Source organism: Streptomyces sp. M-16 (assembly GCF_052114405.1).
Classification (GTDB): domain Bacteria; phylum Actinomycetota; class Actinomycetes; order Streptomycetales; family Streptomycetaceae; genus Streptomyces.
Genome location: NZ_JBFRER010000044.1, coordinates 1 through 53,301, shown reverse-complemented (window position 1 = coordinate 53,301; position 53,301 = coordinate 1). Strand labels below are relative to the sequence as shown.

Here is a 53,301-nt window from a genome sequence, read left to right as displayed (position 1 = left end):
GCCGGCCCGGCGGGTGGCTCCGCCCCCCGCCCCCGCCCCCGCCCCCGCCCCCGCCCGCTCACCGCCCCGCCGCCACCACCGGCGTGATCGTCGTTTCCGCCGGGCCTCGGGCGTCCGCCTCGCGTTGGCGTTCCGCGCTGTCGCTGATGCGGAGGAGGAGGGCGATCATGATCCAGTTGGCCAGGAGGGAGGAGCCGCCCTTCGCCAGGAAGGGCAGGGCCTTGCCGGTCAGGGGGATCAGACCCGTGACGCCGCCCGCCACCACGAAGACCTGGAGCGCCAGCGCCGAGGCCAGGCCGACCGCCAGCAGCTTGCCGAACGGGTCGCGCGCGGCCAGCGCCATCCGCAGGCCCCGCTGCACGAGGAGGGCGTAGAGGATCAGGACGGCCATGACGCCGGCCAGGCCCAGTTCCTCGCCGACCGTCGTCAGGATGAAGTCGCTGCGGCCCGCGAACTTGATCAGCTCGGGGTGGCCCATCCCCAGGCCGGTGCCCGAGACGCCGCCGGTGCCGAAGCTGAACAGCGCCTGTGCCGACTGGTCGGAGGTGACGCCCGGCGGGCGGTCCTTCCAGTAGTAGGAGAGCGGGTTGAGCCACGCCGCCACGCGGGCCTTCACGTGCGGCTCGGTCGACCCCACCGCGAAGGCGCCCACCGCCGCCATGAGCAGACCGCACACGATCCAGCTGGTGCGCTCGGTGGCCACGTAGAGCATCACCACGAAGACGCCGAAGAAGATCAGCGAGGTGCCCAGGTCGCGCTCGAAGACGAGGACGAGCATGGACACGATCCACACCGTGACGATCGGGCCGAGCTGCCGCATCGGGGGCATCCGCATCCCCAGGAACTTCCGGCCCGTCAGGGCCAGGGAATCCCGGTGGATGACCAGATAGCCCGCGAAGAAGATCGCGATCATGATCTTCACGAACTCGCCGGGCTGGAGCGAGAAGCCGAAGAGGATGATCCAGCGTTTCGCGCCGTACGTGTCCGCGCCGAAGAACGCCGGCGCGATCAGCAGTACCAGTGCGACGGCCATCGTGATGTAGATGAACCGCTGGAGCAGCCGGTGGTCGCGCAGCAGCGCCACCACCAGGATGCAGGCGGCGACCCCGACCACCGTCCACATCAGCTGGCCCGGCGCGTTCGCGTCGGAGCCGTACCGCTCGATGTACCCCTGGTCGAGGCGGTGGATCAGCACCAGGCCGAGCCCGGTCAGCAGCATGGCGAGCGGGAAGATCAGCGGGTCGGCGTACGGCGCGAACCGGCGGATGCCCAGGTGTCCCACCAGGGACAGCAGCGTCAGGCTGATGACGAAGCTGACGAGCTGCTGCGGCAGCTCCCCGTTCATCGCCAGCCCGGCGCTCACGTGGCCGAAGACGGCGATGCCGATGACGAGGAGCAGGAGCAGTGCCTCGGTGCGGCGGCGCGCCCCCGAGACCGTCTGGGGCCTCAGTCCACGCACGGTATGCCGCCGCCGTCGATGGTGCCGGGCTGTTCCCCGGGGGAGGGGGGCGCCGGCGGGGACGCGGCGGGGGAGGAGGGTGAAGGGGGAGCGGGAGGGGGAGAAGAGGGTGAGGAGGCGGCGCCCGGTGCACTCGGGGTCGCAGTGGCCTGGGGACCGATCTGCTCTGCTATGAGGCGCTTTATCTTCATATCATCTACGACGTTGATGTCCTCCCCATGGTTCCTTCCGAACCCCTCCACGGGGAGTGTCGTAAATTGCACTTTCCCCCCGGACAGGTTCTTCGCCTGCTTGACGAAGGCCAGCAGATCCCAGCCCGCGTCCGTCACGACGTCCTGTTTCGCGGTGTCGATCAGCTTGAGCAGCTTCACCGGGTCCGTGAAGGTCCCGGCCGAGTTCAGCTTCTGCGTCGCGCCCGCCAGGAACGCCTGCTGCCGCTTCGTCCGGTCCAGGTCGCCCATCTCCAGCCCGTGCCGCTGCCGTACGAAGGCCAGGGACTGGGCGCCGTTGAGGGTCTGGCGGCCCGCGGGGAAGTCGGCGCCCGAGTACTTGTCCTTCACCGGCTTCCTCAGGCACACCGGTACGCCGTCCAGCGCGTCGGCCAGGTGGTAGAAACCGGCCAGGTTCAGCTCGGCGAAGTGATCGACCGGGACGCCCAGGAAGCCGCGCACCGTGTCGATCTGGGCCTTGCGCCCCGCCTCGCGCCCCTCCCGTTCCAGCTGTCGCCGGTCGTTCACCCCCTGTGCGGAGAGCTGGTCCTCCTTCGCCGCCTTCGCCAGCCCGTACGCCTTTTTGATCTTGTCCTTCCCGTGGCCGGGCACGCCGGAGATGTCCACGAAGTCGTCGCGCGGTATGGAGAAGGCCTTCGCCTTGCCGCCGTCGCCCGGTACGTGCAGCAGGATCATGGTGTTGGCGTTGTAGCCGCCGATGTCCGAACTGCCCGCGTGCAGCTTGTCGAGGACCTCATCGGGCAGCTCGTCGCCGTTCTGGTCGCGGCGGCTGTCCAGGCCGATGAGCAGGATGTTCACGTCCCCGTGCGCCGATTTCTCGGCGCCCTCCAGGGCCCTGGAGCTGCCGATGCTCGACGCGAGGTCCCGGTAGAGGTACCAGGCCGTACCGCCCGCCATCACCGTCAGCGCGCAGCCCGTGATCAGCAGGGTGCGCCCGATCCGCCGCGGCGGGGGCCGGCGGCGGCTGGTCTTCCTCCGATGCGCGCTCATGCCTGTCGATGCTGGCGCAGGCCCGCTGAAGGAATCCTGAGCGCACGCCCCGGCAGCCCGTCCCGTCGGCCCGCCCCCGCAGCCCGTCCCGGCGGCGCACCCGGCGCCCGCCCGGCGGCGCACCCGGCGCCCGCCCGGCGGCGGTTTTCAGCCGTTGCGCCGCGTGGGCACGCGCAGCTCCAGCCGGGAGCCCGCGGCCCCCTCCCGGGCCGGCAGCGCGCGTACGTCGCCTCCGTGGGCCCGCGCGATCTCCCGGGCGATGGCCAGGCCCAGCCCGGTGCCGCCCCCGGCCCGCCCCCGGTCCGCGTCGAGGCGTACGAACCGCTCGAAGACCCGGTCCCGGTCCGCCTCCGGGATGCCAGGACCGTCGTCCGTGACCTCCAGCACCGCCCAGCCGTCCTCGGCGACGGCCCGGACCAGGACCCCGGAGCGGGCGTACCGAAGGGCGTTGTCCACCAGGTTGGCCAGGGCGCGCTCCAGCCGCGCCGGTTCCCCGTACGCCGGTACGGGTACGGGCGCGGCCAGCCGCAGCGGCACCCGGGGCGCGGGCCGCCGGGCCGCGTCCTCGGCGGCGAGCAGCGCGAGGTCGACGGGCTCGGAGCGCGGCGCGGGTCCGCCGTCGAGGCGGGCCAGCAGCAGCAGGTCGGCGGCGATCCGCTGGAGCCGTTCGGTGTCGGCCAGCGCGGCGGACACCGACTCCCGGTCGGGACGCGGCCGGGCCAGGGCGACTTCCAGCCGGGCGCGGACGGCGGCCAGGGGGTTGCGCAGCTCGTGCGAGGCGTCGGCGGTGAACTGGCGCTGGCGGGCGTCGGAGCGTTCCAGCCGGTCGAGGGTGTCGTTGACGGTGCGGGCCAGCCGGGCGATCTCGTCGGCGCCGCCGGGGTCGGGGACGCGCCGGTCGAGCTCGCTGGCGGTGACGGCGGCGAGTTCCGTACGGATGGCGGTGACGGGCCGCAGCGCCTGCCCGGTGACCCACCAGGCCAGGGCCGCCGCGAAGGCGATCAGCGGGGGCGCGCCGGCGAGCAGTCCGAGGGCGATGGCGCGGGTGGCGTCGTCGACGTCGCTGAGCACGGTCATCGCATAGACGGTGTAGGGGGTGTGCGGAGCGCCGCCGGTGCCGGGGGCCTGCACGACGACGGCCACCCGCCGTTCCGCGCCGGGGCGCGCGGGGCCGAGCACGACGGAGCGGGAGTCCTGGCCCGGCGCGGGGCGCAGGGCGGCGAGGCCGGGGACGTCCTGCGGGCCCCCGCTGGTGGAGACCGTCCGCCCGGCCGCGTCCCGTACGAGGACCAGGTCCACGCCGCTCTCCGGCGCGGGCAGCCGCCCGCCGGGCGGGAGGGTGCGGGTGTCGAGCTGGGCGGCGACCTTGCGCGCGGCGAGCTCGGTGCGGCCGGTGGTGTTGTCGAGGAGGTTGGCGCGCATGAGGGTGTACAGCCACAGTCCGCCGCCGGCCAGGACGGCGGCCATCGCGAGGGCGGCTGCCAGGGCGGCCCGCGCGCGGACGCTGCTAACCACCGTCGGGGGCCATCCGGTAGCCGGTGCCGTGGACGGTGAGGATGGAGCGGCGGCCGAAGGGGGCGTCGATCTTCTTGCGCAGGGAGGAGACGTAGACCTCGACGATGTTCGGGTCGATGTCGTGGGGGGCGTCCCAGACCTCGTCGAGGATGTCCTGTTTGGCGACGGCCCGGCCGGGGCGCTCCATCAGGCAGGCGAGGACGCCGAGCTCGCGCGCGGTGAGTTCGATGTCGTGCGTGCCGCGGCGGCAGCGGCGGTCCTGCGGGTCGAGGACCAGGTCGCCGGCGCGCAGCACGGTGGGTTCGGGGGCGGCGGCGCGGCGGGCGAGGGCGCGCAGCCGGGCGCCGAGCACGACGAAGGAGAAGGGTTTGGTGAGGTAGTCGTCGGCGCCCGCGTCGAGGCCCTCGGCCTCGTCGTGCTCGCCGTCCTTGGCGGTCAGCATCAGGACGGGGGTGGGGACGCCGTGGGCGCGCATCCGGGCGCAGATCTCGGCGCCGCCGAGACCGGGGAGCATCAGGTCCAGGAGCACGGCGTCGTAGGGGCCGCCGGTGAGGGCCAGTTCCAGGCCGCGGTGGCCGTCGTGGGCGACCTCCACGCGGTGGCCCTCGGCGGACAGCCCCTGGCGGAGGGACTCGGCCAGGTTCTCTTCGTCTTCGACCACGAGGATGCGCACGGCTTCCACTCTCACACACCGGCCCTGTCAACCGGCCGGACACTCGTGGTCGTCGCCCCCGGCGCCCTGGGCGTCCCGGGCGGCGACGGCCGCGGGCCGCTGCCGCCGCCTGAGTACGGGTACCCAGGCGTGCCCACGGGTACCTCGCACGTGCCTTCGGGTTCTCGGCCAAGGAGCGGCCGGATGACGACGCCGCGCGAGCTGGATTGGCACTCCGCTTGACCGAGTGCTAATCACCGGAATAGTCTCGCGTCTGGCACTCGCCCCCGGTGAGTGCCAACACAGCGACAGGCAGATCCGGCACCCGCGACGACGGATCGACCTGGTCGCCACCTCAGACAGTTAACCCCGGATCTCCGAAGGGGGAGGTCGGATCGTGACGACCACCAGCTCCAAGGTTGCCATCAAGCCGCTTGAGGACCGCATCGTGGTCCAGCCGCTCGACGCCGAGCAGACCACGGCCTCTGGCCTGGTCATCCCGGACACCGCGAAGGAGAAGCCCCAGGAGGGCGTCGTCCTTGCCGTGGGCCCGGGCCGCTTCGAGGACGGCCAGCGTCTCCCGCTGGACGTCACCGTCGGCGACGTCGTCCTGTACTCCAAGTACGGCGGCACCGAAGTGAAGTACAACGGCGAGGAGTACCTCGTCCTCTCGGCCCGCGACGTGCTCGCGATCGTCGAGAAGTAATCGCTTCTCCAGTTTTGCCTTGAGCTACGCCCCTGGTCACCCCTGCTGATGCCGGGCGGCGAGGGGCGTAGTTCGTTCTAGCCAGGCGGTCGCGGTGAGCGGCCGGGGATCGCAACGAAAGGGCTGACCGCTCCCATGCCGAAGATTCTTAAGTTTGACGAGGACGCCCGTCGCGCCCTTGAGCGCGGTGTCAACAAGCTTGCCGACACGGTCAAGGTGACGATCGGCCCCAAGGGCCGCAACGTCGTCATCGACAAGAAGTTCGGCGCTCCCACCATCACCAACGACGGTGTCACCATCGCCCGCGAGGTCGAGCTGGACGACCCGTACGAGAACCTGGGTGCCCAGCTCGTGAAGGAGGTGGCGACCAAGACCAACGACATCGCGGGTGACGGCACCACCACCGCCACCGTGCTGGCCCAGGCGCTGGTCCGCGAGGGTCTGCGCAACGTCGCCGCCGGCGCCTCCCCGGCCGCCCTGAAGAAGGGCATCGACGCTGCGGTCAAGGCCGTGTCCGAGGAGCTCCTCGCGACCGCCCGCCCGATCGAGGACAAGTCCGACATCGCCGCCGTGGCCGCGCTCTCCGCGCAGGACCAGCAGGTCGGCGAGCTCATCGCCGAGGCGATGGACAAGGTCGGCAAGGACGGTGTCATCACCGTCGAGGAGTCCAACGCCTTCGGCCTGGAGCTGGAGTTCACCGAGGGCATGGCCTTCGACAAGGGCTACCTCTCCCCGTACATGGTCACCGACCAGGAGCGTATGGAGGCCGTCCTCGACGACCCGTACATCCTGATCAACCAGGGCAAGATCTCCTCGATCCAGGACCTCCTGCCGCTGCTGGAGAAGGTCATCCAGGCCGGCGGCTCCCGCCCGCTGCTGATCATCGCCGAGGACGTCGAGGGCGAGGCGCTCTCCACCCTCGTCGTCAACAAGATCCGCGGCACCTTCAACGCGGTCGCCGTCAAGGCCCCGGGCTTCGGCGACCGCCGCAAGGCGATGCTGCAGGACATGGCCACCCTCACCGGTGCCACCGTCATCGCCGAGGAGGTCGGCCTCAAGCTCGACCAGGCCGGTCTGGACGTCCTCGGCTCCGCGCGCCGCGTGACCATCTCCAAGGACGACACGACCATCGTCGACGGTGGCGGCAACGCCGCTGACGTCGCGGGCCGCGTCAACCAGATCAAGGCCGAGATCGAGTCCACGGACTCCGACTGGGACCGCGAGAAGCTGCAGGAGCGCCTGGCGAAGCTCGCCGGCGGCGTCTGCGTCATCAAGGTCGGCGCCGCCACCGAGGTGGAGCTCAAGGAGAAGAAGCACCGCCTTGAGGACGCCATCTCGGCGACCCGCGCCGCGGTCGAGGAGGGCATCGTCTCCGGCGGTGGCTCCGCGCTCGTCCACGCCGTCAAGGTCCTCGACGACAACCTCGGCCTGACCGGCGACGAGGGCACCGGCGTCTCCGTCGTGCGCCGCGCCGCCGTCGAGCCGCTGCGCTGGATCGCCGAGAACGCCGGCCTGGAGGGTTACGTCATCACCTCCAAGGTCGCCGAGCTCGAAAAGGGCCAGGGCTTCAACGCCGCCACCGGCGAGTACGGCGACCTGGTCAAGGCCGGCGTCATCGACCCGGTCAAGGTCACCCGCTCCGCGCTGGAGAACGCCGCTTCCATCGCCTCCCTGCTGCTCACGACCGAGACCCTGGTCGTCGAGAAGCCGGCCGAGGAAGAGGCCGACGCCGGTCACGGCCACGGCCACAGCCACTGAGGCTGACGCCGTCTGACGCGTGAGAAGGCCCTGGTCACCGCTGCCGAGCGGGGGTGACCAGGGCCTCTTGCGCTCCGTGCCGTCGACGCCTGCCGCGCCGTCCGGGCGTCCGGTCAGCCGGGCATCATGCCCAGCTGCCGCATCAGACCGGGGGCGTCGTAGTACCACCAGTCCTCCGCGACCTGACCGTTCTCGATCCGGCAGGTCATACATCCCGACATGCTGACTTCCTTGCCGGTCGGTGCGACCCCCATGAACTCCCCCTTGTGGGTGCCCTTCCAGTTCCACAGCGTGGTGACGCAGTCCCCTTCGGCGAGCTGGCGCGTCTTGTCGAACGTGAAGTCGAAGGCGTCCCGCCACATGCCGATGGTCTGCCGCATCCCGTCCCGGCCGTTGCCGCGGCCCTCCGTGTCCATCATGTCGTGCGTGATGTAGTCGGCCGCGACGCACTCCTCGATGACGTCGAAGTTGCCCTTCACGGCGATCTCGTCGAAGACCCGGTTCGCGACCAGCTTGTTGAGGTACTCGTCCCGGACGACGTCGAGGTTCATGAACTTCGGCATTCCCTCGCAGAGGGCCACCATCTCCTGGAACATCCGGTCGGTCTCCGGGAGGTGAGAGTTCCTCATGGCCTCCTCGTAGGACGGGAATTCGACGAGGTCCACGTAGTGCGTCTGCGCGTCGCGGTCCCGGCCGATCATGGTGTGGGTGACCGTGCGCCTGCCGCTGGTCTGTTCCGCGTAGCGGTCGATGAGCGCGTTCATCTCGTCGAACCGCTTCGTCTCGTAATCGATCACCTGTACGAATGTCATCGCGTCGCCTCCTGCGGTGGATGGGACACGTCCAGTTTAGGGAGATTTCACCCGCTTGGCAGGCTTACCTGCGGGTCACACCGGTTACTGGGGGCCGTACTTGCGCCCGGTGCGGGAGGACACGCCGCCGAGGATCCCGCGCGGCGTCAGCTTCACCACTCCCATCAGCGCCTTGTACCGCGGGTCGGGGATCGACACGGTCTTGCCGCGCGCCAGGTCCGCCAGGGCCGCCGCCACCAGCTTGTCGGCGTCGAGCCACAGCCAGCCCGGGATGTTGTCCGTCCCCATGCCCGCCCGCTGGTGGAACTCGGTCCGCACGAATCCGGGGCACAGGGCCATCAGCCGCACTCCCGAACCCGCGAGGTCCCGTGCCGCCCCCTGGGTGAACTGCACGACCCACGCCTTGCTCGCGCCGTAGGTACCGCGCGGTACGAAGGCCGCCACCGAGGCCACGTTCACCACTCCGCCGCGCCCGCGCGAGCGCATGGACCCGGTCGCCGCCGAGGTCAGCCGCAGCACCGCCTCGACGTGCACCTTGATCATGGCCAGCTCGTCGGCCATCGAGACGTCGAGGTAGCGGCCCTTGTTGCCGAACCCCGCGTTGTTGACCAGCAGGTCCACGGGGTGCGTACGGTCCCCGAGGCGGGTCTCGACCGCCGCGATGCCCTGCTCCGTGGAGAGGTCGGCGGTCAGCACCTCCGCCTCGATGCCGTGCTGGTCGTGCAGCTCGGTGGCCTGCTCGGCCAGCCGCTTGGTGTCGCGGGCCACCAGCACGAGGTTGTGCCCCTGGGTGGCCAGGCGGCGGGCGAAGGCGGCGCCGATGCCCGCCGTGGATCCCGTAATCAACGCAGTCGTCATGTGCGCAACCTAGCCGCCCCGCACGGCCTGGGCGCCTGTGCGGGCGGGAGCGTGCGCACTCGTGATCTTCCGGCTCCGCGGTGTCACCGGAAGCGGCCCCGAGCTCAAAGGGTCAGGCCGGACATTGGCGCCACGGTCAAAGTCGGGCTTATGCTCGAACCGTGATTGAGGCACGCCATCTCCGGGTCCTGCGCGCTGTCGCCGGGACCGGGTCCTTCTCCGCCGCCGCCCGCGAGCTCGGCTGCACCCAGCCCGCCGTCTCCCAGCAGATGAAGGCCCTCGAACAGTCGGCCGGCACCCCGCTGCTGATCCGCACGGGCCGCGAGATGCGGCTGACCCAGGCCGGCGAGGCCCTGGTGCGCCACGCGGCCGGGATCCTGGCCGGGCTGACCGCGGCCGAGGAGGAGGTCGCGGCCATCGCCGGGCTGCGCGCCGGGCGGGTCCGGCTCGTCTCCTTCCCGAGCGGGAGCTCCACCCTGGTGCCGACCGCGCTCGCGGCGATGCGCGCCGCGCACCCCGGCACCCGCATCTCGCTGGTCGAGGCGGAGCCGCCGCGGTCGGTGGAGATGCTGCGCGAGGGCGACTGCGACCTGGCCCTGGCCTTCCGCTACGGGAGCGGGGCGGCGGGGGCGGCGGCCGAGTGGGAGGACCTGGTGGTCACGCCGCTGCTCACCGACCGGCTCGTCGGGCTGGTTCCCGAGGGGCACCAGCTGGCCGGCGCCGAGCGGGTGGGCATGGCCGAACTGGCCGACGAGCCCTGGATCGCGGGCTGCCCGCGCTGCCGCCGGCACCTGGTGGAGGTGTGCGAGGCCGCGGGCTTCACCCCGCGCATCGACTTCGCCACCGACGACTACCCCGCCGTGGTCGGGCTGGTCGGGGCGGGGCTCGGGGTCGCGGTGCTGCCGGAGCTGGCGGTGGAGTCCGTACGGGCCAAGGGCGTGAGCACCCTGGCCGTGGAGCCGGCGGTGGAGCGGGAGGTCGTGGCGCTGACGCTGCCCGACCTGGCGCGCGTACCCGCGGTGGCGGCGACCCTGGCCGAACTGGTGCGGGCCGCCGCACGCTGACCCCCGCCCCGTCCGGCGCGGCGCCGGGGAGGGCGGGAGGTCAGGCGAAACGTTCCTTCTGGGTCGCTGCCGCCGCTCGGCGGTCAGTGGGGGGCGATGGGGCCGATCGTGCTCGACGCGGGGATCAGGCGGTGTCGCGCGCGGCCCATCAGCTCCTCGCGTTCGTCCTCGGTGAGACCGCCCCACACCCCGTAGGGCTCACGGACGGCCAGTGCGTGCGCGGCGCATTCCGAACGCACCGGGCATCTCATGCAGACCTCTTTAGCGGAGGCCTCGCGCGCACTCCTGGCCGCGCCCCGCTCGCCCTCCGGGTGGAAGAACAGGGAGCTGTCGACCCCGCGGCAGGCAGCCAGCAGCTGCCAGTCCCAGAGGTCGGCGTTCGGTCCGGGGAGGCGGGAGAAATCTGCCATGGGTAGTCCCTCTTGGTGCCGGTACTGAGGCGGATACGGTCCATGTCTCCACACCTACTGTCGTAGTAGATGTAAATATGACTCATTGGGAATCTAGCCTCAGACACATGCCAAACGGAAGAAAAGCCGCCAAATAGGGCATAGCTCCAGATGGAGGACAGCTCGCTCGTGGCTCCGGCGTCGTGATCGCGTCCTCACGTAGAGTGCCGAAGGTGTCCGTCCGACCCGTAACTCTTTCGAGTGACCATCGTTGAGAGAGCGAGTGCGGTTGAACCGAGAAGTTCCCGGACAGGTGTCCGAGAGCATCGATCGCACAGGTGACGATACGTACCAGCCTGGAGGCTCAAGGTGACGCGCATCAGCAGCTGCGGAGGGCGGTCATGACTTCCGTCCTCGTCTGCGACGACTCCCCGCTTGCCCGAGAGGCGCTCCGTCGCGCGGTTGCCACCGTGCCCGGCGTCGAGCGTGTGACGACGGCTGCCAACGGCGAGGAAGTCCTCCGCCGCTGGGGTGCCGACCGCTCCGACCTGATTCTGATGGATGTACGGATGCCGGGGCTGGGCGGAGTCGAGACGGTCCGCCGGCTCCTGTCCGCCGACCCGGGCGCCCGCATCATCATGCTGACGGTCGCCGAGGACCTGGACGGGGTGGCCCTCGCGGTCGCCGCCGGCGCCCGCGGCTACCTGCACAAGGACGCCTCGCGCGCCGAACTGCGGGCCACGGTCACCCAGGCCCTCGCCGACCCGACCTGGCGACTGGCCCCGCGCCGGCTGCGCTCGGCCGAGATGGGCGCCGCGCCCACGCTCACCGCGCGCGAGATCCAGGTGCTGGAGGGCATGAGCCACGGCCGTTCCAACGCGGAGATCGGGCGCGAGCTCTTCCTCTCCGAGGACACGGTCAAGACCCACGCCCGCAGGCTGTTCAAGAAGCTCGGCGCCTCGGACCGGGCGCACGCCGTGGCGCTCGGCTTCCGCTGGGGCCTCGTCCGCTGACCTGCGGGATCCCCGACCGGCCGTCCCGAGCGGTCCCGTCCGCCGTCGGCGGACGGGGCGGCACGCGCCCCGGCCCCCGCGGGGAGGCGCCCGCCGCCCCGTCGGCGGCGCCGCGCGGACACCGCCGTACGTGGCGTCGTACCCGGTGACCCGCCGGGGATTGGCGGTGCACAATCCGGGGGACGTGTCGCTTCGGGCGCGATGCCGCATCCTTGGTGGTGTGCCGCATTCTTGGAGAGGTCGAGTCCCCGGGGCCCCGGGGGCGACGATTCGGGCCGAGCGGAGGGGAGGGCGCACATGATGAGTTCCGGCGCACCCGCTCATAACGCTTCGATGCACAACACGGACCACGGTGCCGCGAATGCTCCGGCGCCAAGGCACCATGGATTGATGCGCGACGACGAGGCCCTGGGATCCCCCACGGCCACAGCACCCAGCGGCGCCGCCAAGGGCGGCGGTGCCGGGGCCGTCAGCGCGCTCGTGCGCCGTGCGGTGGAGGGCGACGAGCAGGCCACGCACGATCTGCTCGCCTTCGTGCACCCCCTCGCCATTCGCTACTGCCGCACCCGGCTCTCGCGGCTCCCCGGTGACGCTCGTCACTTCGTGGAGGACCTGGCGCAGGAGGTCTGCGTCGCCGTCCTGATGGCACTGCCGCGCTACCGGGACACCGGCCGGCCCTTCGAGGCCTTCGTCTTCGCCATCGCCGCGCACAAGGTCGCCGACCTCCAGCGGGCCGCCATGCGGCACCCGGGGAGCACGGCCGTGCCGTCCGACGAGATGCCGGAACGGCCCGACGACTCGCTGGGCCCCGAGGAGCGGGCGCTGCTCAGCAGTGACGCCGCCTGGGCCAAGAAGCTGCTGGCCAACCTGCCGGAGAACCAGCGCGAGCTGCTGGTGCTGCGGGTGGCCGTCGGCCTGACCGCGGAGGAGACCGGCCAGATGCTCGGGATGTCCCCGGGCGCGGTGCGGGTCGCGCAGCACCGGGCGCTGAGCCGGCTGCGGGCGCTCGCGGAACAGTGACGGGCCGCGCGGTCCCGCCCGCGCGATCCATCGTAGGAAGCGACGAAACTTCTGCTTGACCTTGGTCGTGGAATGAGACGCGTCGGTATCCCGTTAGCATGGACATCCGCGCTGAGCAAGACCATTTGGGAAGGTGTCATGACCGCCGACGGAGTGCCCGACAAATTCGCCACGCTCGGACTGACCTACGACGACGTGCTGCTGCTGCCGGGCGCGTCGGACATGGCGCCTGACGCGATCGACACCTCTTCCCTCATCTCGCGCAACGTCCGCGTGAACGTTCCGCTGCTGTCCGCCGCCATGGACAAGGTCACCGAGGCCCGCATGGCCATCGCGATGGCCCGCCAGGGCGGCGTCGGCGTGCTGCACCGCAACCTCTCCATCGCCGACCAGGCCAACCAGGTCGACCTGGTCAAGCGCTCCGAGTCGGGCATGGTCACCGACCCGATCACGGTGCACCCGGACGCGACGCTGCGCGAGGCCGACGAGCTGTGCGCGAAGTTCCGCATCTCCGGCGTCCCGGTGACCGACCCCGCCGGCAAGCTCCTCGGCATCGTCACCAACCGCGACATGGCCTTCGAGTCGGACCGCAGCCGCCAGGTGCGCGAGGTCATGACCCCGATGCCGCTGGTCACGGGCAAGGTCGGCATCTCCGGCGTGGACGCCATGGAGCTGCTGCGCCGCCACAAGATCGAGAAGCTTCCGCTGGTGGACGAGGCGGGCATCCTCAAGGGCCTGATCACGGTCAAGGACTTCGTCAAGGCCGAGAAGTACCCGAACGCCGCCAAGGACAAGGACGGCCGGCTGCTCGTCGGCGCGGCCGTCGGCGTCGCGGGCGACGCGTACGAGCGCGCCCAGGCGCTGATCGAGGCGGGCGCCGACTTCATCGTCGTCGACACCGCCCACGGCCACTCCCGCCTGGTCGGCGACATGGTCGCCAAGATCAAGTCGAACGCCGGCGTGGACGTCATCGGCGGCAACGTCGCCACCCGCGACGGCGCGCAGGCGCTGATCGACGCCGGCTGCGACGGCATCAAGGTCGGCGTCGGCCCCGGTTCCATCTGCACCACCCGCGTCGTCGCCGGCATCGGCGTCCCGCAGGTCACCGCGATCTACGAGGCTTCGCTGGCCGCCAAGGCCGCGGGCGTCCCGGTCATCGGCGACGGCGGCCTGCAGTACTCCGGCGACATCGCCAAGGCCCTGGTCGCGGGCGCGGACACGGTGATGCTCGGCTCGCTGCTCGCGGGCTGCGAGGAGTCCCCGGGCGAGCTGCTCTTCATCAACGGCAAGCAGTTCAAGTCGTACCGCGGCATGGGCTCGCTCGGCGCGATGCAGACCCGCGGCGACCGCAAGTCCTTCTCCAAGGACCGCTACTTCCAGGAGGGCGTCGGCGGTGACGACAAGCTGATCCCCGAGGGCATCGAGGGTCAGGTCCCCTACCGCGGCCCGCTCTCCGCGGTCGTGCACCAGCTCGTCGGCGGTCTGCGCCAGTCGATGTTCTACGTCGGCGGCCGCACCGTTCCCGAGCTCCAGGACCGGGGCCGCTTCGTCCGGATCACCTCGGCGGGCCTCAAGGAGAGCCACCCGCACGACATCCAGATGACGGTCGAGGCGCCGAACTACAGCCGCAAGGGCTGAAGCGCGTGAGGTGAGGGGCGGACCCGGCGGAAGCGCCGGGTCCGCCCCTTCGCCGTGCACGCGTACGTCCGTACAGCGGTCACCGAAACGCAGTCCTCCCCCCGTCGGGGATACTGGACGGGCAGACCCAGAGGAAAGGCCACCACACGTGACTGAGATCGAGATCGGGCGCGGCAAGCGCGGCCGCCGGGCGTACGCCTTCGACGACATCGCCATCGTCCCGAGCCGGCGCACGCGGGACCCGAAGGAGGTCTCGATCGCCTGGCAGATCGACGCGTACCGCTTCGAGCTTCCCTTCCTGGCCGCCCCCATGGACTCGGTGGTCTCCCCGCAGACCGCGATCCGCATCGGTGAGCTCGGCGGCCTCGGCGTGCTGAACCTCGAAGGTCTGTGGACCCGCTACGAGGACCCGCAGCCGCTGCTCGACGAGATCGCGGAGCTCGACGAGGAGACCGCGACCCGCCGTCTCCAGGAGATCTACTCCGCGCCGATCCAGGCGGACCTGATCCGTCAGCGGATCAAGGAGGTGCGCGACTCCGGCGTCGTGACCGCCGCCGCGCTCTCCCCGCAGCGCACGGCCGAGTTCTCCAAGGCCGTCGTGGACGCGGGCGTGGACATCTTCGTCATCCGCGGCACCACCGTGTCGGCGGAGCACGTCTCCGGCGCCGCCGAGCCGCTGAACCTCAAGCAGTTCATCTACGAGCTCGACGTCCCCGTGATCGTGGGCGGCTGCGCCACCTACACGGCCGCCCTGCACCTGATGCGCACCGGCGCGGCGGGTGTGCTGGTCGGCTTCGGCGGCGGCGCCGCGCACACCACCCGCAACGTGCTCGGCATCCAGGTCCCGATGGCCACCGCCGTCGCGGACGTGGCCGCGGCGCGCCGCGACTACATGGACGAGTCCGGCGGCCGTTACGTGCACGTCATCGCCGACGGCGGCGTGGGCTGGTCCGGCGACATCCCGAAGGCCGTCGCCTGCGGCGCCGACGCCGTGATGATGGGCTCCCCGCTGGCCCGTGCCACCGACGCGCCCGGCAAGGGCAACCACTGGGGCATGGAGGCCGTCCACGAGGACGTGCCGCGCGGCAAGAAGGTCGACCTCGGTACGGTCGGCACCACCGAGGAGATCCTCACCGGCCCGTCGCACACCCCCGACGGCTCGATGAACATCTTCGGCGCGCTGCGCCGCTCGATGGCCACCACGGGCTACAGCGAGCTCAAGGAGTTCCAGCGGGTCGAGGTCACGGTCGCGGACTCGCAGCACAGCCGCTGACCCGGTCCCGGGTCGCCGTACGTACGCAGGAGGGCCGGTACCCCACGTGGGGTACCGGCCCTCCCGCGTTCTCCGCCCGATCAGCGCCCCGGGGCGGGAGTGCCGGACGCGGCGGGCGGCAGCGGACGCAGTCCGGGGACGGTCGCGAGGGCGCCGGTGAGGGCGCCGATGCAGATGTCGGCCAGCGCGGTGCGGGAGTAGGCGCCGTCGAGGAGCCAGTCCACGCACAGCGTGCGGACGAAGACCAGCCAGCTCGTCACCACGGCCGAGACCATGGCGTACTGCTCCTGGGCGGGGGCGGTGACGGTCAGCAGGTGGGCGCGCAGGCCGGAGAGTTCGTCGTCGATGATCGCCTGCACCACCGGGTCGCCGGCGAGCGTGCGGTTGGCGGCGAGGACGGTGTTGCGGTTCGCGGCGAAGTAGTCGATGTGCGTGTCGAGTCCGGTCCGGAGCCAGGCGGACGCGGGGACGTCCGGGTCGAGCGCGGTCGAGGACAGGAGGCGGTCCGAGGCCTCGCGGTAGACGGCGGTGAACAGCTCCCGCTTGCCGGGGAAGTAGCGGTAGAGCAGGGCGCGGGAGACCCCGGCCCGCTCGGCGACCTCCTCCATGAGGACGTCCTCGTACGGCTTCGCGGCGAAGAGGGCGGCTCCGACGCCGCGCAGTTGGGCGCGGCGGTCGTCCGGGGAGAGGCGGCGGCGCGTGGTCATCCGTCCAAGTTACTTGACGCGTGTCTACTACGCTCCTACGCTCCCCGCCGAGTCGACGTGTGTCTACCGAGCGGGGTGGGGTCGTGAGCAGGCACGGACTTCTGAAGGGGCTCGCCTGGGCCATGGGCGTGGCCTGCGTGGCGATCGGGCTCTACCACCTGGTGCTGGGCATCGTCTCGGTGCCCGGCGCCGAGGGTGCGGGGCCGGCGACGGCGACCGTGGACAGCCGGGAGCGCTTCTACAACGCGATCTTCATCGGGTTCGGGCTGGCCTGGATCGAGACCGCCCGCCGTACGCCGATCCCGGCGCGTGCCGTCCGGTGGCTGTCGGCGGTCTTCCTGCTCGGCGGCGTGGGGCGGGTGCTGTCCGTGGCGGTCCACGGATGGCCGCACTGGTTCCAGATCCCGCTGGCGGCGCTGGAGCTCGGCCTGCCGCCGCTGTACTTCCGGCTGGCCGACGCGGACGAGCGGCGGGCCGCCGGAGCGGCCGGCGGCGACGGCGCCCGGACGGTCTAGGCGGCGGCCTTGCGGGAGATCTGGAACGCGGCGTACGCGCTGATGGCGAGGAAGAGGAAAGTCAGCGGGTCCGCTTCGGCCTTCCAGGCCTTCATGAGCGGGGAGGCGCCCTCGCCGAGGATGTCCATGGCGCTGACCTGGAGCTCGTCGGCGTAGATCAGGACGATGCCGAACATCTGGCCGGCGAAGACGGCGGCCGGCGCGAGCAGTGCGGCGATGGCCGGCAGGGCGGGGCTGCGGCCGCCGGCCTTGCCCGCGGCGAAGCCGACCAGGGCGCCGACGCCCACGGCCGCGTACCCGATCTGGTGATGGGTGCCGCCGATGATCCCGCCGTAGACGCCGGCCGCCACGACCGCCGCGACGACGGAGGCGAGGAGGCCGATGCCGAGGCTGCTGTAGGCGGGCGCGGGAGCCATGGCCTCGGTGTAGGACGAGGGCGCGGGCGGCTGGAAGTTCTGGCTCATCGGAAATCCCCCCCAGGGATCGCGAAACACGCACGCACGTACGGTGGTCAGTCGTAAGTGCGAGATAAGTGACGCCGCAGGCTAGCAGGGGGTGCCGACATCCGGCGGGGGGATTTCCGCTCGCGGAACCGGGGTGGTGCGGGACGTGACCGGACCGGGACCGGGGCGTGATCCGGGCGGGAGCGCGGCCCCCGCCCGGGTGCCGGGAGGCCCCGCCCGGGGTCAGAGGCGGTGGGCCGCGCCGGCCGGGCTGGCGCCCCGGGTGTCGAGGAGCAGCTGGGCCTTCACCGCGAGCCCCTGGAGGTCGTACGTGCGGTGGTGCTGGAGCAGGATCGTCAGGTCGGCGTTCGCGGCGGCCTCGTAGAGCGAATCGGCGCGCGGCACCGGCCGGTCGCGCACCCGCCAGCCGGCGACGTACGGGTCGTGGTAGCTGACCAGGGCCCCGAGGTCGAGGAGCCGGCTGGCGATCTCGCGGGCCGGGGAGCCCTCCTGGTCGGCGAGGTCCTGCTTGTAGGTGACGCCGAGCAGCAGGACGCGGGCGCCGCGGGCGGATTTGCCGTGCTCGTTCAGCAGGGTGGCCGAACGCTGGATGACGTATTGCGGCATCCGGTTGTTGATCTCCTGCGCCAGGCCGACCATGCGCAGCGGGTGCCCCGGGGTGCGGGTGGTGTGCGGGAGGTAGTTGGGGTCGAGGGGGACGCCGTGTCCGCCGACGCCCGGGCCCGGACGGAAGGCCTGGAACCCGTACGGCTTGGTCTCGGCGCACCGGACGACGTCCCAGAGGTCGACGCCGAGGTCGTGGCAGAGGACCGCCATCTCGTTCATGAGGGCGATGTTCACGTGCCGGTAGTTGGTCTCCAGGAGCTGGACCGTCTCCGCCTCGCGCAGGCCGCGGGCGCGCACCACCTTCTCGGTGAGGCGGGCGTAGAAGGCGTGCGCCGATTCGGTGCAGGCGGGGGTGAGGCCGCCGATGACCTTGGGGGTGTTGGCGATGCCGTGGGTGCGGTTGCCGGGGTCGTGGCGGGCGGGGGAGTAGGCCAGGTGGAAGTCGCGCCCGGCGCGCAGTCCGGAGCCGCTCTCCAGGATGGGGCGCAGGTAGTCCTCGGTGACGCCCGGGTGGACGGCGGATTCGAGGATCACCGTGGTGTGCGGGCGCAGCCGGGCGGCGAGCGCGCGGCCCGCCTCGCCGACGGCGGAGAGGTCCAGCGCCCGGTCGGCGCCGAGCTGGGTGGGGGCGCAGACGACGGCGGTGCGGACCCGGCCGAGGTCGGCGGGGTTGGTGGTGACCCGGAAGCCGGCCGCCGACATGCGGCGGATCTCGGCTGCGGTGAGGCTGCTGTCCGTGGCGGGGCCGCTGTCGTAGCCGATGGTCTCGATCCCGGCGGCGACGGCCGCCTGCGCGAGGGGGAGGCCGAGGTGGCCGAGTCCGATGACGGCGAGATCTGCGGGCATGGGGGGCCGTCCCTTCCCTTCCCTGGCATGAGGGGGCGGTGCGCGCGCGTCCCGGGGCGGGGGGTCCGGACGGGTCCGGAAGCCGCCGGGAGCTGGCGCAATGTCAGACTAGGCGTATATATGACAGATATGTCGCATTGCGGGGCGGTGGCTACCGTTGTGTTGTCCACAGCCGGTGGCTCATGTCGGTGCGGCCGGTCAGAATCGTGAAACGGGAGATGTGAGCGGGATCACCCGCATCGAGCGGGTTCGGCCCGCACCAACGGGAGGCAGCCGTGAGGACAGCGACACTGGGGCCGGCGCAGCGGGCGGAGGCGCTCGCCCGGATGGCCGAGCGGGAACTGGACGTGCTGGTCGTCGGCGCGGGGGTGGTCGGTGCCGGGACGGCGCTGGACGCGGTCACCCGGGGCCTCTCGACGGGTCTGGTGGAGGCCCGGGACTGGGCGTCGGGCACGTCGAGCCGGTCGAGCAAGCTCATCCACGGCGGGCTCAGGTACCTGGAGATGCTCGACTTCGCGCTCGTACGGGAGGCGCTGAAGGAGCGCGGCCTGCTGCTGGAGCGCCTCGCCCCGCACCTGGTGAAGCCCGTGCCGTTCCTGTACCCGCTCCAGCACAAGGCCTGGGAGCGTTTCTACGCCGGTTCGGGCGTGGCCCTCTACGACGCCATGTCGTTCTCCAGCGGCCACGGGCGCGGCCTGCCCACCCACCGCCACCTCTCGCGCCGCAGGGCGCTGCGGATCGCGCCGGCCCTGCGCAAGGACGCGCTGGTGGGCGCCCTGCAGTACTACGACGCCCAGATGGACGACGCCCGCTACGTCGCCACCCTCGTGCGGACGGCCGCCGCGTACGGGGCGCACTGCGCCAACCGGGCGCGGGTGGTCGGCTTCCTGCGCGAGGGCGAACGGGTGGTGGGGGCCCGGGTCCGGGACGTGGAGGGCGGCGGGGAGTACGAGATCCGCGCCCAGCAGGTGGTCAACGCGACCGGGGTGTGGACCGACGACACCCAGGCGCTCATCGGGGAGCGGGGGCAGTTCCACGTACGGGCGTCGAAGGGCATCCACCTGGTCGTCCCGAAGGACCGGATCCATTCGAGCACCGGGCTGATCCTGCGGACGGAGAAGTCGGTGCTGTTCGTCATCCCGTGGGGCCGCCACTGGATCGTGGGCACCACCGACACCGACTGGGACCTGGACAAGGCCCACCCGGCCGCTTCGAGCGCGGACATCGACTACCTGCTGCAGCACGTGAACTCGGTGCTGGCGGTGCCGCTGACCCGGGACGACGTCCAAGGGGTCTACGCGGGCCTGCGGCCGCTGCTCGCCGGGGAGTCGGACGCGACGAGCAAGCTCTCGCGCGAGCACACCGTGGCCCATCCGGTGCCGGGGCTGGTGGTGGTGGCCGGCGGCAAGTACACGACGTACCGGGTGATGGCCAAGGACGCGGTCGACGAGGCGGTGCACGGGCTCGACCGGCGGGTGGCGGAGTGCGTCACGGAGGACGTCCCCCTGGTGGGGGCCGAGGGGTACCGGGCCCTGTGGAACGCCCGCGCGGCGACGGCGGCGCGAACGGGGCTCCATGTGGTGCGGGTGGAACACCTGTTGAACCGGTACGGATCCCTGACGGAGGAGATCCTCGAACTGATCGCGGCCGACCCGTCGCTGGGCGAGGCGCTGACCGGGGCGGACGACTACCTGCGGGCCGAGGTCGTCTACGCCGCCTCGCACGAGGGGGCCCGGCACCTGGACGACGTCCTGACGCGCCGGACCCGGATCTCGATCGAGACCTTCGACCGGGGGACCCGATCGGCCCGCGAGTGCGCGGAATTGATGGCTCCGGTGCTGGGGTGGGACAAGCAGCAGATCGAGAAGGAGGTCGAACACTACGAGAAGAGGGTCCAGGCGGAGCGCGAATCCCAGCGCCAGCCGGACGACCAGACGGCGGACGCGGCGCGACTGGGGGCGCCGGACATCGTTCCGTTGTAACTCCGCGATGCGGCGGGGGGAACCGTCGGACCCGGGGCTTCCGTCCGATGCGGAGTGAGCAACAATGAGGTTTCTGCCGGGGTGGGTTACCGTGCCCCCCGGCGGCTGCCGGGGCAGCCGGGGCAGGCTGCACGAACGCAGAGGGGACGCATGTCGAAGCCGGAGCACACCGAATCGCCTGCCGGGGCGCCAGCCGGGTCGCCTGCGGCGGAGCTGGACGGTGACGCGGCGACCGCGTCCGGGGACGCCGGCGCCGGGTCCGTGAAGGTGCCGAAGGCGCGTTCCGTCGGCGGGACCTCCGCTGCCGGGAAGCCCGTTGCCGCGAAGTCCGCCGCGGGGAAGTCCGCCGCGGGGAAGTCCGGCGCGGGGAAGTCCGGCGCCGTTACGGCGGACGGGTCCGGGGAGGCTGCGGATCCCGCCGACGGCGGGGCGGAGCCGGACGCGGAGCCGGCCGGGCGCGCCGCTTCCCGCCTGCCGGGCACCACCGCTGACGGATCGAAGCCCACGGCGGACGACGCCCCCGCAGCCGACGCCGGGTCCGCCGCGGCGGACGCGGAGGCCGGATCCGGCCGCGGTGGTGCGGCGGAGACGAAGCCCGCCGCCGATGCCGGGCCGGCGGATGCCGAGGACGCCGCGAAGGCCCCCCTCGCGAAGCCCTCCCTCGTGAAGTCCGGCTCCGGGGCGGCCGACGCGAAGGCGGACACCCCCGCCGCCGAGGAGCCCGCGGCCGACGACGCCGACGCCGACGACGCCGACGAAGCCGACGACCGTGCGGAGCCCGCGAAGTCGGACGCGGAGTCGGTGGCCGCGAAGGGCGGTGCCCCCGGCGGGGCGAAGCCCGCGGGCCCGAAGGCCGCCTCCGGCGCGGCCCCCGCCGACGGCACCGGGACGGGTGCTTCCGGCGTTGCGGGCAAGGCCGCCGACGAGGGCCCGGAGGACGCCAAGGCCGACGACGGCAAGGACCGGGGGCGGCTGCTCGCCCGGCGGTACCGGCTCGGGGCCGTGCTCGGCAAGGGCGGCATGGGCACCGTGTGGCGGGCCGAGGACGTGGTCCTCGGACGCACCGTCGCCGTCAAGGAACTCCGCTTCAGCACCGGCGTGGACGAGGACGAGAAGCGCCGCCTCATCACCCGTACCCTCCGCGAGGCCAAGGCGATCGCGCGGATCCGCAGCGAGGGCGCCGTCACCGTCTTCGACGTCGTCGACGAGGACGGCCGCCCCTGGATCGTCATGGAGCTCGTCGAGGGCGCCTCCCTCGCCGAGTTCATCCGGGAGAACGGGCCCCTGACCCCGCGCCGCGCCGCCGAGGTCGGCCTCGCGGTCCTCGACGTGCTCCGGGCCGCGCACGGCCAGGGCATCCTGCACCGCGACGTGAAGCCGTCCAACGTGCTCATCGCCGCGAGCGGCCGGGTCGTGCTCACCGACTTCGGCATCGCACAGGTCGAGGGCGACCCCTCGATCACCTCCACCGGCATGCTCGTCGGCGCCCCCTCCTACATCTCCCCGGAACGCGCCCGCGGCCAGAAGCCCGGCCCGCCCGCCGACATGTGGTCCCTCGGCGGACTCCTGTACGCGGCCGTGGAGGGCGTGCCCCCGTACGACAAGGGCTCCGCGCTCGCCACCCTCACCGCCGTGATGACCGAGCCGGTGGACCCGCCGAAGAACGCCGGTCCGCTGACCGAGATCATCTACGGGCTGCTGGTCAAGGACCCGGCCGGGCGGCTGGACGACGACGCCGCCAGGGCGATGCTCACGGCGGTGCTCAACGCCCCCGACCCCGAGCCCGAGCCCGTGGCCGAGCCGGTCCCGGCGGTCGAGGAGACCCGGGCGATGTCCCTCACCAAGGCGGACGTCGAGGCGGAGAAGGCCGCCGAGAAGGCGGCGAAGAAGGAACGCGAGCGGCGGGACCGCGAACAGCGCGAACGCACCCGCGCCGCACTGAAGTCGGCCCGCAAGGCGGCCGCCGCCGCTGCCGCCGCCGCGGCCCCGCCGGCCAGGCCCGCACCGGTGAAGGCGCCGCTCACCGACGTGATGTCGCGCCGCACCATCGTCCTCGCCATAGCCGGCGTGGTCGTCGTCCTGGCCGTGCTCGGCACGCTGATCGGTTACCTCCTCAGCGGCGGCGACAAGGACTCCGGCCGCAAGAACGAGGGCAAGGGCGGGCCCACCCCCGTCGCGTCCGGGGCCAAGTCCCCGGGCGGCCAGGCCCCCGCCGCCCCGCCCGCGGCTTCCCCCGCCGCCTCGGCCGGTTCCTCCCCGTCCGCGGGCCCGAGCCCGGCCGCACCCGGCGGCACCCCGAGCGGCGACCCCGGCCAGGGGCAGTCCCAGGGGCAGGGCCAGGACACCGGCCAGGCGCAGAGCAGCCAGGGCCAGGGCGCCAGTCCCGGCGGCGCCCTGCCGGCCGGCTTCGGCACGGTGACGGACCTGCGGTACCACTTCTCGATGGGGATGCCCGAGGGCTTCCACCAGACCGACACCGCGGGCCAGGACTCCGGCGCGATCTACAGCCGCGACGGCGGGTTCCCGCGCATCCAGGTCGACTACACCGACAGTCCGGGCTCCGACGCCCGCGCCGCCTGGCTGGAGATAGCCCCCGGCGTGGCCGCCAGCAGCAAGGGCTACCACCTCGTACGCCTGGAGACGGTGGACTACCGGGGCTATCCGACCGTCGCCGACTGGGAGTTCGAGCGGGAGCAGAAGGGCGTCAAGGTCCGGGTCCTCGACCGGGGCTTCCGGATGGACGCGAAGCACGGCTACGCGATCATGATCACCTGCGCCGCCGACCAGTGGGACGGCCCGGAATGCACGCAGCTGCGCAACACGGCGTTCCAGACCTTCCAGTCGTTGGGCTGACGGGCCCCGCAAGCCCGGGACGCGGGCGCCCCGGGCGACGTATCGTGTTCAGCGGGGCCATGGGGGACCCCTCGTCCGGCTGCCGCCGGGAGGCGCCCCCGCACTCGGGGGAGGCGATGTGGAGGAGTACGCGGGCCGGATCCTGGCCGAGCGCTACCGCCTGCCGCTGCCGCCCTCCGACGAGTACGAGCTGATAGAGACCCGCGCCTTCGACACGCGCAGCGGCCAGGAAGTCCTCGTACACCAGGTGCCGTTGCCGGAGGTCGTCGACGCGGAACTGCTCGACGGGACGCCCGCCCGGCCGGGAGCGGCCGGGGAACTCCCCGCGGTGCGCAGGGCGATCGCCGCCGCCCAGGCCGCCGCTTCCGTCCCGGACCACCCCCGGCTGGACCAGGTCTTCGACGTGTTCGCGGAGGGCGAGTCGCTGTGGATAGTGAGCGAACTCGTCCCCGCCAGGCCGCTGGCCGCGCTGATCGCCGATGAACCGCTGAGTCCCTACCGGGCGGCCGAAGTGGCCTCCGACGTGCTGACCGCGCTGCGCGTGCTGCACGCGCACGGCTGGACGCACCGCAACATCACCGTCCGGACCGTGCTGATATGCGAGGATGGACGGGTCGTCCTGACGGGTCTGGCGGCGGGCGCGGCCGAGGAGGCCCTGTGCGGGTACGACCCGGTCCCGGCGCCCGAGCCCGAAACGGACGCCGGGGACGCCGGTACCGGCCCCGGATGGGGCGAAGCCCCGCCGCCCTTACCGCCCCCGCCGGCCCCCGAACCCCCGCCCGCCGCGCCCCCGGCCCGGGAGCCGGTGTACGCGCCCCTCGTGGCGCCCGGGTACGACACCGGGCCGCGCTACTCCGACCACATCGTCCCGGAGCCCGCGCGGCCCCCGCAGGACCGGGCCGCCGCGGAAGCCGACGCCCGCGCCGCAACCATCGCGGCCTACCGGGCCGGGACCCGGGCCGCCGCCGCCAAGGTGGCGCGGGACCGCGGTGAGCGCGGGCCGGTGGTGGTGCCGCAACTGCCGCCGACCGGGGCCAACCTGCCGCAGGAGTACGCGTATCCGTACGGCGGGCCGGACACCGCCGCCCCGGCGCCCTGGCACGGCGCCACCCCCCGCCGCCCGGCCGAACCGGAGCCGCAGCAGGAGCTTGAGTCGGAGGCGGGGCACGAGCCGGAGCCGTACGGGGAGGAGCCGTACGGGGAGGAGCCGTACGGGCAGGAGCCGTACGGGGAGGAGCCGGATCAGGACCCGCAGCCGGAGTGGGCGGTTCAGCAGCAGTCGGAGTGGCCCGCGGGGCCCGGAGCACGGGTCGGCACGCTGCCCGAGCCGGCCCGCCCCGCCCTGCCCGCCCGGCTCGCCCTCCCTCAGGGCTACCGCCAGGCCGACGCCCCCGCTGCCCCTGCCCCTGCCCCTGCCCCTGCCCCTGCCCCTGCCCCTGCCCCTGCCCCTGCCGCACCGCCCGCGGCCCCCGGCCCGCCCCCGGCCGACCCGGACCGGCCCCGCCCGCTCCCGTCCCCGCAGGCCGTTCCGGCCGGAGCGGCYGGCGGCGCCTGGGGCGGCGGCCCGCGTACCGGCCTCGACGCCGAGCGGGCCCGCCAGACCCGGATGGCCGTCGTCGGCCCCGTCACCGAGCGCTGGGCGCCGGAGCAGGCCGGTCCCGTCCACGGCCACTGGCAGCTGGCCGCGCCCGTCGGCCCCGCCACCGACCTGTGGGCCCTCGGCGCCCTGCTCTACCGCGCGGTACAGGGACACGCCCCGTACCCCGAGGACAGCGTCGCCGAACTGGTCGAGATGGTCTGCGCGGAGCCGCCCGCCTTCGCCGAGGAGTGCGGCCCGCTGCGCCCCGTCGTGGAGTCGCTGCTGCGCCAGGACCCCACCGAACGGCCCGACTTCGAGGAGTTGCGCGGCTGGCTGCGCTCCCTCGTGCGCTCCGCGCCGGAGCCCGACGGGGACCTGGCCGCGCTGCCGGCACCGGAGCCGGATCCCACCCGGCTGCCCGTCGTCCGCCGGCGCGGCGACCTGCACGGCCGCCACCGCAACCCCGCCGCCCCGCCGGGGCCGCGTTCCCTCGGCCGGACCCTGCTGGTCGGCGTACTGGCCCTGATGGCCGCCGCCGTCGCCTACGCGATGCTGTTCATGCCGCGTTCCGCCGGCCACGGTGAGCAGCAGGCCCAGCAGCCCACGGCCGCGCAGAGCCCCGCCCGCCCGAGCCCGTCCGGCTCCGCCCCCGGCAAGGCGACCCCGGGCCGCAGCCCCTCCGGGACCCCCGCCGGAACCCCGCAGTCCAAGCCCGCCCAGCAGCCGAACGCCCCCGAGGGCTACACCCTGGAGCGGGACCCGGAGCACTTCACGGTCGCCGTCCCCCAGGGCTGGACCCGCCGGAGCATCAACGAGGCCGGCCAGGTGCGGTACACCCAGGGTGCGTTCACCCTGGTCGTGGTCCCGGGCCGGGACCGGGTCGAGGGCAACCCGGATCCGAAGGCCTACCAGCAGGACAAGGAGCCGGAGCTGTCCCCGTACCGCAACTCCACCTGGGCGGAGTCGGGGGACGTCAAGAGCACGACGGTCGCCGGTCAGTTGCGCGTCACCGGCCGCTACACCTGGATCGACTCGACGGGCCGGTCCGTCCTGGCCCGCAACTTCGTCGTCGCCCTCGGCGGCAGCTACCACGTCGTCATGGTGACCGGCCCCAAGGACGAGGAGGACAAGGTCACCGACGTCTTCGAGAAGGCCACGGCGAGTTACCAGGCGGGTGGCTGACTGGATGTCAGTACGGCGATTGCGTCACAGTGCTGTCTCACCGGCCCCGCGCGGTTCCGGCAGCGCCCGCAGGCTCCGTAATCTGGCCCGGAGAGTACAGAGCGGCGGGAATTCGTGGAACAGCAGACAGGCGCGGGTGCGGTGCTCGCGGGCCGGTACAGGCTCGTCGATCCCATCGGCAGCGGCGGCATGGGCAAGGTGTGGCGCGCGCATGACGAGCTGCTGCACAGGACCGTGGCGGTCAAGGAACTGACGGCGGGTCTGTACGTGGCCCAGGCCGATCGGGAAGTCCTGCACGCCCGCACGCAGAAAGAGGCCCGGGCCGCTGCCCGGATCCAGCACCCGGCGGTCGTCACCGTCCACGACGTGCTGGAACACGACGACCGGCCGTGGATCGTCATGGAGTACATCGACGGCCCCTCCCTCGCGGAAGCCGCCAAGGCGGCCGGGCGCATCGAGCCCCGAGAGGCGGCCCGGATCGGCCTGCACGTGCTGGGCGCCCTGCGCGCCGCGCACGCGGTCGGCGTGCTGCACCGCGACGTGAAGCCGGGCAACGTGCTGCTGGCCAAGGACGGCCGGGTGCTGCTCACCGACTTCGGGATCGCGGCGATCGAGGGCGACTCGTCGATCACGCGCACCGGCGAGCTCGTCGGCTCCATCGACTACCTGGCTCCGGAGCGGGTCACCGGCGGCGCCCCCGACCCCTCCTCCGACCTGTGGTCGCTGGGCGCGACCCTGTACACGGCGGTCGAGGCCCGCTCGCCGTTCCGGCGGACCTCGCCCATCTCCAGCCTCCAGGCCGTGGTGAACGACGAGCCGCCCGTCCCGCGCCAGTCCGGCGCCCTCGGCCCGGTCATCACCGCGCTGCTGCGCAAGGACCCGGCCCAGCGGCCCTCGGCCGCAGAGGCCGAGCGGATGCTGATCGAGGCGATGGAGGGCCGTGAGCCGAAGGCGGCGCAGGCGTACGTGCCCACGCGCGCGGTCACCGCCGAGGAGCGGGCACCCGCCCGGTCCGCAGAGCCCGCGCGGCCGGAGCCGGCCGCTCCCGCCCCGACCACCGCGCTCCGGGAGTCCCCCGCGGCCCCCGCCGGGCGTCCGCCCGGGCGGCTCAAGCGGGCCGCCGCCGTGGCCCTGGTGGCGGCGCTGCTCGGCGGCGGCGGGGTGTTCGGGGTGCTCAAGTACCTCGACGGCCAGGGCGAGGGGGTCCAGGACGAAGGCTCCGCCGACAAGGGGGCGAGCGCCCCGGACCGTTCGGGACCGGGCGACGACGGCAAGGCGGGCGCCGCGGTGGCGACCCCGCCGGCCGGTTTCGTCAAGGTGGAGGACCCGGCGGGCTTCTCGCTGTTCGTCCCGGCGGGCTGGAAGCGCCAGATGGACGGCAACCAGATCGACTACACCCCCGACAACGGGCGGCACCTCATCCGGATCGCCATCGACACCACCCCCGACTACGCGAACCCGTACATGCACCTCCTCGACATGGAGAAGCAGCTCAAGGAGCGCATGGACTACAAGCGCGAGGTGCTGGACCAGAACAGCTTCCGGGACACCACCCGGGCCGGGCTGTGGGACTTCTCCTGGACCGAGAAGGCGCCCCACGCGGGCCCGCGCCGGGCCATCGAGCAGGCGTACGTCAGCCCGGAGAACACCGAGTACGCGGTGTACATGTCCGGTCCGGCGAACGAGTGGTCCAAGATCCGCCAGCAGTTCGACACGGTGCTCACCGGCTGGCAGCCCCCGGCGAAGAAGGGCTGAGGCGGACCGGGCGGAGGTGTCCGCGAAGGGTTCGCCGGAGGCGGCGCCGGAGGGCGTGGGCGACCGCCCGCGGGGCCGTCCGGCGCAGTGATCGCGCCACACCCCGCCGATCGCGCCAGCGATCACTGGCAGACTTGGCAAAATACGGTTACCCACGGGTACCCAAAGGCCCGCGGGCGGCATACGCTCACCGCCATGACGGACTCGCAGGCCCCCGCCGCCCCCCTCCGCACCGCACCGCAGCCCACCAACCCGGTCGCCCCGGTCCCGGCCGGCGCCCGCACCGCCGCCGACGTGGTGACCCCCGAACTGGTCACCCGGCTGACCCGCGGAGTGATCGGCTCCGGGCGGACCGCCAACCACACCCCCTTCACCGGGGACAAGCTGGCGGACCTCCCCGAAGCCACCCCCGAGGACGTGGCCACCGCCTTCACGAAGGCCCGCGCCGCCCAGAGCGCCTGGGCCGCGGTGCCCGTCCGGCGGCGGGCGGCCGTGCTGCTGCGCTTCCACGACCTGGTCCTCGCCCGCCAGGCCGAGGTCCTCGACCTCATCCAGCTGGAGACCGGCAAGGCGCGCCTGCACGCCCACGAGGAGGTGCAGGCCGTCGCCGTCGCCGCCCGCCACTACGGCCGCAAGGCGCCCTCCTACCTGCGCCCCAAGGGCCACGCGGGTGCCATGCCGACCCTCACCAAGGTCACCGAGCTGCGCCAGCCGCGCGGGGTCGTCGGGCAGATCGCCCCCTGGAACTACCCCCTCGAACTGTCCGTAGGCGACGCCCTGCCCGCCTTCGTCTCGGGCAACGCCGTCGTCATGAAGCCGGACACCGAGACCGCGCTGACCGCCCTGTGGGCCCGTGACCTGCTGATCGAGGCCGGACTGCCCGCCGAGGTCTTCCAGGTCGTCCTCGGCGAGGGCCCGGTCGTCGGCCCCGAGGTGGTCCGGCACGCCGACTACGTCTCCTTCACCGGCTCCACCCGGACCGGCCGCGAGGTCGCCCAGGGCGCGGCCGCCCGCCTGGTCGGGGTCTCCCTGGAGCTCGGCGGCAAGAACGCCATGCTCGTCCTGGCCGACGCCGACGTGGAGAAGGCCGCCGCGGGCGCCGTCCGCGCCTGCTTCTCCTCCGCCGGCCAGCTCTGCATCTCCATCGAGCGGCTCTACGTCCACGCCTCGATCGCCGACGCGTTCGTCGAGCGCTTCGCCGCCCGCACCAAGGCCATGCGGCTCGGCCACGCCCTCGCGTACGGGGCCGACATGGGATCCCTCGTCGGGACGCGTCAGCTGGAGACCGTGCAGCGGCACGTGGACGAGGCCGTCGCCAAGGGCGCCACCCTCGTCGCCGGCGGCACCGCCCGCCCCGACATCGGCCCCCTCTTCTACGAGCCCACCATCCTCGACGGGGTCGAGGCCCCCATGGCCGTCTGCGCCGAGGAGACCTTCGGACCGGTCGTCTCGATCTACCGGTTCACCGACGAGGACGAGGCCGTCGCCCAGGCCAACGCCACCCCCTACGGCCTCAACTCCAGCGTCTGGACCAAGGACGCCCGGCGCGGCCACGCCGTCGCCGCCCGCCTGCGCACCGGCACCGTCAACATCAACGACGGCTACGCCCCCGCCTACGGCAGCGCCCAGTCCCCCATGGGCGGCATGAAGGAGTCCGGCCTCGGCCGCCGCCACGGCTCCGAGGGGATCCTCAAGTACACCGAGGCGCAGACCGTGGCCCACCAGCGGCTGCTGCCGATGGCGCCCTCGCTGGGCATGGACGACGCGAAGTACGCGGAGTTCATGACCCGCAGCCTCAAGGTGATGAAGGCACTCCGCTTCCGCTAGGCCCGGCCCACCGAAGCCCGGCCCACCGAAGCCCGGCCCACCGAAGCCCGACCCACCGATTCAGACACGATCGCCCGGGAGGCACCCGCAGTGTCGTACGACTACGACGTCATCGTCATCGGATCGGGCTTCGGAGGGTCGGTCTCGGCGCTGCGGCTCACCGAGAAGGGCTACCGGGTCGGCGTCCTGGAGGCCGGCCGCCGCTTCACCCGCGAGAGCCTGCCCCGCAACAGCTGGGACCTGCGCAACTACCTGTGGGCGCCGGCCCTCGGGCTGTACGGGATCCAGCGCATCCACCTCCTCGGCAACGTGATGGTGCTCGCGGGCGCCGGAGTGGGCGGCGGCTCGCTCAACTACGCCAACACCCTGTACGTGCCGCCCACCGCCTTCTTCGAGGACCGGCAGTGGGCGTCCATCACCGACTGGCGCGAGGAGCTCGCCCCGTACTACGAGCAGGCCAAGCGGATGCTCGGCGTGCGCCTCAACCCGACGCTCACCCCCTCCGACGTCCACCTCAAGGCCGCCGCCGAGAAGATGGGCGCGGGGGACTCCTTCCACATGGCGCCGGTCGGGGTGTTCTTCGGCGACGGCCTGGACGCCGACGGCGGGGCGCGGGTGCGGCCCGGGGAGCGGGTGCCCGACCCCTACTTCGGCGGCGCCGGACCTTCCCGCACCTCCTGCACCGAGTGCGGGGAGTGCATGACGGGCTGCCGGCACGGGGCCAAGAACACCCTGAACGAGAACTACCTGCACCTGGCCGAGCGGGCGGGGGCCGTCATCCACCCCATGACCACCGTCACCGCGCTCGCCGAGCACCCGGACGGCGGCTACCGGGTCCGCACCGTCCCCACCGACCACCGCCGCACGGGCCGGGCCAAGGTGCTCCGGGCCCGCTACGTCGTCGTCGCGGCGGGCACCTACGGAACCCAGACCCTGCTGCACACCATGAAGGACCGGGGCGAACTGCCCCGGCTGTCGGACCGGCTCGGCGACCTCACCCGCACCAACTCCGAGGGCCTGGTCGGCGCCCAGACCGACGACCGCCGCTACGGCAGGCGCCACGGGGCCGACCGGACGGCGGACTTCACCCGGGGCGTGGCCATCACCTCCTCCGTGCACCCCGACGCCGACACCCACATCGAGCCCGTCCGCTACGGCAAGGGCTCCAACGCCATGGGGTTCCTGACCATCCTCCAGGTGCCCTACGGCCGCCACCGGGTCCGGGCCTGGTTCGCCCGCACCGCGAAGCACCCCGTGCAGCTGGCCCGCTCGCTGTCCAACCGCCGCTGGTCGGAGCGGACCATCATCGGTCTGGTCATGCAGTCCCTCGACAACTCGCTGACGACCTACCGCAAGCCCGGCGGCATCGGGAAGGGCCTGCTGACGGCCCGCCAGGGGCACGGCGCCCCCAACCCGGTGCAGATCGAGGCGGCCACCCGGGCCGCGACCCTGCTGGCCGAGGAGATCAACGGCTTCCCGGGCAGCAACGTCGGCGAACTGATGGGCACCCCGCTCACCGCGCACTTCCTCGGCGGCTGCCCGATCGGCGCCTCGCCCGAGGAGGGCGTGGTGGACCCGTACCACCGGCTCTACGGGCACCCGGGCATCTCCGTCGTCGACGGTGCGGCGGTCTCCGCGAACCTCGGGGTCAACCCGTCCCTGACGATCACGGCGCAGGCCGAGCGGGCGATGTCGTACTGGCCGAACAACGGCGAGGAGGACCCGCGGCCCGAGCAGGGCGCGGCGTACGTGCGTCTCGCGGCGGTGGAGCCGGCCCGGCCGGCCGTCCCGAAGGAGGCCTTCGGTGCGTTGCGGCTGCCCTTCCTGGCGGTCCCCGCGGTGCCCCCGAGGCAACCGGAACCTGAGCACTGACCGCGATGAGTACCGCGCTCCCCCTCCGAGCGCGGTACTCACCGCGGTACAAGAGTGGACAGGCGGTTGCCGGAGAAGGTTGTACCGGAATCCTTGTACCGGTGTTGTGGTGTCGGTCACACGCCGGAGAGCGCAACTCTGGCCGGGGTCCGGCGGTCAAGGGTGCATGAGACAGCGCATCTCCCTGCTGGCCGCCTGCGGCCTGGTCGCCGCCGGGCTGGCCACCACCCCGGCCCACGCCGCGGAACCCGTCCTCGCCCTGACGGCGCCGACCGCCCTCGCCCTCCCGCTCCCCCCGGCCCAGGGCTCCCCGAAGCCGGTCGCCCTGGCCGTGGGCCTGGAGTACCCGGGCACCGGTGAGGGCCTCGGCGACGAGTTCACCTTCACCGTCGACCTCACCAAGGTCGCGGCCGTGGCTTCCGTACGCGAGGTGGCGGCCGGCGGGACCGGCCCGGCCGCGGCGCCCAAGTGCACCTCCGTCGCGAGCACCCTCGTCTGCAAGGAGCGGGGCGTGCGCCCCGGCTCCCGGGCCGGCGTCGACCTGGAGGTCACCGCCGCGAAGGACGCCAAGAACGGGGACACCGGCGAGATCCGGGTCACCGGCGCGCTCTCCGGCGCCACGGTGCGGCCCGCCGTCACCGCCGTCACGGTCGGCGGCCCCGACCTGGTGATGGGGGAGATGGCGCTCAAGCGGGACCCGAAGCCGGGGGAGAGCCAGCCGCTGCCCCTGGCCTTCGCCAACCGGGGCACGCAGTCCGCGCGGGGCGTCGTCCTGGAGCTGGAGGCCAGCCGCGGGATGGAGCTGGCCGAGCGGTACGACAACTGCGAGTACCGCACCACGCGCACCTCCACCACCGCGCTCTGCACGGTCGACGGGGAGTTCGAGGCCGGCGCGAGCTACGAACTGGCCGGAGACAGCCCCCTGCACCTGAAGGCCACCGGGCACGCCCGCGCCGAGCTGCTCGGCTACGGGATCTACCCGGCCGCGGCCCCGGTGAAGGCGGAGCAGGCGCAGACGGGCGCGGACGCGAAGCCCAAGCCCGGTGACCAGGGCGCGAAGGACCCCGCGGGCAAGACCCCCGGGACCGGAGCGGGCACCGGTCAGGGCGCCGGCCGCAAGCTCACCGCCAAGAAGCGCGCGACCCTCACCCCGGCGCTGCGGGGTCCCGACCTCAACCCGGCCGACAACCGGCGCGAGTTCGACTTCGCCGTCCCGAACACCGCCGACCTCGCGGCCGAGCCCCTCGTCGTCAAGGGCAAGGCCGGCGCCACCGTCAAGGCCGCGGTCGCCGTGCGCAACCAGGGCCCGGCCTGGGTCTTCGACCCCCGCTCCACCGCCCCGGCGGCCGTCGTGGACGTGGTGGTCCCGCCGGGCGTGACGGTGCTCACGGCCCCCGCGGCGTGCCGCTCCGCCGGCACCGCGGCGGCGCCCCGCTACCTCTGCACCACCGGTTCGTCGCTGCTGGAGTCCGAGAAGGCGCAGTTCCCCTTCGAGCTGCGGATCGACAAGGCCGTCCCGGACGCCCGGGGCGCCATCACGGTCGGCCGGCCCGGCCCCGGGGGCGAACCCCAGCGGCACCCCTTCGACCCGGTCCTGGCCAACAACCTGGCCACCATCACGGTGAACCCGGCCGGTCCCGCTCCGAGCCCCTCCACGACGTCACCGAAGCCGACCGCCTCGGCGTCGGCCTCCGCCTCGCCGTCGGCCACCCCGAGCGCGGGGACCACGCCGCCGAAGACCTCCTCGGGCGGCGGTCCGCTGGCCTCCACCGGCAGCACGGCGGGCCTGGTCGGCTTCGCGGGGGCCGCGCTGGTGGCCGCCGGGGGCGCGCTGTTCCTGGCCTTTCGTCGCCGAGGCGCGGGCCGCGCGTAGCGGAGCCGGACACGGGGAACGGCCGACCCGGGGCGTCCCCCGGGCCGGCCGTCCTCATGGGGTGACCGGGCTGCTGTCCCCTGCCGCCCGGTCACGCGGGGGAGCGAGGTCCCTCGACGCGCGCCGTCAGACGTCACGTCTCATCGCTCCCGTGGAGCCACGCGTGGTGCTGCGGACCCGCGCCTGGCTGACGCGGACTACACCGAGAACGAAGCCCGGTGGGGCCGGTCACGGTCCGGACGGGTGACGAACACCCGTCAGACGCGGCCCCGGCACAGCTCCAGCAGGGTCATCGCGAGCGCGGTGCCGGGCTTGCCGAGGGCGTCGCTCCAGTGCGCGAGCACCTCCATCTCGCGAGAGAGGTGCACGCGGCGGCCTCCGGCGGCGATCCGGGCCTCCTGGATGACCGTGGACACGGCCGTCCGCTCCTGGATCAGCCCGATGATGCGGTCGTCGATGGCGTCGATCCGCTCGCGGCTGTCGGCGATGAGCTCTTCGGGGGTGGCGGCGGTGGTGATGACGGACATGTCGTTCTCTCCTCATGGACGATCGGGGGAGGTCCGCCAGTCCCGCGGAACGCCAGAGCGCCCCGGTCCTGTCGGACCGGGGCGCTCTGGGAAGTCAGCGGCTCAAGCGAGCATCACGAAGACCCATGGCGACCGGACCGGCCGGTGCCATAGGTAAAGAGGAAGCTCAGCTGCTTGCGCATGGAACGGATTATTACCCTCCGGCCCACCCCCCGGTCAACCGGGCCCGCATCGTGAGACGAGCCGCGCGTGGGCGGTGCGGACGCGGCGGGGCGGCGCGTGGCCGGTCCGCCGGGTGTGCCCCGGCCCGTGACCGCGCGGGGCGCGGCAAGCGCTGTGAGCGGGGCGTCGCGGCGCGTCACGGCGGTGGGGGACTCGGATGGTGCGACAAAACGGCGGGTGCCGCCACCGGTAGAATCGACAAAACAGCCACCCTCTTCCGCCGGAAGGCCTGCCCCGTGCCAGAAGCACCCTCCGCCGCCCACGACAGCGCCCCGGACACGGTTCTCGTCGTCGACTTCGGCGCCCAGTACGCCCAGCTCATCGCCCGCCGCGTCCGCGAGGCACGGGTCTACAGCGAGATCGTGCCCAGCACGATGCCCGTGGCCGAGATGCTCGCCAAGGACCCCAAGGCGATCATCCTCTCCGGCGGTCCGTCCTCCGTGTACGAGGAGGGTGCCCCGCGCCTGGACGACGCCCGCGCCCTCTTCGAGGCCGGCGTCCCCGTCTTCGGCATGTGCTACGGCTTCCAGYTGATGGCGACCACCCTCGGCGGCACCGTCGACAACTCCGGCGCGCGCGAGTACGGCCGCACCCCGCTGGCCGTCTCCAAGCCCGGCTCGACGCTCTTCGAGGGCACCCCCGAGAGCCAGTCGGTGTGGATGTCCCACGGCGACGCCTGCTCCGCCGCCCCCGAGGGCTTCTCCGTCACCGCGTCGACCGACGTCGTCCCGGTCGCGGCCTTCGAGAACGACGAGAAGAAGCTGTACGGGGTCCAGTACCACCCCGAGGTCATGCACTCCACGCACGGCCAGCAGGTGCTGGAGCACTTCCTCTACCGGGGCGCGGGCCTGTCCCCGACCTGGACCACCGGCAACATCGTCGAGGAGCAGATCGCGGCCATCCGCGAGCAGGTCGGCGACAAGCGCGCCATCTGCGGCCTCTCCGGCGGCGTGGACTCCGCCGTCGCCGCGGCCCTCGTGCAGAAGGCCATCGGCTCGCAGCTGACCTGCGTGTACGTCGACCACGGTCTGATGCGCAAGGGTGAGACCGAGCAGGTCGAGAAGGACTTCGTGGCCGCCACCGGCGTCCAGCTGAAGGTCGTCGACGCCCAGGAGCGCTTCCTGAACGCGCTGGCCGGCGTCTCCGACCCGGAGACCAAGCGCAAGATCATCGGCCGCGAGTTCATCCGCGTCTTCGAGCAGGCGCAGCTGGAGATCCTCCAGGAGGACGGCCCGGCGGTGGCCTTCCTGGTGCAGGGCACCCTGTACCCGGACGTCGTCGAGTCCGGCGGCGGCACCGGCACCGCCAACATCAAGTCCCACCACAACGTGGGCGGTCTGCCCGACGACATCGAGTTCGAGCTCGTCGAGCCGCTGCGCCAGCTGTTCAAGGACGAGGTCCGGATGGTCGGCCAGGAGCTCGGCCTGCCCGAGGAGATCGTCCAGCGCCAGCCCTTCCCCGGCCCCGGCCTCGGCATCCGCATCGTCGGCGAGGTCACCAAGGAGCGCCTGGACCTGCTGCGCGAGGCCGACGCCATCGCCCGCCACGAGCTCACCGCGGCCGGCCTGGACCGGGAGATCTGGCAGTGCCCGGTCGTCCTGCTCGCCGACGTCCGCAGCGTGGGCGTCCAGGGTGACGGCCGCACCTACGGCCACCCGATCGTGCTGCGCCCCGTCTCCTCCGAGGACGCCATGACGGCCGACTGGACGCGCATGCCGTACGAGGTCCTCGCCAAGATCTCCACCCGGATCACCAACGAGGTGCCGGACGTGAACCGCGTGGTCCTGGACTGCACGAGCAAGCCCCCGGGCACCATCGAGTGGGAGTAGTCCCACCCGTACCCCGCAGTGCGTGACGAAGCCGCCGTTCCCCCTCGGGAGCGGCGGCTTCGCCGCGTGTATGGCCTCTTCGGGCGGGCGCCGGTACCTTGCGCCGCGACCTTGGGAGTCTGGAGGAGCTGACATGGCCGAGCGGCCCGTACCCGTGCCCGTCGAGCGGCTCGGCTTCGCGATGCCGCCGGTCTTCGCCACCGTCGGGGAGACCCGCGCCCACCGCAAGGCCCGGCTCGCGGAGGGGCTGCGGCTGCTGGGGCGGCTCGGGTACGAGGACGGGGTGGCCGGCCAGGTCTCCGTACGGGACCCGGAGTTCGAGGACTGCTACTGGGTGAACCCCTTCGGGCGGGCCTTCGGCGCCCTCACCCCCGACGACCTGCTGCTGGTCGACGGGGAGGGGCGGGTGCTCCGCGGGGAGCGGCGCGTGAACCAGCTGGCGTTCGCCGTGCACGCCGCCGTCCACCGGGAACGGCCGGGGGTGGTGGCCGTCGTGCGCACGCAGGGCCCGTACGGCAGGGCGCTGGCCTGCCTCGGGGAACTGCTGGCCCCCATCACCGAGGAGGCCTGTGCCTTCTACGAGGACCACGCGCTGCTCGACGAGTTCGCGGGCGCCGAGGACCCGGCGCGGATCGGGCGCGCTCTCGGCCCGTACAAGGCGCTGGTCCTGCGCAACCGCGGGCTGCTGACGGTCGGGGACTCCGTGGAGGCGGCGCTGTGGTGGTTCCTCGCGGCGGAGCGGGCCGCGCAGGTGCAGCTGATCGCGCGGGCGGCCGGGAAGCCGGTTCCCATCGACCACCGCAGCGCCGTGGCCACACGCGGGCGGTTCGGCTCGGACCTGGCCGCGTGGGTGAGCTACCAGCCGCTGCGGGAGGCGCCCGGAGGGGTGGCGTCAACATCATGAACGGTTAATCACCTGCTCTGACATCGTGCGCAATCCGGAGCACTGCCGCAGTGGTGCACAATTCGCTGGCATTGCACCGGAGTTCAGAGAGGCGGCACGCACGTGGCTGTCCAAGAGATCCCTCGAAGCACCCACGGCGGCGGCTGCACCTGCGACGACTGCCCCCATGGAGCCCGGGAGGGCCACCGCCGGGCGGTGGCCGCCTTCCTGGAGAAGCGCGACGAGTTCGCCGCCGGACACGGGGTCCCGGCCGCCGTGGCCCACTCCCTCGGCGCCTCCCGCCAGTGGGTTTCCGACGAACTGACCCTGTCCGCCCGCACGGTCGCCGACCGGGGCCGGGAGGCCGGGTACTCCTGGCTGTACCTGCTCTCCCGGCGGGCCGTCCTCGTCCTGTGGATCGCCGCCGGCGTCCTGCTGGTGGTGCAGGTCGGCACCGCCCTCGGCACCGGCTGGTCCACCGCCCGCACCGCCGGGCTCCTCGCCGCCGTGGTGCTCGCCGGGCTGCTCACCCTCGCCGCGCGGGCCCAGTCGCTGCGCGGAGGGCTGCTGGCCCCGCTGGTCGGTGAGGACAACCGGCTGTCGACCTCCAAGGCGGTCCCGGCGGCCTGGCTGGTGCTGACCTCCTTCGCCGCGCTGCTGCCCGCGCTGCGCCTGGCGGCCTCCTCGCCCGGCCCCGAGCGGGACGCCCTCTACGCCGGGCTCTCGCTGGGCCGGGCGCTGCCCCTCCTCGCGGTCCTCGGCCTGACCTCCGGGGTGGCGGTGCTGGTGCGCCGGGTGGTCTCCGTACGGATCATGGGGCAGCGGCTCCAGAAGCTGCCGGCGAACCGCCCCTCGGGAGCCGACCTGCTCACCGACGACGCGGGCCGGGGGAGCTTCACCGACGCCCAGTACGTTCTGGTCTCCACGGTGGTGCTGGCCTACGCGGCGGTGTCGCTGGCCCGCTTCCCGGACCGGCTGCCGCGGCTGCCGTGGTCGCTGGCGATGCTGGTGGCGCTGTCGGCGGTGGTCTACCTGGCGGCCAAGTACGCCGAGGGGAGCCGTCCGCTCGTGCTGTCGGTGGTGCGCAGACGGGAGCCCGGGGACCTGGACGCCGCCGTCCGCCCCGGGGACGACATCGAGATCCGGGGCGTGGGCTTCGTACCGCCCGGGGCGCAGACCCCGGAGATGCTCGCCCGGCTGGTGGTGCGGATCGGGGCCGTCCACGTCCACGTGCCGCTGGTTCCGGTGGCGGGCGGATTCACCAATCCGTCGGACGCGGTGCTGACCGTTCCGGTGCCGGCGGAAGTGGAACCGGGGCGCACCGAGGTCCAGGTGGTGACCGCCGCGGGGGTGGAATCCAACCGCTACGCCATCGACGTGGCCGAGTGAACGGGGTACACATGGGGCGTGACCCGAACTGACGTGCCTTCCGGGAAGCGGATCTCCGTTCTCCAGGAGACGGCCTCCCGCCACGCGCTCCTCCCCCTGCGGATCTTCCTCGGCGTGACCTTCGTGTACGCGGGGCTCGACAAGCTCACCGACCCCGCCTTCCTCTCCGCGACCGGTACCGGCTCCATCGGCGAGATCATGCGGGGGGTGCGCGACACCGCCGCCGTCCCGGCCCTGGTGGACCTGGCGCTGAAGGCACCCGTCGGCTTCGGCGCCGCCATCGCGATCGGTGAGATCCTCGTCGGCCTCGGCGTCCTCGCCGGACTGCTGACCCGGATCGCCGCCGCCGGCGGGGCGCTGATCTCCCTCAGCCTGTGGCTCACGGTGTCCTGGGCCGTCACCCCGTACTACTACGGCAACGACCTGGTCTACCTGATGGCCTGGATCCCGCTGGTCATGGCCGGGGCGCCCTACCTGTCGCTGGATTCCCTGCGCCGGTCGCGCTGATCCCGGCGCACCGCGTAGGTGACCGTCCCGACCAGCGCGGCGAGCGTGAGGCCGCCGACGGCCATCGGGACGACCAGGTACCACGGCAGGTCGGTCTCACCGGCCGCGTCGAGCAGGTACAGCCCGCCGACGGCGGTCAGCACCAGCCCCGCCAGCAGCCTTCCCGGCTGGAACTCATGACGCCGCACGGGCCACCTCCACCTGTCCCACACCCGCGTCCAGGTGCAGCTCGATCGTCCCGCCGGCCTCGGTGCCGACGGCGGGGGGCAGAGTCGCCCGCCGGGTCTCTCCGCCGCTCTTGATGCGGACGTCGGGGCCACCCTCCCCGGGGAACTGGATGTCGCCGAGCCGGATCGACACGTCGGCCCGCGCCGTGACCTCCCGGGGCACGACGACCTTCAGCCGGCCCGCGTCGATGGCGGCGCGGACGGAGACGGTGGTGCCCTTCGGCACGTCCAGACGGCTCAGGTCCAAGGTGGCCAGCCCCGTGCCCGAGCGGTACTCGGGCCGGACGTCGGCCACCGCCGCCGGGCGCCAGTCGGCGTTGTGCCAGTCCGTGCCGATCTCGCGCGGCAGGGCGACCGACCCCGCGAGGAGCCCGGCGGTGATCAGGGACAGCAGGACCGTGCCGAAGCCGGTGCGCCCCTTGACGGAGCTGACGGCCAGTCCCAGCCCGAAGACGGCCAGCGCCGCGGCGAGCCCCACCTGGAGGGCGTGCCCGAGCGTGCTGCCGTGCCACACGGAGGCGGTGGCGCCGCCCCCGGCCAGCAGGGCCAGCACGAACACCCGGCCCCCGATGCCGCCGCGCGACCACTGCGCGGCGCCGTTCGCGCGCGGCTCCGCCGGGGCGGTCCCCGGCCGCGTCCGCCCGTCCTCGTCGTCCGGGCCCCACAGGTACCCGGTCGTGCCGACCGGGCCGGTGGTGCCGTCCTTGACCAGCGGGTCCCGCCACCAGGACGGGCTGCCGGGCACGGGCGGCGCCTGCGTCTCCGGCGGCGCGGGCCGGTGCGGGGCGGGGGTCTCCGCCTCCGCCTCGGGAGCCTGCCGGTGGCGCTGCGACCAGTACGAGGCCGCGCCGAGCGCCAGCATGACCAGGACCGAGAAGGCCCCCAGGACCCCGTTGTCCATCATCGACAGGAACAGGGCGCAGCCGACCAGGGCACTGAACACCGCCGCCAGGGTGGAGCCCTCCACCCGGCCGGTCAGCAGCTTCTTGCCCTCGCTGTCGTCCTCGCCCTCCTGCGGGAGCAGCAGCCACGCGAACCCGTAGAAGATCAGGCCGACGCCGCCGGTGACGGCGAGCACGCCCAGCACGATCCGGAACACCACCGGGTCCAGCCCGAAGTACCGGCCGAGGCCGCCGCACACGCCCGCGAGGACCTTGTCGTGCCTGCTGCGGCGCAGGGGAGGGCGGTCGGCCGGGGCGGGTGCCCCGGGAGCCTCTCCCGGGTTTCGTCCGGGGGGACCCCCGTGCGGAGCGTCGTGTACGTCGGTCATGGGTCCATGGTGACGGCCCGCCCGGCGCCGCGGCACCGGGTCCGACCCTGGCGCAACCCTGATATCCCCCCGGAGGAACTGGGGGACCGCCCTGATGCCGCGCCCCGCCCGCGCGTGTGACCCTTGGTGCCATGCCCGTAGCCGCCGCACCCAGACCCCCGCACGCGCCCGACAGCGAGGAAGTCCCCCAGCGCAAGCTCTACCGCAGTGCCGACGGCCGGATGCTCGGCGGCGTCGCCCGCGGCCTCGCCGGCCACCTCGGGCTGCCGGTGATCTGGGTCCGGCTCGCCTTCCTCGGCATGTTCATGTTCGGAGACGGGCTGGGGGTGCTGCTGTACGCGGCGTTCTGGGTCTTCGTCCCGCTCGGCGTGGGCGGCAGTACCGGACACCACTCCTTCTTCGAGGTCCTGCCCGACGGCACCCGGCGCCTGCGCAAGCCCGACAAGGGCGCGGTGTCCGGACTGGTCGCGCTGGCCGTCGGCGCGGGCATCTTCTTCTCCCAGCTCAGCGTCGGCGGCGCCAACGGCCGCTACATCTGGCCGACGCTGCTCGTCGGGGCCGGCGTGGTCCTCGTCTGGCGGCAGGCCGACAACGCCCGCCGCGCCCACTGGAGCGCCGCCGCCGGACGCCACGGGCGCCTGCTCCAGGGCGCCCGCGCGCTGGCCGGAGTGGTCCTCGTCGGCATGGGCCTGACCGTGTTCATCGTCGTACGGGGCTCCGCGGCCCAGCTCGGCAACGTCCTCACCGCCACCCTCGCGGTCCTCGTCGGCGTCGCCCTGCTCGCCGGCCCCTGGCTGATCCGGATGACCCAGGACCTCTCCGAGGAACGCCTGATGCGCATCCGCGCCCAGGAGCGCGCCGAGGTCGCCGCCCACGTCCACGACTCGGTGCTGCACACCCTCACCCTGATCCAGCGCAACGCCGAGGACGTCGGCGAGGTCCGCCGCCTCGCCCGCGCCCAGGAACGGGAGCTGCGCAACTGGCTCTACAAGCCCGAGGGCACCGGCAAGGACGAGGCCGAGGAACCGGCCACCCTCGCGGAGGCCGTGAAGAAGGCGGCCGCCGAGGTCGAGGACCACCACGGCGTCCCCATCGAGGTCGTCGTCGTCGGGGACTGCCCGCTCGACGACAGGCTCGGCGCCCAGATCCAGGCCGCGCGCGAGGCGATGGTCAACGCCGCGAAGTACGGTGGCGACGGGGGCCGGGTGCAGGTGTACGCGGAGGTCGAGGGCCGCACGGTGTTCGTGTCCGTACGGGACCGCGGTCCGGGCTTCGACATCGACGCGGTACCGGACGACCGCATGGGCGTACGAGAATCGATCATCGGCCGGATGCAGCGCAACGGCGGGACCGCCCGGCTGCGGTCCGCGCCCGACGGCGGCACGGAAGTCGAGCTGGAGATGGAGAGGGCGGCATGAGCACCGAGGACAGCGCTGTGAGCGGGACCGAGACCAGGCGGGTGCGGGTCGTGCTCGTCGACGACCACCGGATGTTCCGCGCCGGGGTCCAGGCGGAGATCGGGGAGACCGAGCGGACCGGGGTGGAGGTCGTCGGCGAGGCGGCCGACGTGGACCAGGCCGTCACCGTCATCACCGCCACCCGCCCCGAGGTGGTGCTCCTCGACGTGCACCTGCCCGGCGGCGGCGGGGTCGAGGTGCTGCGGCGCTGCGCCCCGCTGATGGCGGCGGCCGAGAACCCGGTGCGCTTCCTGGCCCTGTCGGTGTCCGACGCCGCCGAGGACGTCATCGGCGTCATCCGCGGCGGTGCCCGCGGCTACGTCACCAAGACCATCACCGGCACCGACCTGGTGCACTCCGTCTACCGGGTCCAGGACGGCGACGCCGTGTTCTCGCCCCGGCTGGCCGGCTTCGTGCTGGACGCCTTCGCCTCCACGGACGCGCCGCCGGTCGACGAGGACCTGGACCGGCTCACCCAGCGCGAGCGCGAGGTGCTGCGGCTGATCGCGCGCGGGTACGCGTACAAGGAGATCGCCAAGCAGCTGTTCATCTCGGTCAAGACCGTCGAGTCGCACGTCTCCGCGGTGCTCCGCAAGCTCCAGCTCTCCAACCGGCACGAACTGACCCGCTGGGCCACCGCCCGCCGCCTGGTGTGAGCCCGCGCCCCCGGCCCCCGCGATGTGATCCACACCGCAGGGGCCGGGGGCAACCGCAGGGGTGCGCGGCGGACTCTTGGGTGGCGTGATGAGCCTGACGGGGACCCCCCTCTTCGCGGCGGTGGTCGCCCTGACCGTGATCGCCGTCGTCCTGCCGCTGGCCGTGTGGAGCAAGGTGCGCGGCCCCGCCGTGGCACGCCTCGCCGTGCGCGGCACGATGGTGCTCTTCGCCCAGACCACCGCCGTGGCACTGGTGTTCGTCGCCATCAACCGCGACATGAACTTCTACGCCAGCTGGGGCGACCTGTTCGGCACCGGGAAGTACGTCACCGCCGCCCCCGACCTCGGCGCCGACGGTCTCGGCGGCAAGAAGGCCGACGAGGTCAAGGCCGAGCCGAAGGTGCGGCAGAAGTTCGAGCCGGTCGAGGGCCTCGGCGGGCGCGTGCAGAAGACCGAACTGGACGGCGGGATCTCCGGGGTCAAGGGCGACGTCATGGTGTGGCTGCCCCCGCAGTACGACGAACCGGCCTACAAGGGCAAGAAGTTCCCGGTGGTCGAGCTCATCCCCGGCATCCCCGGCACGGGCAAGTCCTGGTTCCAGGGGCTCAAGGCGCACGAGGTGCTGGAGCCGTTGATGAAGCAGGGCAAGGTGCAGCCCTTCATCCTCGTCTCCCCGCGCGCCATGCTGCTGGGCAACGCCGACACCGGCTGCGCCAACCTTCCCGGCAAGGTCAACGCCGACAGCTGGTTCAGCGTCGACGTCCGCAAGATGGTCACCGACAACTTCCGGGCCTCGGACGAGGCCCGCACGTGGGGCGTGGCCGGGTACTCGGCCGGCGCGTACTGCGCGGCCAAGCTGGCGGTGCTGCACCCCGACCGCTACAGCGCGGCCGTGTCCCTCTCCGGGTACAACGACCCCGGCCAGGAGCCCTCGTCGCTGGTGGCGAAGGATCCCGAGCTGCGCCGCACCCACAACCTGAAGAACCTCCTCCAGGCCGCGCCCACCCCGCCGGCGGTCTCGCTGTGGATGTCGGGGGCGGAGCAGGACGGCTACCTGTCCGGCATGGACCTCAAGGGGCTGGCGCAGAGCCCGACCGCGGTCCACGCGGAGAAGGTGACCGGCGGCCACAACCTGGAGTCCTGGTCGAAGCAGATCCCGCAGACCTTCGACTGGCTGAGCAAGACGGTCAAGGCGCCGTAGCCGGAAGCCGGAAGCCGGAAGCCGCAAGCTGGGGCCGCTGGAGCCACCGGGGCCGCCGGGGCCGCTACGCCGGGCGGGAGGCGCCCGCCCAGGGCATCGAGTCCACCGGCGCGAGGCGGACCGTCGAGCCGGGGCGCGGGGCGTGGATCATCTGGCCGTGGCCGACGTACATGCCGACGTGGGTGACCCCGGAGTAGAAGAAGACCAGGTCCCCGGGGGCGAGCCCGTCCCGGGTGACGCGCTGTCCGGCGTTGATCTGGGTGTAGGTGGTCCGGGGCAGGGAGACCCCGGCCGACTTCCAGGCCGCCTGGGTCAGGCCCGAGCAGTCGTAGGAGCCCGGTCCGGTCGCGCCCCATACGTACGGCTTGCCGATCGCCGCGTACGCGAAGGCCACCGCCCGTGCGGCGCGGGAGCCGTCGGAGGGGGCCGGCGGGGCGGAGGTCCGTGCGCCGGGGAGGCGGGCCGGTGCGGTGGCGCCGGCCGGTGCGGGGGCGTCGCCGCCGGACCGGGCTTCGTAGGCGGCCCGTTCCTCGGCGGTGAGCCGGGCCAGGAGGCGCTGCGCGGTGGCGATCCTGCCCTCGATGACGGCCTTCTGCTCGGCCAGCTCGTCCCGCCGGGCCCGCAGGTCCGCGAGCTGCCCGGCGGCCTTGTCGCGCAGCTGCCCGGCCTCGTCGAGGCCACGCCGTACGGAGGCCACGTCGGCGGCGGTGCGGTCGCCGGCGCGGGTCAGGAGGGAGGCCCGCTCCAGGTAGTCCTGCGGGTCGGTGGCCATGGCCAGCTGCAGGGCCGGGCCGAGACCGCCGCTGCGGTACTGGGTCGCGGCCACCGCGCCGAGCGAGCGGCGGGCGGTGTTGAGCCGGTCCTCCTTGCGGGCGGCCTCGTCGCGCAGGCCACTCAGCGCGCGCTCGGCCTCGTCGGCCTTCACCTTCGCCCCGTTGTACCGCTCCGTCGCCGCCTCGGCGTCCCCGTAGAGCCGGTCGACCTCCGCCTTGACCTGGGCGGGGGTGGGCTGGGAGTCGGCGTGCGAGGTGCCTTCGAAGGCGGTGGCGGTGGCAGCGCCCGCGAGGGCGAGGGTGGCGGCGGTCCGTACGGTGCCGCCGGCGAGCGGGCGCTGCCGGGGCTTTCGATGACTGGCCACGGGGGCCTCACGTCCTTCCGTCGGTCTTGGGGGAGGACGCTAAACCCGGAGGTAACGGGGCGATGACGAGTTGACCCGAACTGGCCGTCTCCGACCGCGGATGACCGGGAAGGGACGGGTCAGTGCCAGAGGACGGCGATAAAGATGTTGGCGACGGTCAGTCCGCCGACCGCCGCGAAGAGGCCCTTCTCCGCTCGCTCCTCGTCGCGCTTGACGTAGACGATCGCCAGGATCACGAAGAGGACCGCGAGCTTCACGCCGATCTTGACGTGGTCGAGGGGGGCGCCGTCACCCATCTCGCGGAAGCCCACCAACAGGACGCCGGTTATGAGCATGGTGAGCGCGCCGTGCAGCATCGCGGGCACGAAACGGGCGGTGCCGGCGCCCATGGCCTTCATCTGGGTGAGGAAACCGCCCAGGAGGGAGGCGATGCCGATGATGTGCAGGCCGACGAAAGCGTGGGTGAGGACAGTCATGCCGACGAGCGTACGGGGCGGCCCCGGAGCCCCCGACGGCGGTGTTCGGGCGGCGACCGGGGGCCGTACGGGACCTGCGTAGGGTGGTCCCATGACGCCCGTCCCCGCCGCCGAGCCGGCCCATCCCGCCGCCGACCGGATCGAGCTGGCCGCGGTCCTCGCGGCGCTGGGCCACCCCGCCCGGCTGGAGATCGTCCGCAGGCTGGCCGCCGGCGAGGAGTCCTGCTGCGGGGACGTGGTCCCCGACCTGCCGCGCTCCAGCGTCACCCACCACATCAGGGCCCTGCGCGAGAGCGGCGTGATCCTCCAGCACCCGCGCGGCCGCAAGCACCTGCTCGCCCTGCGCCGCACGGACCTCGACGCGCGCTTCCCCGGCCTGCTGGACGTCGTGCTGCGGGCCGGCTAGCCGGTCCCGGGGGCCCGGACGGGCGCCCTCCGGTCCGGCGGAGCGCTCGCGCTCCCCTGTGGATTCCGACCGATTTTCCGGGGGCGGGACCGGCTGTCGGTCCCGGCCTCTAAACTCGGAAGGCGATGAGCAGCCTCTTTGACGACAGTTTCCTGGCGGACCTCACCCCCTCCGACGAGGTGCCGCCCCCGCCCGAGGACCACCCCGCCCCGGAGCAGGGCGCGGACGACCTCTTCGGGGGCCGGTTCGACCTGCCCATGAGCGGGGACGCGTACTACCGGGACGGCGCCCCCCGGCCCGTCATCGACCCGGCGGTGCTCCTGGACGGGCTGAACACCGAGCAGGCCGCGGCCGTGGTGCATGCGGGCTCGCCGCTGCTCATCGTGGCCGGCGCCGGTTCCGGCAAGACCAGGGTGCTGACCCACCGCATCGGACACCTGCTGTCCGCGCGGGGCGTCCACCCCGGCCAGATCCTGGCGATCACCTTCACCAACAAGGCCGCCGGCGAGATGAAGGAGCGCGTCGAGGGCCTCGTCGGCCCGCGCGCCAACGCCATGTGGGTCTCGACCTTCCACAGCGCCTGCGTGCGGATCCTGCGCCGCGAGTCGAAGCGGCTCGGCTTCACCTCCTCGTTCTCGATCTACGATGCGGCCGACTCGAAGCGCCTGATGGCGCTCGTCTGCCGCGATTTGGACCTGGACCCGAAGAAGTTCCCGCCGAAGTCCTTCAACGCCAAGATCTCGAACCTCAAGAACGAGCTGATCGACGAGGACGCCTTCGCCGCGCAGGCCGCCGACGGCTTCGAGAAGACCCTGGCCCAGGCGTACGCGATGTACCAGGGCCGGCTGCGCGAGGCCAACGCCCTCGACTTCGACGACATCATCATGACCACCGTCCACCTGCTCCAGGCCTTCCCGGACGTGGCCGAGCACTACCGGCGCCGCTTCCGCCACGTGCTGGTCGACGAGTACCAGGACACCAACCACGCCCAGTACACCCTCGTGCGCGAGCTCGTCGGCCCCGGCTACCCGGACCTGCCGCCCGCCGAACTGTGCGTGGTGGGCGACGCCGACCAGTCGATCTACGCCTTCCGCGGCGCGACGATCCGCAACATCCTCCAGTTCGAAGAGGACTACAAGGACGCGACCACGATCCTGCTGGAGCAGAACTACCGCTCCACGCAGACGATCCTGTCCGCCGCCAACGCCGTCATCGAGCGCAACGAGAACCGCCGCGCGAAGAACCTGTGGACCCAGGCCGGCTCCGGCGCGGTGATCACCGGCTACGTCGCGGACACCGAGCACGACGAGGCCCAGTTCGTCGCCGACGAGATCGACCGGCTCACCGACGCCGACGACGCCAAGGCCGGCGACGTGGCGATCTTCTACCGGACCAACGCGCAGTCGCGCGTGTTCGAGGAGATCTTCATCCGCGTCGGACTGCCCTACAAGGTCGTCGGCGGCGTCCGGTTCTACGAGCGCAAGGAGGTCCGGGACGTCCTGGCCTACCTGCGCGTCCTGGCGAACCCCGAGGACAACGTCCCGCTCCGGCGCATCCTGAACGTGCCCAAGCGCGGCATCGGCGAGCGGGCCGAAGCGATGATCGACGCGCTCGCGCTGCGCGAGAAGATCACCTTCCCGCAGGCCCTGCGCCGCGTGGACGAGGCCTTCGGCATGGCCGCCCGCTCCACCAACGCCGTCAAGCGGTTCAACGTGCTGATGGAGGAGCTGCGGACCATCGTCGACTCCGGCGCCGGTCCGGCCGTGGTGCTGGAGGCGGTCCTGGAGCGCACGGGGTACCTCGCCGAACTCCAGGCGTCGACCGACCCGCAGGACGAGACGCGCATCGAGAACCTCCAGGAACTCGCCGCCGTGGCCCTGGAGTTCGAGCAGGCCCGCGACGAGTCCAACCCCGGCACCCTGGCCGAGTTCCTGGAACAGGTCGCGCTCGTCGCCGACTCCGACCAGATCCCCGACGAGGACGAGGACGGCAGTGGCGTCATCACGCTGATGACCCTGCACACCGCCAAGGGCCTGGAGTTCCCGGTGGTCTTCCTGACGGGCATGGAGGACGGGGTCTTCCCGCACATGCGCGCGCTCGGGCAGACCAAGGAGCTGGAGGAGGAGCGCCGCCTCGCCTACGTCGGCATCACGCGTGCCCGCGAGCGGCTGTACCTGACCCGCTCCAGCATGCGCAGCGCCTGGGGCACTCCCTCGTACAACCCGCCCTCAAGGTTCCTGGAGGAGATCCCGGCCGAGTACCTCCAGTGGAAGCGGACGGGTGCCTCGCAGAAGCCGGCGGGACCGGTGCGCGGCTCCGGGTACGGCTCGTCCTCGGCGTCGTCCGGCGGCAGGTCCTCGTTCGGGACCTCGCCCGAGGCGTTCCTGTCCTCGTCGCGTACGAAGTCGGGCCCGTCCGGGTTCGCCACGCGCCGCGCCGCCGACAAGCCGGTCATCGCGCTGGCGGTCGGGGACCGGGTCACGCACGACCAGTTCGGGCTGGGCACCGTCATGGAGGTCAGGGGAGCCGGCGCGGACGCTCAGGCCACCATCGACTTCGGGGACGCCAAGCCGAAGCGGCTCCTGCTGCGCTACGCGCCGGTCCAGAAGCTGTAGCGGGGGCGGCAGTCCGGCCTCTCCGGATCCGTGGGGTCCGATGGCTCCGTCGGGTCCGGTGGCCCCGGCCCGTCGCGTCGGGTGGTTACGTCGGGTCCAGGCCGTGGGTGCGCAGCCACGACGCGGGGTCGATCGCGGCGCCGGCGCCGGRCCGTACCTCGAAGTGGAGGTGCGGGCCGGTGGAGTTGCCCGAGTTGCCGGAGTAGGCGATGACATCGCCGGCCTGCACCTTGCCGGACCGGATCTTGGTGCTGCTGAGGTGGCAGTACCAGGTCTCGGTGCCGTCGGGCGAAGTCACTATGGCCATGTTCCCGTAGGCGCTGTTCCACTGGGTGCGCACGGTGCCGTCGGTGGCGGCCATGACCGGGGTTCCGTAGGAGACCGGGAAGTCGATGCCGGTGTGCACCGACATCCACATGCCGCCGGCCTGTCCGAACCCGGCGCTCAGGCCGTGCTGGGTGACCGGGAGCGCGAACTTGGGGCGGGCCGCCTCCTTGGCCGCCGCCTCCTCGGCCCGCTTCTTCTTGTCGTCTTCCTGGCGCTGTTTGAGGTCGATGCGCTCCTGGGTGCGGCTCGCGCGGTCCGCGAAGTCGCCCGCGTCGGCGCTGAGCGCGACCAGCTGCGTGTCGAGCTTGTTGTTCGCCGCGACCGGCTTCACCGACGCGGGGTCGGCGGCGGCCATGGTGGTCGGTTCCTCGGCCGGCCTGGCGGTGCCGGTGAGCCCGCCGACGGAAGCGGCGGCGACTCCCGCGACCCCCATCACGCAGACGGAGGGAACGGCCACGGTCAGCAGGGCGGAGCGCTTGGCGGGGGAGCGGCGACGGTTGCCGGCGTGCGCTTCCTCGGCACTGCCCTTGGCCTTGGTCCTGCCGCTTTTGGCGTTGTTCTTGGCGGAGTTCCTGCCGGTGGCGCGGCGCGCCGCGCGCGGTTCGGCGGGGGCGACGGGCATGGCCTGCGTGGGCAGGTCGTGCACGACCTCCGTGAACTCGGGCTCCTCCTCGACCGTGAAGGCGAGGGGCTCGAAGACGGAGGTCTCGTCGTCGGCGTAGTGATCGCCGTAGGGACCGGTCCCGTCGTACGGATCCGCTCCGGCTCCGGCGTCGGTTGCGGGGACGGCCGGGACGACGGTCGTGGCGTCGTAGCCGGCGTAGGCCTCGGCCGCCGGGTCCGTGGCGCCGCCGCCGTTCCAGGCGGTGGCGTCGTAGGCGCCGGTGTCCTGCCCGTAGCCGGGGAGGGTCCAATGTCCGCTCTGGTCCACGCCGGTGGGGTCGTAGGCGAAGGCCCCGGGCGACGACGCGTAGTCGGTGGCCGGTGCGCTCCAGGCGCCGGTGTCCGCTCCCCAGCCGCCGGTTCCGGTCGTGCCCTCGGGGACGCCCTGGGAGGGGACGCTGGCGAGGTAGTTCTCCTGCGGGGCCCAGGCGGTGGTGTCGTACGAGCCGGTGTTCGCGGACGCGTCGTAGGCGCCGCCGATGCCGTAGTCCGTGACGTACTGGTAGCCCTGACCCTCCGTTTCGTAGGAAACGTATGCCTGGTCACCAGCGAAAGTGGTGGTGGAAAGGCCGTCGTATCCCATTTCGGGATACTGGCCCGACGTCGGGCGGTCGTTCACCAACTTCTCTTTCGCCTCGGCAGTGGGGGGCCTGGGTGGCCGGGAACTCAAGGTTCACCGGAGGAGAGCAGTGGCGTGACTGTACCCGGCGGTTACTCGCCACGACAATCTTCGGCGGGTTCCGGTCTCGGGGGAACCGGGCATTCGGCGGCCTTTCGGTCGCCGTATCACCGAGCCTTGGCCTTGAGTTCGAAATTCGTTCGAGTTTCGTTTGTCCGTCAGGCGGTGTCGGACGAGGCCAGCGCCAGGAGCAGGACGAACGGCACCGGTATGAGCGCGGCGGACCCCAGCCAGACCCGCCGCCGCTCCTTCGGGGGCAGGACGGCGTCGACGACGAGGACCGCGCCGATCAGCAGCACCCCGGTCACGACCAGCAGGAACAGAACGGCCGTGGAGTGGTCGAGGGTGGTGTAGTCGCAGTTGCGCAGGTTCGGGTCGGCGAGGTCGTCCGTGCTGTGGCAGTCCATGGGCAGGTACTCGGTCACCACCCACCACAGGAGGTGGAAGGGGACGATCGCGGGCACGCCGAGCGCCAGGTTCGCCAGACCCGCGGCCCACGGTCCCCGGCGCGGCGCGCTGTCGGTGCCCATGCGTCCTCCCCGGTCCGTTCTCTCGGAGGCTCAGATGGCCTGGCTCTCCCCGTCGGTTCCCGTGGGGCGGAGGTTTTCGGTGGGGCGGACAGCGCCGTCGGTGGCGCGGACCGGGCCGTCGAGCGCGCGGCGGACGGCGGTGATGACGGCCGGGTGCACCGGCAGCGCGAGGTGCCCGATGCCCGTGACCTGGATGTTCGTCGCATCCAGGTCCGGGTGCTCGATCCGCGCCGTGCCGGTGGGGGCCATCAGCGCGTCGAACTCGCTCCAGAACGCCACGCAGCGGGTCCGGCAGCCGGGCACGGGGGCGCGCAGCTCCGCCATCACCTCGGAATCGGGACGCATCTGGCGGACCAGCGGGTGCGCGTCCATGAAGGGGGCCACGCGGGTCCCCTCGTGCGGGGTGCCCAGGGTGACCAGGGTGCGCACGCGCGCGTCGCCGCCGAGCCGCTGGACGTAGTACCGGCCGACCAGTCCGCCGAGGCTGTGGCCGACGAGGTCCACCCGCTCCTGCCCGCTGCGCTCGCACAGCTCCTCCACGCGGCGGGCCAGGTGGCGGGCCGTGACGCGCAGATCGCGGGTGAAGGGTGAGTAGTTGTACGTCTCCACGCGCCGCCGGCCGCCCGCGCCGAGGGCGCGGCGCAGCAGGACGAAGACGGAGCGGTTGTCGGTGAAGCCGTGCAGGAGCAGCACGGGCGGGAGCGCCGCGGGGCCGTCGGCCGGCGGGTCCTCCGACCGCACCCCGGTGGGGTAGAGGAGCAGGTGCCCGGCGAGCACCACCGCCTCCAGCAGCGCGGCCCGCAGTGCGGCACCCGTTCGCGGTACGGGCGGCGGCGCGGTCATCAGCCCCATGGACGGCCTCCCCTGGACCTCTTGGGTGCGGGGCCGTGCCGCCGACGCGGCCCCGTCACCGTGCCGCGCGGCTGTCGGCACGGTGACGGGGCGACCGGGCGGTGGTGAATCAGCGGCGTCCCACGTGTGATTTCCCCCTCGTGGTTGACCGCGAAACGGCGGCGTGCGCAATGCTGTACTTAACGTTCGTTCACTCGGGAGGCAGTGCGATGGGTGTGACCGGTCCGATCCGTGTGGTGGTGGCCAAGCCGGGTCTCGACGGCCACGACCGCGGCGCCAAGGTGATCGCGCGGGCGCTGCGGGACGCCGGCATGGAGGTCATCTACACCGGCCTCCACCAGACTCCCGAGCAGATCGTGGACACCGCGATCCAGGAGGACGCGGACGCCATCGGCCTCTCGATCCTCTCCGGGGCGCACAACACGCTGTTCGTGCGCGTCCTCGAACTCCTCAAGGAGCGTGACGCCGAGGACATCAAGGTCTTCGGCGGCGGGATCATCCCCGAGGACGACATCGCCCCGCTCAAGGCCAAGGGCGTCGCGGAGATCTTCACCCCGGGTGCCACGACCACCGCCATCGTGGACTGGGTCAACGCGAACGTCCGCCAGGCGTAACCCGTCCGGTCGGTGTCCCGCCCCGCTTCCCGCGCGTCGGCGCGTCAGGCGGGCGGGGCCAGTTCGGCGAGCATCGCCGCGCGCAGGCGCAGGGTGGCCACCAGTCGCTGGAAGGCTTCCGACCAGTACGCGGCAGCGCCCGGGGAGGCGTCCTGGGGATCCTCCCCGACGGCGGTCAGGGCTTCCAGGCGGGGCGCCTCGGCGGGATCGAGGCAGCGTTCCGCCAGGCCCATCACCCCGCTGAAGCTCCACGGGTAGCTGCCCGCCTCGCGTGCCGCATCCAGGGCGTCGACCACCGCCCGGCCCAGCGCCCCGGCCCAGGGGACCCGGCACACGCCGAGCAGCTGGAAGGCCTCCGACAGGCCGTGCGCCCGTACGAACTCCGCTACCCAGTCGGCCCGTTCCCCCTCGGGCAGGGTCTCCAGCAGCTTCGCCCGCTCCGCCAGCGAGGCGGTCCCCGGGCCCGCCGCGGGTGGTGCGGAGGCCGGGCCGAGCAGGGCCTTCGACCACCGCGGATCCCGCTGGCGCACCGCCGCCCGGCACCACGCCGCATGCAGCTCTTCCGCCCAGCCCCCGGGCACCGGCAGTGCCACGATCCCGGCCGGGTCGAGCCCCCCGAACCGCTCCGGCCAGCAGGACAGGGGAGCCGCCTCCACCAGCTGGCCCAGCCACCACGCCCGTTCCCCGCGTCCCGCGGGCGGTCGCTTGACCACCCCGTCGCGCAGCATCCCCGCATCGCACTCCGCGGGCGGTTCGACGACACCCGGGCCCACGCAGGCCAGCGCCCGTTCGGCCATCCGCGCGGCGAGCGCCGAACCCGGCAGGGCGGAGAGCAGCTCGGCGGCGGTCGCCCGGACGTTGCGGCTGCGGTCGGCCAGTGCCGCTTCCAGGAACGGCTCGTCCGCCGCGGAGAGCCCGGTCCTGAGCGAGTCGAGGAACATCAGCCGGTCCTCCGCCCGTTCCGTGGGCCAGGTCGTGGCCAGCAGCCGGGTCGCGGCCGCCGCCTCGTGCGCCCGTACGATGCCGAGCAGGGCGACCCGTTCCGCGAACAGTCCCTCCTCCCAGAGCCGTTCCACCGCCGGGCCGTCCGCCGGGTCGGGCAGGCCCCCGCCGCCGCCCGCCGTCCCGCGCAGCGCGAACCGCCAGTCCGGATTCAGCCGGGCCAGCCACAGCCCCCGGACCCCGGCCAGGGCCAGGGCCTGGGGGCGCAGGTCGGTCCGGGCCCGCGCCGCGTCCAGCAGCGCCGGGAGCAGTGCCTCGGGAGCGCGGTAGCCGTGCCGGCCGGCCGCGGCCAGCCACTGCGGGAGGAGCTCCGTCAGATCCGGGGCGGCCCCGCGCCGCCCGCCGCCGCCGGCCGCGGCGGTGCGGTCCGCCAGCAGCTGGGCGAGCCGCCGC

44 protein-coding genes are annotated in these 53,301 nt (G+C 73.0%); 25 read left to right on the top strand and 19 right to left on the bottom strand.

The genetic code is table 11. The features are described 5' to 3' along the window. Positions 1-58: 58 nt before the first annotated feature. From AB4039_RS20980 to AB4039_RS20965, 4 genes are all read right to left on the bottom strand, one after another. Positions 59-1,459, bottom strand: coding sequence for an FtsW/RodA/SpoVE family cell cycle protein (locus AB4039_RS20980; protein ID WP_266841189.1), 1,401 nt, complete (start codon positions 1,457-1,459; stop codon positions 59-61). Continuing rightward, entirely contained in the window at positions 1,447-2,679 is a 1,233-nt protein-coding gene (locus AB4039_RS20975) for an LCP family protein (protein WP_442271466.1), read from the bottom strand. Before AB4039_RS20975 ends, AB4039_RS20980 begins: the two co-directional genes overlap by 13 nt. A 147-nt stretch (positions 2,680-2,826) precedes the next feature. Further along, complete coding sequence (locus AB4039_RS20970; RefSeq protein WP_266841193.1) at positions 2,827-4,194, bottom strand: sensor histidine kinase; 1,368 nt, start codon at positions 4,192-4,194, stop codon at positions 2,827-2,829. Continuing rightward, the gene (locus AB4039_RS20965; RefSeq protein ID WP_266841195.1) at positions 4,187-4,867 is read right to left on the bottom strand and encodes a response regulator transcription factor; all 681 of its coding nucleotides are present in this window, start codon (positions 4,865-4,867) and stop codon (positions 4,187-4,189) included. Before AB4039_RS20965 ends, AB4039_RS20970 begins: the two co-directional genes overlap by 8 nt. 376 nt (positions 4,868-5,243) lie before the next feature. Between AB4039_RS20965 and groES the strand changes: the two genes are divergently transcribed. Further along, positions 5,244-5,552, top strand: a complete 309-nt coding sequence (groES, locus tag AB4039_RS20960) for a co-chaperone GroES (RefSeq protein WP_008739621.1) — start codon at positions 5,244-5,246, stop codon at positions 5,550-5,552. A gap of 135 nt (positions 5,553-5,687) precedes the next feature. Then, entirely contained in the window at positions 5,688-7,310 is a 1,623-nt protein-coding gene (gene groL, locus AB4039_RS20955; protein ID WP_266841196.1) for a chaperonin GroEL, read from the top strand. A gap of 113 nt (positions 7,311-7,423) precedes the next feature. On the opposite strand, the gene AB4039_RS20950 is transcribed toward groL, so the two are convergent. Together AB4039_RS20950 and AB4039_RS20945 are read right to left on the bottom strand one after the other, a co-directional pair. After that, a complete protein-coding gene (locus tag AB4039_RS20950; RefSeq protein ID WP_266841198.1) occupies positions 7,424-8,122 on the bottom strand; it encodes an ester cyclase in 699 nt (232 codons plus the stop codon). A gap of 84 nt (positions 8,123-8,206) precedes the next feature. Next, entirely contained in the window at positions 8,207-8,980 is a 774-nt protein-coding gene (locus AB4039_RS20945) for an SDR family NAD(P)-dependent oxidoreductase (RefSeq protein ID WP_266841199.1), read from the bottom strand. A gap of 161 nt (positions 8,981-9,141) precedes the next feature. On the opposite strand from AB4039_RS20945, the gene AB4039_RS20940 reads away from it, so the two are divergent. After that, entirely contained in the window at positions 9,142-10,044 is a 903-nt protein-coding gene (locus tag AB4039_RS20940; RefSeq protein ID WP_266841201.1) for a LysR family transcriptional regulator, read from the top strand. Positions 10,045-10,127: 83 nt separating this feature from the next. Here AB4039_RS20940 and AB4039_RS20935 read toward each other — a convergent pair whose 3' ends face one another. After that, positions 10,128-10,454 (bottom strand): WhiB family transcriptional regulator, encoded by a 327-nt coding sequence (locus AB4039_RS20935; RefSeq protein WP_030230767.1) that lies wholly within the window; start codon positions 10,452-10,454, stop codon positions 10,128-10,130. Between the two features lie 380 nt (positions 10,455-10,834). Between AB4039_RS20935 and AB4039_RS20930 the strand changes: the two genes are divergently transcribed. The 4 genes from AB4039_RS20930 to AB4039_RS20915 all read left to right on the top strand — a co-directional run bounded on the left by AB4039_RS20930 (position 10,835) and on the right by AB4039_RS20915 (position 15,377). Next, complete coding sequence (locus AB4039_RS20930; RefSeq protein ID WP_003948568.1) at positions 10,835-11,446, top strand: response regulator transcription factor; 612 nt, start codon at positions 10,835-10,837, stop codon at positions 11,444-11,446. A gap of 390 nt (positions 11,447-11,836) precedes the next feature. Further along, positions 11,837-12,466 (top strand): sigma-70 family RNA polymerase sigma factor, encoded by a 630-nt coding sequence (locus AB4039_RS20925; RefSeq protein ID WP_266841203.1) that lies wholly within the window; start codon positions 11,837-11,839, stop codon positions 12,464-12,466. Between the two features lie 138 nt (positions 12,467-12,604). Beyond that, positions 12,605-14,104, top strand: a complete 1,500-nt coding sequence (gene guaB / locus AB4039_RS20920) for an IMP dehydrogenase (protein WP_266841204.1) — start codon at positions 12,605-12,607, stop codon at positions 14,102-14,104. Positions 14,105-14,252: 148 nt separating this feature from the next. Next, complete coding sequence (locus AB4039_RS20915) at positions 14,253-15,377, top strand: GuaB3 family IMP dehydrogenase-related protein (RefSeq protein ID WP_266841206.1); 1,125 nt, start codon at positions 14,253-14,255, stop codon at positions 15,375-15,377. An 80-nt stretch (positions 15,378-15,457) separates the two neighbouring features. Here the strand turns inward: AB4039_RS20915 and AB4039_RS20910 are convergent, their stop codons facing one another. Continuing rightward, positions 15,458-16,084, bottom strand: a complete 627-nt coding sequence (locus AB4039_RS20910; protein WP_266841208.1) for a TetR/AcrR family transcriptional regulator — start codon at positions 16,082-16,084, stop codon at positions 15,458-15,460. 83 nt (positions 16,085-16,167) lie between these two features. On the opposite strand from AB4039_RS20910, the gene AB4039_RS20905 reads away from it, so the two are divergent. Next, positions 16,168-16,599, top strand: coding sequence for a DUF4345 domain-containing protein (locus tag AB4039_RS20905; RefSeq protein ID WP_266841210.1), 432 nt, complete (start codon positions 16,168-16,170; stop codon positions 16,597-16,599). Here the strand turns inward: AB4039_RS20905 and AB4039_RS20900 are convergent. Together AB4039_RS20900 and AB4039_RS20895 are read right to left on the bottom strand one after the other, a co-directional pair. Further along, on the bottom strand, positions 16,596-17,063 hold the full coding sequence (locus AB4039_RS20900; RefSeq protein ID WP_266841212.1) for a hypothetical protein: 468 nt from the start codon (positions 17,061-17,063) through the stop codon (positions 16,596-16,598). The genes AB4039_RS20905 and AB4039_RS20900 overlap by 4 nt on opposite strands. A gap of 222 nt (positions 17,064-17,285) precedes the next feature. Further along, complete coding sequence (locus tag AB4039_RS20895; protein ID WP_266841213.1) at positions 17,286-18,515, bottom strand: nucleotide sugar dehydrogenase; 1,230 nt, start codon at positions 18,513-18,515, stop codon at positions 17,286-17,288. A 275-nt stretch (positions 18,516-18,790) separates the two neighbouring features. Here AB4039_RS20895 and AB4039_RS20890 point away from each other — a divergent pair, with 275 nt between their 5' ends. From AB4039_RS20890 to AB4039_RS20860, 7 genes are all read left to right on the top strand, one after another. Next, on the top strand, positions 18,791-20,497 hold the full coding sequence (locus AB4039_RS20890; RefSeq protein ID WP_442271465.1) for a glycerol-3-phosphate dehydrogenase/oxidase: 1,707 nt from the start codon (positions 18,791-18,793) through the stop codon (positions 20,495-20,497). 150 nt (positions 20,498-20,647) lie between these two features. Beyond that, entirely contained in the window at positions 20,648-23,350 is a 2,703-nt protein-coding gene (locus AB4039_RS20885; protein WP_442271464.1) for a serine/threonine-protein kinase, read from the top strand. Positions 23,351-23,468: 118 nt separating this feature from the next. Next, positions 23,469-26,111, top strand: coding sequence for a protein kinase (locus AB4039_RS20880; RefSeq protein WP_442271463.1), 2,643 nt, complete (start codon positions 23,469-23,471; stop codon positions 26,109-26,111). A 114-nt stretch (positions 26,112-26,225) separates the two neighbouring features. Next, complete coding sequence (locus AB4039_RS20875) at positions 26,226-27,866, top strand: serine/threonine-protein kinase (protein WP_442271462.1); 1,641 nt, start codon at positions 26,226-26,228, stop codon at positions 27,864-27,866. A gap of 195 nt (positions 27,867-28,061) precedes the next feature. After that, positions 28,062-29,693: a succinic semialdehyde dehydrogenase gene (locus AB4039_RS20870; protein ID WP_442271461.1), complete on the top strand. Its 1,632-nt coding sequence runs from the start codon at positions 28,062-28,064 to the stop codon at positions 29,691-29,693. Positions 29,694-29,783: 90 nt separating this feature from the next. Next, complete coding sequence (locus tag AB4039_RS20865) at positions 29,784-31,565, top strand: FAD-dependent oxidoreductase (RefSeq protein WP_442271460.1); 1,782 nt, start codon at positions 29,784-29,786, stop codon at positions 31,563-31,565. Positions 31,566-31,731: 166 nt separating this feature from the next. Then, positions 31,732-33,438, top strand: coding sequence for a peptidase (locus tag AB4039_RS20860; RefSeq protein ID WP_266841222.1), 1,707 nt, complete (start codon positions 31,732-31,734; stop codon positions 33,436-33,438). A gap of 257 nt (positions 33,439-33,695) precedes the next feature. Here the strand turns inward: AB4039_RS20860 and AB4039_RS20855 are convergent, their stop codons facing one another. Then, positions 33,696-33,965, bottom strand: coding sequence for a chorismate mutase (locus AB4039_RS20855; RefSeq protein ID WP_280917124.1), 270 nt, complete (start codon positions 33,963-33,965; stop codon positions 33,696-33,698). A gap of 458 nt (positions 33,966-34,423) precedes the next feature. On the opposite strand from AB4039_RS20855, the gene guaA reads away from it, so the two are divergent. From guaA to AB4039_RS20835, 4 genes are all read left to right on the top strand, one after another. Further along, a complete protein-coding gene (gene guaA, locus AB4039_RS20850; protein ID WP_266841225.1) occupies positions 34,424-36,016 on the top strand; it encodes a glutamine-hydrolyzing GMP synthase in 1,593 nt (530 codons plus the stop codon). A 133-nt stretch (positions 36,017-36,149) separates the two neighbouring features. Beyond that, positions 36,150-36,920 (top strand): class II aldolase/adducin family protein, encoded by a 771-nt coding sequence (locus tag AB4039_RS20845; RefSeq protein WP_442271459.1) that lies wholly within the window; start codon positions 36,150-36,152, stop codon positions 36,918-36,920. Positions 36,921-37,022: 102 nt separating this feature from the next. Further along, positions 37,023-38,288 (top strand): hypothetical protein, encoded by a 1,266-nt coding sequence (locus tag AB4039_RS20840; RefSeq protein ID WP_266841229.1) that lies wholly within the window; start codon positions 37,023-37,025, stop codon positions 38,286-38,288. A gap of 18 nt (positions 38,289-38,306) precedes the next feature. Then, positions 38,307-38,795, top strand: a complete 489-nt coding sequence (locus AB4039_RS20835) for a DoxX family protein (protein ID WP_266841231.1) — start codon at positions 38,307-38,309, stop codon at positions 38,793-38,795. Here AB4039_RS20835 and AB4039_RS20830 read toward each other — a convergent pair. After that, on the bottom strand, positions 38,759-38,983 hold the full coding sequence (locus AB4039_RS20830; RefSeq protein ID WP_266841232.1) for a hypothetical protein: 225 nt from the start codon (positions 38,981-38,983) through the stop codon (positions 38,759-38,761). The two genes, AB4039_RS20835 and AB4039_RS20830, sit on opposite strands and share 37 nt — an antisense overlap. Further along, entirely contained in the window at positions 38,970-40,292 is a 1,323-nt protein-coding gene (locus tag AB4039_RS20825; RefSeq protein ID WP_266841233.1) for a PspC domain-containing protein, read from the bottom strand. Before AB4039_RS20825 ends, AB4039_RS20830 begins: the two co-directional genes overlap by 14 nt. 131 nt (positions 40,293-40,423) lie before the next feature. Here AB4039_RS20825 and AB4039_RS20820 point away from each other — a divergent pair, with 131 nt between their 5' ends. The 3 genes from AB4039_RS20820 to AB4039_RS20810 all read left to right on the top strand — a co-directional run bounded on the left by AB4039_RS20820 (position 40,424) and on the right by AB4039_RS20810 (position 43,606). Continuing rightward, a complete protein-coding gene (locus tag AB4039_RS20820; RefSeq protein WP_442271458.1) occupies positions 40,424-41,710 on the top strand; it encodes an ATP-binding protein in 1,287 nt (428 codons plus the stop codon). Then, on the top strand, positions 41,707-42,405 hold the full coding sequence (locus tag AB4039_RS20815; RefSeq protein WP_266841235.1) for a response regulator transcription factor: 699 nt from the start codon (positions 41,707-41,709) through the stop codon (positions 42,403-42,405). The genes AB4039_RS20820 and AB4039_RS20815 overlap by 4 nt, the downstream gene beginning before the upstream one ends. Positions 42,406-42,493: 88 nt before the next feature. Continuing rightward, a complete protein-coding gene (locus AB4039_RS20810; RefSeq protein WP_266841237.1) occupies positions 42,494-43,606 on the top strand; it encodes an alpha/beta hydrolase-fold protein in 1,113 nt (370 codons plus the stop codon). 64 nt (positions 43,607-43,670) lie between these two features. Here AB4039_RS20810 and AB4039_RS20805 read toward each other — a convergent pair whose 3' ends face one another. Together AB4039_RS20805 and AB4039_RS20800 are read right to left on the bottom strand one after the other, a co-directional pair. Beyond that, entirely contained in the window at positions 43,671-44,744 is a 1,074-nt protein-coding gene (locus AB4039_RS20805; RefSeq protein ID WP_442271457.1) for an NlpC/P60 family protein, read from the bottom strand. A 119-nt stretch (positions 44,745-44,863) separates the two neighbouring features. After that, positions 44,864-45,220: a hypothetical protein gene (locus AB4039_RS20800; RefSeq protein WP_266841240.1), complete on the bottom strand. Its 357-nt coding sequence runs from the start codon at positions 45,218-45,220 to the stop codon at positions 44,864-44,866. Positions 45,221-45,311: 91 nt separating this feature from the next. Here AB4039_RS20800 and AB4039_RS20795 point away from each other — a divergent pair, with 91 nt between their 5' ends. Next, a complete protein-coding gene (locus tag AB4039_RS20795) occupies positions 45,312-45,626 on the top strand; it encodes a helix-turn-helix domain-containing protein (RefSeq protein ID WP_266841241.1) in 315 nt (104 codons plus the stop codon). A 125-nt stretch (positions 45,627-45,751) separates the two neighbouring features. Next, a complete protein-coding gene (gene pcrA, locus AB4039_RS20790) occupies positions 45,752-48,241 on the top strand; it encodes a DNA helicase PcrA (RefSeq protein ID WP_442271456.1) in 2,490 nt (829 codons plus the stop codon). An 85-nt stretch (positions 48,242-48,326) separates the two neighbouring features. Here the strand turns inward: pcrA and AB4039_RS20785 are convergent, their stop codons facing one another. The 3 genes from AB4039_RS20785 to AB4039_RS20775 all read right to left on the bottom strand — a co-directional run bounded on the left by AB4039_RS20785 (position 48,327) and on the right by AB4039_RS20775 (position 51,292). Then, on the bottom strand, positions 48,327-49,814 hold the full coding sequence (locus AB4039_RS20785; protein ID WP_442271455.1) for a M23 family metallopeptidase: 1,488 nt from the start codon (positions 49,812-49,814) through the stop codon (positions 48,327-48,329). A gap of 254 nt (positions 49,815-50,068) precedes the next feature. Then, entirely contained in the window at positions 50,069-50,440 is a 372-nt protein-coding gene (locus AB4039_RS20780) for a hypothetical protein (RefSeq protein ID WP_266841245.1), read from the bottom strand. Between the two features lie 30 nt (positions 50,441-50,470). Beyond that, entirely contained in the window at positions 50,471-51,292 is an 822-nt protein-coding gene (locus AB4039_RS20775) for an alpha/beta fold hydrolase (protein WP_266841247.1), read from the bottom strand. Between the two features lie 209 nt (positions 51,293-51,501). On the opposite strand from AB4039_RS20775, the gene AB4039_RS20770 reads away from it, so the two are divergent. Then, positions 51,502-51,906, top strand: a complete 405-nt coding sequence (locus tag AB4039_RS20770) for a cobalamin B12-binding domain-containing protein (protein WP_266841249.1) — start codon at positions 51,502-51,504, stop codon at positions 51,904-51,906. 44 nt (positions 51,907-51,950) lie between these two features. On the opposite strand, the gene AB4039_RS20765 is transcribed toward AB4039_RS20770, so the two are convergent. Continuing rightward, positions 51,951-53,301: DUF5691 domain-containing protein (locus AB4039_RS20765; RefSeq protein ID WP_442271454.1), on the bottom strand; the 1,351-nt coding region annotated here is incomplete at its 5' end.

Bases quoted from the DNA above. Each gene is read 5' to 3' on its own strand.
- AB4039_RS20975 (WP_442271466.1), bottom strand. From the start codon at position 2,679: ATGAGCGCGCATCGGAGGAAGACCAGCCGCCGCCGGCCCCCGCCGCGG.
- groL (WP_266841196.1), top strand. From the start codon at position 5,688: ATGCCGAAGATTCTTAAGTTTGACGAGGACGCCCGTCGCGCCCTTGAG.
- AB4039_RS20950 (WP_266841198.1), bottom strand. From the start codon at position 8,122: ATGACATTCGTACAGGTGATCGATTACGAGACGAAGCGGTTCGACGAG.
- AB4039_RS20945 (WP_266841199.1), bottom strand. From the start codon at position 8,980: ATGACGACTGCGTTGATTACGGGATCCACGGCGGGCATCGGCGCCGCC.
- AB4039_RS20935 (WP_030230767.1), bottom strand. From the start codon at position 10,454: ATGGCAGATTTCTCCCGCCTCCCCGGACCGAACGCCGACCTCTGGGAC.
- AB4039_RS20930 (WP_003948568.1), top strand. From the start codon at position 10,835: ATGACTTCCGTCCTCGTCTGCGACGACTCCCCGCTTGCCCGAGAGGCG.
- AB4039_RS20925 (WP_266841203.1), top strand. From the start codon at position 11,837: ATGCGCGACGACGAGGCCCTGGGATCCCCCACGGCCACAGCACCCAGC.
- guaB (WP_266841204.1), top strand. From the start codon at position 12,605: ATGACCGCCGACGGAGTGCCCGACAAATTCGCCACGCTCGGACTGACC.
- AB4039_RS20910 (WP_266841208.1), bottom strand. From the start codon at position 16,084: ATGACCACGCGCCGCCGCCTCTCCCCGGACGACCGCCGCGCCCAACTG.
- AB4039_RS20900 (WP_266841212.1), bottom strand. From the start codon at position 17,063: ATGAGCCAGAACTTCCAGCCGCCCGCGCCCTCGTCCTACACCGAGGCC.
- AB4039_RS20895 (WP_266841213.1), bottom strand. From the start codon at position 18,515: ATGCCCGCAGATCTCGCCGTCATCGGACTCGGCCACCTCGGCCTCCCC.
- AB4039_RS20885 (WP_442271464.1), top strand. From the start codon at position 20,648: ATGTCGAAGCCGGAGCACACCGAATCGCCTGCCGGGGCGCCAGCCGGG.
- AB4039_RS20870 (WP_442271461.1), top strand. From the start codon at position 28,062: ATGACGGACTCGCAGGCCCCCGCCGCCCCCCTCCGCACCGCACCGCAG.
- AB4039_RS20860 (WP_266841222.1), top strand. From the start codon at position 31,732: ATGAGACAGCGCATCTCCCTGCTGGCCGCCTGCGGCCTGGTCGCCGCC.
- AB4039_RS20855 (WP_280917124.1), bottom strand. From the start codon at position 33,965: ATGTCCGTCATCACCACCGCCGCCACCCCCGAAGAGCTCATCGCCGAC.
- AB4039_RS20845 (WP_442271459.1), top strand. From the start codon at position 36,150: ATGGCCGAGCGGCCCGTACCCGTGCCCGTCGAGCGGCTCGGCTTCGCG.
- AB4039_RS20825 (WP_266841233.1), bottom strand. From the start codon at position 40,292: ATGACCGACGTACACGACGCTCCGCACGGGGGTCCCCCCGGACGAAAC.
- AB4039_RS20820 (WP_442271458.1), top strand. From the start codon at position 40,424: ATGCCCGTAGCCGCCGCACCCAGACCCCCGCACGCGCCCGACAGCGAG.
- AB4039_RS20815 (WP_266841235.1), top strand. From the start codon at position 41,707: ATGAGCACCGAGGACAGCGCTGTGAGCGGGACCGAGACCAGGCGGGTG.
- AB4039_RS20810 (WP_266841237.1), top strand. From the start codon at position 42,494: ATGAGCCTGACGGGGACCCCCCTCTTCGCGGCGGTGGTCGCCCTGACC.
- AB4039_RS20800 (WP_266841240.1), bottom strand. From the start codon at position 45,220: ATGACTGTCCTCACCCACGCTTTCGTCGGCCTGCACATCATCGGCATC.
- AB4039_RS20795 (WP_266841241.1), top strand. From the start codon at position 45,312: ATGACGCCCGTCCCCGCCGCCGAGCCGGCCCATCCCGCCGCCGACCGG.
- pcrA (WP_442271456.1), top strand. From the start codon at position 45,752: ATGAGCAGCCTCTTTGACGACAGTTTCCTGGCGGACCTCACCCCCTCC.
- AB4039_RS20780 (WP_266841245.1), bottom strand. From the start codon at position 50,440: ATGGGCACCGACAGCGCGCCGCGCCGGGGACCGTGGGCCGCGGGTCTG.
- AB4039_RS20775 (WP_266841247.1), bottom strand. From the start codon at position 51,292: ATGGGGCTGATGACCGCGCCGCCGCCCGTACCGCGAACGGGTGCCGCA.
- AB4039_RS20770 (WP_266841249.1), top strand. From the start codon at position 51,502: ATGGGTGTGACCGGTCCGATCCGTGTGGTGGTGGCCAAGCCGGGTCTC.